This window comes from Archangium violaceum Cb vi76, assembly GCF_000733295.1.
Taxonomy (GTDB): domain Bacteria; phylum Myxococcota; class Myxococcia; order Myxococcales; family Myxococcaceae; genus Archangium; species Archangium violaceum.
The window spans coordinates 1-50,647 of the sequence record NZ_JPMI01000123.1; the positions used below are offsets into that span (position 1 = coordinate 1).

Annotated in this window: 45 protein-coding genes; 18 read left to right on the forward strand and 27 right to left on the reverse strand. The window is 69.9% G+C overall.

Annotated features, from left to right (window positions below; genetic code table 11):
* Both Q664_RS18315 and Q664_RS18320 read left to right on the forward strand, forming a co-directional pair.
* Nucleotides 1-2,168 (forward strand): TonB-dependent receptor (locus Q664_RS18315; RefSeq protein WP_235216757.1); only part of this gene is annotated, 2,168 nt, incomplete at its 5' end.
* Nucleotides 2,165-2,992 (forward strand): hypothetical protein, encoded by an 828-nt coding sequence (locus Q664_RS18320; RefSeq protein WP_043396896.1) that lies wholly within the window; start codon nucleotides 2,165-2,167, stop codon nucleotides 2,990-2,992. The genes Q664_RS18315 and Q664_RS18320, both read left to right, overlap by 4 nt.
* Before the next feature lie 3 nt (nucleotides 2,993-2,995).
* Here Q664_RS18320 and Q664_RS18325 read toward each other — a convergent pair whose 3' ends face one another.
* The 5 genes from Q664_RS18325 to Q664_RS18345 form a co-directional block, all read right to left on the reverse strand.
* The gene (locus Q664_RS18325; RefSeq protein ID WP_052518314.1) at nucleotides 2,996-4,234 is read right to left on the reverse strand and encodes an Ig-like domain-containing domain; all 1,239 of its coding nucleotides are present in this window, start codon (nucleotides 4,232-4,234) and stop codon (nucleotides 2,996-2,998) included.
* Between the two features lie 103 nt (nucleotides 4,235-4,337).
* On the reverse strand, nucleotides 4,338-5,072 hold the full coding sequence (locus tag Q664_RS18330; RefSeq protein ID WP_043396899.1) for a putative metal-binding motif-containing protein: 735 nt from the start codon (nucleotides 5,070-5,072) through the stop codon (nucleotides 4,338-4,340).
* Nucleotides 5,073-5,203: 131 nt separating this feature from the next.
* Nucleotides 5,204-5,872, reverse strand: a complete 669-nt coding sequence (locus Q664_RS18335) for a hypothetical protein (RefSeq protein ID WP_152622186.1) — start codon at nucleotides 5,870-5,872, stop codon at nucleotides 5,204-5,206.
* A gap of 65 nt (nucleotides 5,873-5,937) precedes the next feature.
* A complete protein-coding gene (locus Q664_RS18340) occupies nucleotides 5,938-6,522 on the reverse strand; it encodes a hypothetical protein (protein WP_043396903.1) in 585 nt (194 codons plus the stop codon).
* Between the two features lie 188 nt (nucleotides 6,523-6,710).
* On the reverse strand, nucleotides 6,711-7,838 hold the full coding sequence (locus Q664_RS18345) for an oxygenase MpaB family protein (protein WP_160174435.1): 1,128 nt from the start codon (nucleotides 7,836-7,838) through the stop codon (nucleotides 6,711-6,713).
* 158 nt (nucleotides 7,839-7,996) lie between these two features.
* On the opposite strand from Q664_RS18345, the gene Q664_RS18350 reads away from it, so the two are divergent.
* On the forward strand, nucleotides 7,997-9,181 hold the full coding sequence (locus Q664_RS18350; RefSeq protein WP_160174436.1) for an AI-2E family transporter: 1,185 nt from the start codon (nucleotides 7,997-7,999) through the stop codon (nucleotides 9,179-9,181).
* Between the two features lie 12 nt (nucleotides 9,182-9,193).
* Here the strand turns inward: Q664_RS18350 and Q664_RS18355 are convergent, their stop codons facing one another.
* The 3 genes from Q664_RS18355 to Q664_RS18365 form a co-directional block, all read right to left on the reverse strand.
* Nucleotides 9,194-10,000, reverse strand: a complete 807-nt coding sequence (locus tag Q664_RS18355; RefSeq protein ID WP_235216758.1) for an SDR family NAD(P)-dependent oxidoreductase — start codon at nucleotides 9,998-10,000, stop codon at nucleotides 9,194-9,196.
* Nucleotides 10,001-10,149: 149 nt separating this feature from the next.
* Nucleotides 10,150-11,226 carry an SGNH/GDSL hydrolase family protein gene (locus Q664_RS18360; RefSeq protein WP_043396909.1) on the reverse strand — a complete coding sequence of 359 codons (1,077 nt, stop codon included), beginning with the start codon at nucleotides 11,224-11,226 and terminating at the stop codon, nucleotides 10,150-10,152.
* Nucleotides 11,227-11,553: 327 nt separating this feature from the next.
* Nucleotides 11,554-11,979 (reverse strand): hypothetical protein, encoded by a 426-nt coding sequence (locus tag Q664_RS18365; RefSeq protein WP_043396912.1) that lies wholly within the window; start codon nucleotides 11,977-11,979, stop codon nucleotides 11,554-11,556.
* 171 nt (nucleotides 11,980-12,150) lie between these two features.
* Between Q664_RS18365 and Q664_RS18370 the strand changes: the two genes are divergently transcribed.
* Nucleotides 12,151-13,008, forward strand: a complete 858-nt coding sequence (locus Q664_RS18370; RefSeq protein ID WP_043396915.1) for an NAD-dependent protein deacetylase — start codon at nucleotides 12,151-12,153, stop codon at nucleotides 13,006-13,008.
* Between the two features lie 71 nt (nucleotides 13,009-13,079).
* Entirely contained in the window at nucleotides 13,080-13,550 is a 471-nt protein-coding gene (locus tag Q664_RS52290) for a GNAT family N-acetyltransferase (protein ID WP_052518316.1), read from the forward strand.
* Here Q664_RS52290 and Q664_RS18380 read toward each other — a convergent pair.
* The 8 genes from Q664_RS18380 to Q664_RS18415 form a co-directional block, all read right to left on the reverse strand.
* Nucleotides 13,540-14,367, reverse strand: coding sequence for a polysaccharide deacetylase family protein (locus Q664_RS18380; protein WP_043396918.1), 828 nt, complete (start codon nucleotides 14,365-14,367; stop codon nucleotides 13,540-13,542). The two genes, Q664_RS52290 and Q664_RS18380, sit on opposite strands and share 11 nt — an antisense overlap.
* Before the next feature lie 217 nt (nucleotides 14,368-14,584).
* Entirely contained in the window at nucleotides 14,585-15,784 is a 1,200-nt protein-coding gene (locus Q664_RS18385) for an FIST signal transduction protein (RefSeq protein ID WP_043396920.1), read from the reverse strand.
* Between the two features lie 2 nt (nucleotides 15,785-15,786).
* Nucleotides 15,787-16,005 (reverse strand): hypothetical protein, encoded by a 219-nt coding sequence (locus Q664_RS18390; RefSeq protein ID WP_043396923.1) that lies wholly within the window; start codon nucleotides 16,003-16,005, stop codon nucleotides 15,787-15,789.
* Nucleotides 16,006-16,020: 15 nt separating this feature from the next.
* The gene (locus Q664_RS18395; RefSeq protein WP_043396926.1) at nucleotides 16,021-17,187 is read right to left on the reverse strand and encodes an iron-containing alcohol dehydrogenase; all 1,167 of its coding nucleotides are present in this window, start codon (nucleotides 17,185-17,187) and stop codon (nucleotides 16,021-16,023) included.
* A gap of 1 nt (nucleotide 17,188) precedes the next feature.
* A complete protein-coding gene (locus Q664_RS18400; RefSeq protein ID WP_043396929.1) occupies nucleotides 17,189-17,506 on the reverse strand; it encodes an antibiotic biosynthesis monooxygenase in 318 nt (105 codons plus the stop codon).
* A 109-nt stretch (nucleotides 17,507-17,615) separates the two neighbouring features.
* On the reverse strand, nucleotides 17,616-18,290 hold the full coding sequence (locus tag Q664_RS18405) for a hypothetical protein (RefSeq protein WP_043396931.1): 675 nt from the start codon (nucleotides 18,288-18,290) through the stop codon (nucleotides 17,616-17,618).
* Between the two features lie 373 nt (nucleotides 18,291-18,663).
* Entirely contained in the window at nucleotides 18,664-20,973 is a 2,310-nt protein-coding gene (locus Q664_RS52295; RefSeq protein ID WP_052518317.1) for a DUF1592 domain-containing protein, read from the reverse strand.
* A 49-nt stretch (nucleotides 20,974-21,022) separates the two neighbouring features.
* Nucleotides 21,023-22,315 (reverse strand): DUF1552 domain-containing protein, encoded by a 1,293-nt coding sequence (locus Q664_RS18415; protein ID WP_043396934.1) that lies wholly within the window; start codon nucleotides 22,313-22,315, stop codon nucleotides 21,023-21,025.
* Nucleotides 22,316-22,906: 591 nt separating this feature from the next.
* Here Q664_RS18415 and Q664_RS18420 point away from each other — a divergent pair.
* Genes Q664_RS18420 through Q664_RS18450 form a run of 7 tightly spaced genes read left to right on the forward strand, consistent with a single transcriptional unit; the run spans nucleotide 22,907 to nucleotide 31,198 of the window.
* Complete coding sequence (locus tag Q664_RS18420) at nucleotides 22,907-23,383, forward strand: chemotaxis protein CheW (protein ID WP_043396937.1); 477 nt, start codon at nucleotides 22,907-22,909, stop codon at nucleotides 23,381-23,383.
* Nucleotides 23,380-24,804, forward strand: a complete 1,425-nt coding sequence (locus Q664_RS18425) for a CheR family methyltransferase (RefSeq protein WP_160174437.1) — start codon at nucleotides 23,380-23,382, stop codon at nucleotides 24,802-24,804. The genes Q664_RS18420 and Q664_RS18425 overlap by 4 nt, the downstream gene beginning before the upstream one ends.
* Nucleotides 24,801-25,340 carry a chemotaxis protein CheW gene (locus Q664_RS18430; protein ID WP_043396940.1) on the forward strand — a complete coding sequence of 180 codons (540 nt, stop codon included), beginning with the start codon at nucleotides 24,801-24,803 and terminating at the stop codon, nucleotides 25,338-25,340. The genes Q664_RS18425 and Q664_RS18430 overlap by 4 nt, the downstream gene beginning before the upstream one ends.
* The gene (locus Q664_RS18435; protein ID WP_235216759.1) at nucleotides 25,337-26,818 is read left to right on the forward strand and encodes a CHASE3 domain-containing protein; all 1,482 of its coding nucleotides are present in this window, start codon (nucleotides 25,337-25,339) and stop codon (nucleotides 26,816-26,818) included. Before Q664_RS18430 ends, Q664_RS18435 begins: the two co-directional genes overlap by 4 nt.
* A complete protein-coding gene (locus Q664_RS18440; protein WP_200883725.1) occupies nucleotides 26,815-28,941 on the forward strand; it encodes a hybrid sensor histidine kinase/response regulator in 2,127 nt (708 codons plus the stop codon). The genes Q664_RS18435 and Q664_RS18440 overlap by 4 nt, the downstream gene beginning before the upstream one ends.
* Nucleotides 28,938-29,999 carry a chemotaxis-specific protein-glutamate methyltransferase CheB gene (cheB, locus tag Q664_RS18445; RefSeq protein ID WP_043396954.1) on the forward strand — a complete coding sequence of 354 codons (1,062 nt, stop codon included), beginning with the start codon at nucleotides 28,938-28,940 and terminating at the stop codon, nucleotides 29,997-29,999. Before Q664_RS18440 ends, cheB begins: the two co-directional genes overlap by 4 nt.
* Complete coding sequence (locus Q664_RS18450) at nucleotides 29,996-31,198, forward strand: response regulator (protein ID WP_052518318.1); 1,203 nt, start codon at nucleotides 29,996-29,998, stop codon at nucleotides 31,196-31,198. The genes cheB and Q664_RS18450 overlap by 4 nt, the downstream gene beginning before the upstream one ends.
* A 9-nt stretch (nucleotides 31,199-31,207) precedes the next feature.
* On the opposite strand, the gene Q664_RS18455 is transcribed toward Q664_RS18450, so the two are convergent.
* Nucleotides 31,208-32,176, reverse strand: coding sequence for a hypothetical protein (locus tag Q664_RS18455; protein WP_043396956.1), 969 nt, complete (start codon nucleotides 32,174-32,176; stop codon nucleotides 31,208-31,210).
* Between the two features lie 14 nt (nucleotides 32,177-32,190).
* On the opposite strand from Q664_RS18455, the gene Q664_RS18460 reads away from it, so the two are divergent.
* On the forward strand, nucleotides 32,191-34,104 hold the full coding sequence (locus Q664_RS18460) for a hypothetical protein (RefSeq protein WP_043396959.1): 1,914 nt from the start codon (nucleotides 32,191-32,193) through the stop codon (nucleotides 34,102-34,104).
* Here Q664_RS18460 and Q664_RS18465 read toward each other — a convergent pair.
* The 5 genes from Q664_RS18465 to Q664_RS18485 form a co-directional block, all read right to left on the reverse strand.
* Nucleotides 34,085-34,519: a DUF2383 domain-containing protein gene (locus tag Q664_RS18465; RefSeq protein ID WP_043396963.1), complete on the reverse strand. Its 435-nt coding sequence runs from the start codon at nucleotides 34,517-34,519 to the stop codon at nucleotides 34,085-34,087. The two genes, Q664_RS18460 and Q664_RS18465, sit on opposite strands and share 20 nt — an antisense overlap.
* A gap of 203 nt (nucleotides 34,520-34,722) precedes the next feature.
* Complete coding sequence (locus Q664_RS18470) at nucleotides 34,723-35,889, reverse strand: SDR family oxidoreductase (RefSeq protein ID WP_043396965.1); 1,167 nt, start codon at nucleotides 35,887-35,889, stop codon at nucleotides 34,723-34,725.
* Nucleotides 35,890-35,982: 93 nt separating this feature from the next.
* Nucleotides 35,983-37,725, reverse strand: a complete 1,743-nt coding sequence (locus tag Q664_RS18475) for a membrane dipeptidase (RefSeq protein ID WP_043396968.1) — start codon at nucleotides 37,723-37,725, stop codon at nucleotides 35,983-35,985.
* A 15-nt stretch (nucleotides 37,726-37,740) separates the two neighbouring features.
* A complete protein-coding gene (locus Q664_RS18480; protein ID WP_043396970.1) occupies nucleotides 37,741-38,250 on the reverse strand; it encodes a DUF4442 domain-containing protein in 510 nt (169 codons plus the stop codon).
* A 58-nt stretch (nucleotides 38,251-38,308) separates the two neighbouring features.
* A complete protein-coding gene (locus Q664_RS18485) occupies nucleotides 38,309-39,103 on the reverse strand; it encodes an SDR family NAD(P)-dependent oxidoreductase (RefSeq protein ID WP_043396972.1) in 795 nt (264 codons plus the stop codon).
* Nucleotides 39,104-39,219: 116 nt separating this feature from the next.
* Between Q664_RS18485 and Q664_RS18490 the strand changes: the two genes are divergently transcribed.
* Complete coding sequence (locus Q664_RS18490; RefSeq protein WP_052518320.1) at nucleotides 39,220-40,053, forward strand: sterol desaturase family protein; 834 nt, start codon at nucleotides 39,220-39,222, stop codon at nucleotides 40,051-40,053.
* Between the two features lie 45 nt (nucleotides 40,054-40,098).
* Here the strand turns inward: Q664_RS18490 and Q664_RS60990 are convergent, their stop codons facing one another.
* Nucleotides 40,099-40,452 carry an amidohydrolase family protein gene (locus tag Q664_RS60990; protein WP_084610069.1) on the reverse strand — a complete coding sequence of 118 codons (354 nt, stop codon included), beginning with the start codon at nucleotides 40,450-40,452 and terminating at the stop codon, nucleotides 40,099-40,101.
* 319 nt (nucleotides 40,453-40,771) lie between these two features.
* On the reverse strand, nucleotides 40,772-41,563 hold the full coding sequence (locus tag Q664_RS18495) for a class I SAM-dependent methyltransferase (protein WP_043396975.1): 792 nt from the start codon (nucleotides 41,561-41,563) through the stop codon (nucleotides 40,772-40,774).
* A gap of 57 nt (nucleotides 41,564-41,620) precedes the next feature.
* Here Q664_RS18495 and Q664_RS59145 point away from each other — a divergent pair, with 57 nt between their 5' ends.
* Nucleotides 41,621-41,791, forward strand: coding sequence for a DUF6081 family protein (locus Q664_RS59145; RefSeq protein ID WP_160174438.1), 171 nt, complete (start codon nucleotides 41,621-41,623; stop codon nucleotides 41,789-41,791).
* Nucleotides 41,792-41,798: 7 nt separating this feature from the next.
* On the opposite strand, the gene Q664_RS18500 is transcribed toward Q664_RS59145, so the two are convergent.
* A complete protein-coding gene (locus Q664_RS18500; RefSeq protein WP_043396977.1) occupies nucleotides 41,799-42,449 on the reverse strand; it encodes an HAD family hydrolase in 651 nt (216 codons plus the stop codon).
* A 36-nt stretch (nucleotides 42,450-42,485) separates the two neighbouring features.
* Between Q664_RS18500 and Q664_RS18505 the strand changes: the two genes are divergently transcribed.
* The 3 genes from Q664_RS18505 (at nucleotide 42,486) to Q664_RS18515 (ending at nucleotide 46,253) form a co-directional block, all read left to right on the forward strand.
* Nucleotides 42,486-43,637 (forward strand): hypothetical protein, encoded by a 1,152-nt coding sequence (locus Q664_RS18505; protein WP_043396979.1) that lies wholly within the window; start codon nucleotides 42,486-42,488, stop codon nucleotides 43,635-43,637.
* A 147-nt stretch (nucleotides 43,638-43,784) separates the two neighbouring features.
* Nucleotides 43,785-45,713 carry a YgiQ family radical SAM protein gene (locus Q664_RS18510; RefSeq protein WP_043396982.1) on the forward strand — a complete coding sequence of 643 codons (1,929 nt, stop codon included), beginning with the start codon at nucleotides 43,785-43,787 and terminating at the stop codon, nucleotides 45,711-45,713.
* Between the two features lie 90 nt (nucleotides 45,714-45,803).
* Nucleotides 45,804-46,253: a hypothetical protein gene (locus tag Q664_RS18515; protein WP_043396985.1), complete on the forward strand. Its 450-nt coding sequence runs from the start codon at nucleotides 45,804-45,806 to the stop codon at nucleotides 46,251-46,253.
* Here the strand turns inward: Q664_RS18515 and Q664_RS18520 are convergent, their stop codons facing one another.
* Together Q664_RS18520 and Q664_RS18525 are read right to left on the reverse strand one after the other, a co-directional pair.
* Entirely contained in the window at nucleotides 46,254-47,108 is an 855-nt protein-coding gene (locus tag Q664_RS18520; RefSeq protein WP_052518321.1) for a CheR family methyltransferase, read from the reverse strand.
* A 37-nt stretch (nucleotides 47,109-47,145) separates the two neighbouring features.
* A partial coding sequence (locus Q664_RS18525) for a hybrid sensor histidine kinase/response regulator (RefSeq protein ID WP_043397019.1) occupies nucleotides 47,146-50,647 on the reverse strand: 3,502 nt, incomplete at its 5' end.

A 50,647-nucleotide genomic window follows, 5' to 3' on the forward strand; every position in this document is an offset into this window, starting at 1 on the left:
CGACGACGGGCACGACCCAGGGGGCGGATACCCTCACCCCGACCCTCTCCCGGGGGGAGAGGGAGGGGTCTTCCCCTTCGTTCGCGACGACCGTTCGCGGTCAGTCAGCGCCTCCTCCTCCCGCCGCCGTCGGGGATTTTCACATCCCCATCGGCCAACTCGCCGATGTGCCTCGCAACTCCGCTACGGACCTCATGCTGCTGGCTCCCGGCGTCATGCTCGCCAACCACGGCGGCGAGGGCCACGCCGAAACCATCTTCATCCGCGGCTTCGATGCCGGTGAGGGCAAGGACGTCGAGTTCCGCCTCAACGGTGTCCCCCTCAACGAGGTCTCCCACGCCCACGGCCATGGTTACGCCGACACCTACTTCATCATCCCCGAGCTCGTGGACTCGCTGCGCATCACCGAGGGCCCCTATGACCCCGCCCAGGGAGACTTCGGCGTGGCCGGCTCCGTGGAGTACCAGCTCGGCCTGAAGCGCCGCGGCCTCACCGCTTCCGCCAGCTACGGCAGCTTCGCCTCGCGCCGGCTGTCCCTGGTGTGGGGCCCTCCCGAGTCCAGTGAGGCCAACTTCGTGGGCGTGCTGCTGCGCCAGGGCCATGGTTTCGGCCCCAACCGCGCCTACGCCAACGCGGGTGCCATGGCCCAGGTGGAGTTCCGCGTCGGCGAGGACACCCGGCTGCGCCTCTTCGGCACCAGCTACGCGGCCCGCTTCTCCTCGGCGGGCGTCGTCCGCGAGACGGACGTGGTGGACGGACGCATGCCCTGTGCTCCCGGCGCGGACTCCCAGTTCTTCTGCTTCCATGATCCCAACCAGGGTGGGGCAGGGCAGCGCCACATCCTCTCCGCCGAGCTCCAGTCCCGGCTGCGCCGCGGCGGCCGCTTCGTCCAGCAAGGCTTCGTCGTGCTGCGGCAGATGCGCATCCGCGACAACTTCACCGGCTTCCTCAACGACGTGCCTCCCGTGGGCGAGCTCCCGCGCGGCGACAACACCGAGCAGTATTACCGCGGCACCACCGTGGGCCTGCGCGGGCGCTACTCGCCGGGCCTCACCTTCTTCGGCCAGCCGCAGCCCCTGGAGCTGGGCTACCTCGCGCGCTTCGATGACGTGCTCACCCGCGCCCGCCGCCTGCGCGACCACGGCGGCGCGCCCTACGCCACCCTCTTCGACAACCAGGTGCGCACCACCAACCTGGGCGCCTATGCCTCCCTGCGTCTGGCCCCGCTCTCCTGGCTCACCCTGCGCGGCGGCCTGCGCATGGACACCTTCCTCTTCGGCGTCGAGGACCAGAACCGCCCCGCCTCCGATCGCCAGGGCGAGCGCATCCCCGAGGAGTCCATCGAGGCCTATGGCTTCTTCGCCAGCCCCCGCATCACCGCCGAGGTGCGGCTGACGCCGCGGCTCACCTGGCTCACCAGCGCGGGCCTGGGCGCGCGTTCCAGTGACGCGGCCGCCCTGTCCGACGCGGAGCTCGCCCCCTACGCCCGCGTCACGGCGGCCGAGACGGGCCTGGGCTGGCGCCTCGCCGGGGACGGGCACGCGTATGACCTGGAGGTGCGCGGGGCCTTCTTCGCCACCCGCGTCTCCCAGGACCTCGTCTTCGACGAGACGACGGGCCGCAACCAGCCCGTGGGCCCCTCGCAGCGCCTGGGCGCCTTCGCCACCGCGCGCTTCACCCTGGAGCAGCGGGTGGACGTCCAGGCCAGCGCCGCCTGGGCCCATGCCACGCTCCCCCTGCCGGGTGCTCCGCAGTGGAAGCTGTGGGAGGGCACCGTCATGCCGTACATCCCCCACCTCCTCGGCCGGTTGGATGCCTCCGTGCGCGGAGAGCTCACCGTGTCCGGCCAGCCGGTGGGGTGGAACCTCGCCCTGGGGCACAGCGCCATCGGCCCCAAGCCCCTTCCGCTCGACCGCTACAGCGAGCCCATCTTCCTCTTCGACGCCGCGGCCCGCGCCCGGTGGAAGTGGATGGAGCTGGGCCTGTCCGTGGAGAACCTGCTCGACGCGCGCTGGCGCGAGGCCGAGCTCAACTACGTGTCCAACTTCCGCGGCCCGGACGCGCCCGCCTCGCTGCTGGCCACGCGCCACTTCGCCGCGGGCGCCCCCCGCACCTTCCGCGCCACCTTCACCCTCTACCTGGATCTCCAGGACGAGGAGCTCCCATGACGACGCCCTTCCGCACCACCCGCCGTGCCTTCACCACCCTGCTCGGCACCGCGCTGCTCGGCGGCGGCTCCGCCTGTGGGCTGTCCGGCACGGGGGGCCGCGCCATCGTCTTCCGCATGGGCCTGCGCACCGCCCTCGCCCCCGGCGAGACGTGGCCGGGCCACTTCACCACCGACACCGGCTGGCGCGTGGCCCTCACCTCCGCGCGCATGGTGCTCGGCCCCATCTACCTCTTCGAGAACGCCTCGCCCCTCCAACCGGGCTCCATGGGCCGGTGGTGGCGCCGCGTGAGCGATGTCCTCGTGCCCACCGCCCACGCGCATGACTCCTTCTTCGCCGGTGGCCGGGTGCTGGGCGAGTGGGACCGAGAGGTGGTGTATGACTTGCTGGCCGAGGGAGGCGGGACGCGGGTGCTCGGGCGCTCACCGGGTATCGCCGGCATGGCGCGCTCCTTCTCGCTGTTGCTCCAGCCTCCGTCCCGCGCGCTGGGCGCGGAGGCGGCGCCGCTCGAGGGCCGCTCGGTATTGATGGAGGGCACGGCCTCGCGAGACGGCCGCACCCTGGCCTTCCGCGTCGGCCTGGACTTCCCGCCGCCGGTGGAGCTGCAGCGCGTGGAGTTCGTCCCCATGGAGGTGGAGCTGGACGACGAGGGCCTCTTCATCGTGGAGCTCCAGCCCCACCGCTGGTTCGAGGGCACGCTCTTCGAGCGGTTGGCGGTCCCCCCGGGCGGCACGGCGGTGGCGGTGCCCCCGGAGAGCCAGGTTCACCGCGCGCTGCTCGTCAACGTGCGGCGGCACACCGCCTTCAGCGCCGCCTGGGAGTGAGCGCTACTTCGCGTACCGCTCGAGGATGAGCTCGAGCGTCGCGCTGGGGGTGGCGCCGAAGCGCAGGTAGTAGAACCGGTCTCCCCGCGTGGCGGTGAAGCGGGCCTGGTGGGTGATGCCAGGGCACACCGCGGCGGTGGGGCTCACCTCCACGGGCACCTCGGCCGCGTCCAGCTCGTCCCAGACGCTCACCGGGAGCTCCTGGTTCAGGTACAGCACGATGAGCTCATCCTGGTCCGGCTTGGAGACGAGCTCCGTGTGGCCCACGTGGGAGCCCGCGTCGGCCTCGGGGAGCGTCAACCGGTAGCGCGTGTGGCCCACGTCCGTCGACGGCGGGAAGCTGAACGGCGGCATGTTGGGCGCGGCCGTCAGGGACTCCGGGGTGCTCACGAGCGAGTGGGTGCAGGCGTGCTCGAGATCGCCGTTGCGCTTGCCCGTGGTGAAGTCCAGCTTGCCGTCACCCAGGAAGGTGCTGGCATCCAGCCGGTTGCCGGCGGCGGCGCTCCGCAGCGCGCTCAAGTCCAGTGCGTACGCGGACTCCTCCTCCATCGGCGGCCCTCCCTCCTCGGGCGCCGTGAGGGTGAGGGTGAGCGTGAGACCGTCGGGCGACCACTGGCCCGTGAGGGAGCGCGGCGGCGGCGTGGTGTCGGTGCGGTTCACCAGCGTCACCTGCGCGAAGGCCGGGTCCATGGCCTCGGTGAAGGTCACGGTGAGCACCTTGCGGAAGTACGCGCCCGGGCGGCTCGCTCCGGCGTCGTAGTACATCTCCACCGGGTAGACGTCCTGGGCGCCCTCGGCCACGCTGGCCGAGGTGACGGACGCGCGGGGGCGGTCCGAGCCGGTGCGGAAGTCCAGCGTGCCGTCGCCCAGCAGCACCGTGCCGTCCAGCGCGTTGCCGGCCACGTCCTGGAAGCCCTTCAGCTCCAGCGAGTGCGCATCGTCATGGCCGAGCCCGGTGACGGGTACCTTCAGCGTGTTGCCGCTCCACGCCGGGGCGCCGAGCTTCAGCCCGCTCGAGGGCACCAGCGTTCCCGTGTCTGGCCTCATCGGCTCGCTGAAGGTGAGGGACACCTCGGTGGTGGCACCGGGGAGCACGGCCTCCGCGTGCTCGGCGGGCGAGGTGGCCGTCACCGTGGGCGGCTGCGTGTCCGCTCCGGGGGCCGGGGGCGGAGGCGGGTTCTCGCAGGCCGTCAGGGCCAGGGCGCAGGCGGTGAGCAGGGCGGTGCCAGGGATGGGTCGCATCGTTCGGGGTTCCTCTCGCGGGGGTGGAAATGGCACCGGGGCGGCCTCGGAATGAGACCGCCCCGGTGGGGCGGGCATGGGCCCGCGTCGGTCAGCGGGGGGACTAGTTCGTCAGCGAGCCGTTGCAGTTCTCGTCCACGCTGTTGCCGGTGATCTCCGTGGCCGAGGGGTTGATGCTGGCGTTGGCGTCGTTGCAGTCGTAACGCTGGGTGATGTAGTCGGCGGGCGGCACGCACGCGGTGAGCACGGAGACGGAGCTGTTGCCCCAGGTGTCGTTGTCCGCGTCCTGGTAGTAGCGGACCCGGTAGTCCTCCACGCGCTCGGCCACCACGCCCACGAGGTTGCCCGAGGCCGTGCCCAGGTCCACCTGGTAGTCCGTGGTGGTGCTGGTCAGGTCATACACGGTCACCGTCACCAGCCCGCAGCCCGAGACGGAGATGCCGTGGGTGAGCGCCGGGCTCAGCGTGGTGGCGCCATCCTTCACGGTGAGGGTGTTGCCCTGCGTCCGGAAGAAGGCCCAGGAGCCCGCGGTGGCCGGGCGGAACTTCACCGTGCCCGTGGCTCCGGAGGGCAGCGTCACGTCGTACTGCTTGTGCGAGCTGTTGATGCTGGGGGTCGAGCCGGTGAGGCCGCTCGTCGCGGTCACCGACAGGTGATCCGCCGGGTTGTTCGAGTGCAGGCAGGAGTGCGAGCTGATGCTGGCGCCGAGCGCCGTGCAGCCGGCCTCCAGCGAGGCCTCCTGCTGCGAGGTGCCCTGCTCCTCCTCCAGCGCGGGGCCACAGGCGGCCAGCGACAGGCCCACGAGCGCACCGCAGACGTTCCGCATCGTCATCTTCATGGTGGATTCCTTTCGATGTGAACCGGGAGCGGCGCGGCGCCATGCGCCAGCACCACGTGCTCCTCGGCACCCGCACTGATGACGTAAACGCAACTTGGTTGCAACTGTTGCGGTGTGTTTTCGGTGTCTGGCTAGGGGAGGTGCTCGATGACGAGGCCCAGCTCGGGCAGGGGCGTGGGGCCGAACGTGACGGTGTACTGGACCTTGTCCGTCAGCTCGTAGCCCACCATGTGCACCAGGCCTCCCTGGCACACGCCGTCGCGCAGCGCCTCGGGGATGGGGGAGGTAGCGGCCACCTCGAGCACCGTGGTGCCCTCGCGGAAGGCCATGGGGACGCTCGCGTCGCTCAGGTAGGCGATGAAGTCTCCCGTGGCATAGGCCTTGAAGTTGAAGGTGCCAACGTACTGGCCGCCCTCCGGGCGCAGCTTCACCGTGTAGTACGTGTGGAAGGAGTCCACGCGGGGCTGCCGGTCCACGGCCGCCGTCACCGTGGCGAAGGGGCCGTTGGTGACGTGCCAGCACGCGTGCTCCCCGTTGTCGCCGAAGTCGAAGTCGTCCCTCGGCACGTAGTCGGGGTCTGGCACGCACGACAGGCCCTGCTCGGACGCCATGTGGCCCCGGTCGCAGTGGCACCAGTCACCCGTCGGCTCCCGGTGGATGTGGCCGTTGGGCGCGCACGGGTCCGTCTGCTCCTGGGGCTGCTCGTCGGGAGTCTTGGGCTCGGGCTCGGGGGGTTGGCCGCAGGCGGCGAACACCGCCGCACTGGCGGCCAGGGCGAGGAATCGGCGGAGAGAAGGCATGCCGATTCCTTGCCGTATCCTGATGGAAAATGCAACGGTGATACAGAAGCTATGAGCTGGCCGCGTTACTCCTCGTGGTGGTGGCCCGCCTCCTCGACGAGGAGGGTGAACTGGGAGTTCCGCGGGAAGATCGCCTTGAACTCCAGGCGGTACTCCACGTTGGCCTCGAGGTCCGCCACGATGGTGGTGCGCAGGCTGCCGCACGTCTCCTCGGGCACCTGGAGGCGGCACTCACGCGCCACCTCGGTGTTGCCGTTGAAGATGCGCAGGCCGCGATGACGCGACAGGAGGAAGGCGTACTCGCCGGACTCCTCCGGGATGAAGTTCACCGCGCCGCCGTAGCCGTAGCCGCTGGCCGGCAGGGTGATGTTGTAGGCGGTGTGGGGCGTGCTGACGTCCACGAAGGGGTAGGTGCCCAGCGCCGCGGCCGTCACCGCCTCGAAGGGACCGTACTCCGCGTGGTAGCACGCGTGCTCGGCCACCTCGAGCAGCTCCGTGGCCTCGGGCTCCCCGCAGGTCGAGAGCAGCGCATCCTGCCGCTCCTCCAGGGACTGGGGCTCCTGCTCCAGCTCCGCCTCGGTGCCACCGCAGCCGGTGAGCAGCAGCGCGACGCCGCAGGCCAGCAGGCTCTTCCTGATCAGGTTCTTCATGGTGTGACTCCTTGTGGGTAGGGGCCTCGAGGGATGGAGGCGGCACCGCCGCATCCGGGCTTTCCCATCAAGGCACGTCTAATCTGCCATCAGGAGGTAAAAGCAATCAAGTTGCATTTGTTTCCAGGACGCTTTTCTCCCGCCGGGCAACCCGGAGGCGGTGTGGCCCGTGGAGGAGGGAGAGGCGCCTAGCGGCCCTGCACGTTCCAGGACTCGCGCAGCTTGCTGGGGATGCGGAAGGGGGGCCGCCCGGCGCCGCGGTTCATCCACACCATTCCTTCCACCAGCTTGCGGCCGAACACCTCCGCGAGCCGCGCCACCACCCTGGAGTGGTCTCCCAGCTCGTCCGAGGCCCTGCCCAGCATGGCCAGCGGGCCGATCAGGTACCGGGTCCAGTCGGCGGGAGGGACCTTCAGCATGTCGGCGACCTCCTCGCCGAGGATGTGGCGGATGAGCGAGGCCGCCATTCCATCGAAGAGGTTGCCCGGCGTGACGTGCTCGGCCATCTGGATGAGCGCGCGCGTCATCTCCTGCCCCTCGGGGCTGGCGCGGAAGTGGCGCCGCTGGACGACCTCGGCGAGCGCCGCGCAGTCCTCGATGTCCTCCGGCAGCACGGCCGCCTCCAACCCCATCAGGTGCCCCACCACCTTCCAGCAGTGCAGGTAGGCGTTCTGCTCCTCCCTGGACAGCGTGCAGCCCAGCTTCTCGAGGCCCACGATGACGGCGTACGAGAAGTCGACCAGGGTTCCCGCCAGGTCCTCCTGGTTGATGGGGTAGCCCCACTCGGGGTTCCACTGCCCGCTCTCCAGGATGAGGTGGCGCACCGCCGCGTGCATCAGACGCACCTTCTGGGCGCTGCGGATGCCGCTGCCGCCCGGGGCCAGCCCGTCCGGCGCCAGCACGTCGATCAGCATCTGCGCCGTTTCCATGATGCGGCGGAAGGGGTCCGTGGCCAGCCGGGCGGTGAGGTGGATGACCTGGACGCCGTGGGCCGCCGCGTAGCTGGCCGGCAGGGCCCCACAGAAGAGGGAGACGACGGCCTGCGGCCCGTACCGGCCGAACAGCGCCTCGCCGTGGCGCACGGTGTCCGGGTCCGCCCAGGTGGGGAGTTGCTCCGTGCGCAGCAGGTACTCGCGCAACATCTCCGGGAGCTCGTCGGGGACGAGCTGATCGTTGCGGATGAGTTGCTGCAGCAGGGCGTTCGCGGTCTCCACCTGTCCCCGCTGGAACAGGGTCTTCACGGTCTCGTCGGCGAGCGGGTCCCCCCGCTGGCGGAAGCCGTCGAGGAAGTCATCGGTCCATCGATTGGCACGCATGGGCTGCCGCATTCTATCCGGCTGCTCTCGTTTGGCTCGAAATGCGCCGGGGAGCCGGGCGGACAGGCGGATGGTCTCCTCGACGGAGGGGGCGTTGCCGCTCCGGCCAGCGGAGCCCCAGCTTTCCTGGAGGCTTTGGCCTCCAGGGAGGGTTGAGCGTGGAAACAGAGAGGCCCATTCGTTCGCCACTCGAGCCCGTGAATGACCGGGAGCCGGTGGTGGTGCCTCGCTCCCAGGTGACGGTGAAGACGGTGCTCACCGTCTGCGCCACCGTGGTGGGGGTGTTGGCCGCCCTCTACCTGCTCGTCCACGGCATCATCACCCTCACCCTCAGTGTCACGGCCATCCTCCTGGCGGTGGCTTTCAACCATGGAGTGGAATGGCTGCAGCGGTGGGGCCTGAAGCGGCCCCTGGCCATCGCCACGGTGATACTGCTCGTCCTCGGGACGCTCGTGGGTGTGGGCTTCCTCATCATCCCCGCCACCGTGGCCCAGGTCCGCGAGTTGATCGAGCGTCTGCCGGAGCTCAACGAGCGCATGCACCAGACCTGGCTCTTCCAGTGGCTCGACGCGCGGCTGGGCCTGGAGCAACGGCTGGGGTCGCTCGGCGGGGACGGCTCCGGGCTCCTCCAGCGGACCGTGGAGCCGGCCCTGCGCGTGCTGCGAGGGCTGGTGGCGGGCGTGGGCGCCTTCGTCACCGTGCTCTTCCTCGTCGTCTTCATGCTCGTCCATGGCGGCCGGGTGGTGCGGGGCGTACTCGCCGAGTCCCTGCCGGCCCACCGCCAGCGCTACGAGCGGGTGTTGAACAAGGTGTACCAGGCCGTGGGGGGCTACCTGAGCGGGCTGGCCCTCATTGGCGTGGTGAACGCGGTCTGCGCCACCCTCTTCCTGGCCATCCTCGGCGTGCCCTTCTTCCTGCCGCTCGGAATCCTCTCCGGCCTGGGCAGCCTCATCCCCCTGCTGGGCGCCACCGCGGCCGGCTTGCTGCTCGCGGTGGTGGCGTACGCCTCGGGCGGGGTCTGGGACTTCCTGGCGGTGGGCATCTACGCCACCCTCTACCAGCAGTTCGAGAACCACGTGCTGGCGCCCGTCATCTACAAGCGCACCGTGGAGCTCAACCCGCTGGTGACGCTGCTCGGCATCATCCTCTTCGCCGAGCTGGCCGGGGTGCTCGGCACCTTCCTGGCGGTGCCCATCGTGGGCGCCTGTCAGATCGTCATCCGCGAGCTGCTCCTCCTGCGGCGCGAGCGCCTCGGACTGCCCTTGAAGGGAGACGTGGCGGAGCAACTCGAGAAGCGCGCTCCCCGGCGCCCGCCCTTCTGGCGCCGGCCCCGCCACGTGTGAGGCGGAGGCCGTTCAGCGCTCGGGCCGGTACATGGCGGCGGTGCGCTGGGCGAGGAAGCCGCGCGGGAGCAACCTCGCGGCGAATGTCAGCGTCTGGTTGAGCAGCCCGGGGACGTAGAGCTCCTTGCGGTGGATGAAGGCCCGCACCGCGTGCGCGGCGCAGTCCGTGGCGCTCATCATCCCCAGGTCGCCCGACTTGAAGCGGTTGGACAGCCCCGTCCTGTCGAGCATCTCCGTGGAGATGCCGCCCGGAGCGAAGACGGTGACGGACACGCCCTGGGGCCGCAGCTCCTGCGTCAGCGCCTGGCCATAGCTGGTGACGAAGGCCTTGGTGCCGCTGTAGGCCGCCTGGTACGGCACCGGGATGAAGCCCGCCACGCTGGAGACGAACATCAGCCCGCCCCGGGTCCCGCGCTCGACGAGGTGGCGCGCGAAGAGGGTGGAGAGACGCACCAGGCTGGTGACGTTGGTGTTCAGCATGGACTGGAACTCGTTCCACTCCAGCTTCAGCGCATCCCCCCAGTACGCCACGCCGGCGTTGAGGATGACGCCGTGGATGTCCCGCTCGCGCGTGGCCTCGGTGAAGACGCGCTCCACGTCCTCGGGCCGCGACAGGTCGGCCACGATGAAGGCGGCCTGCACGCCGTAGCGCGAGCGCAACTCCTCGCACAGCGCCTCCAGCCGCTCCCGCCGCCGCGCCACCACCAGCACGTGGCCACCCTGGTCCCTCGCGATGGAACGGGCCATCTCCTCTCCCAGTCCCGACGAGGCACCGGTGACGAGGGTCCAACGCGCCCGAAGCTCCAGCATCCGATTCATGCCGCGCACCCTAACCCGTCACCGCCGGGAGCGCATGGTCCACGAGCGGGGGCAGGGGAGGCGGGGCCTCGACCCGGCCCCCTCCCGGTGGGGAGAGGGCGGGGAGGCCAGGCGGGGTGGTGACTCCCCGCCCGGGGACTTCCTGGGGACTACGGCGTGGCCGGGTCCAGCAGGGACATGAGCCAGCCAGCGCGCTCGTGGCCCGACCTGTTCCACTGGGGGTTCTTGCCGCCCACCACCTGCGTGTCGGTGAACGTCGGGGCGCTCGAGGTCGAGCCCGTGCTCATCGTGCCGCCGTAGAAGGTCGGGTGCGTGTTGTCCGACTGGATGTAGTCGAAGCTGGTGCCCGAGCTCGCGAAGTGCGTGTTGGCGTCGCGCAGCGTGCCCACCAGCGTGCTGGTGATGCGGGCCACGTAGGCGGCCTCGGTCTCGCCGGAGACGTAGCGCAGGGCGTCGCTGTCGATCTTCCCGTCACCGTTGGTGTCGTAGTCCGCGCCCATGTACTCGGCGAACGCGTCCGCGCACTTGAAGCCGTACTTCTCCGCCAGGTTGCAGGTGCGCCAGTTGCTCTTGGCCAGGTAGGGCAGGAACTTGGCGCGCTTGTTGATCCTCGTCCCGGTGCTGGAGTCCGTGCAGCTGGTCTGCACGTTGTCCGCGTCGAAGCCGGGATAGTAGATGTTCATGACGATCTTGGCCTTGGCCGACGTCGCGTACTGGTTGATGGCCTGCATGGCCCTCTCCGTGTACGTGGTGCAGTTGGCCAGGGCGGTGTCCAGACCGGCGTAGCTGCAGGTGCCCGTCTGGTCCGTGAAGGCAGAGCGCGCCTGCAGGTAGTCGTTGCCGCACATCTCGAACATCACCACGCGGGTGTTGCTCGTCTGCATGTACGAGCGCTCGGAGACGATCTTGTTGTTGTAGATGTCGTCGGCCCGCGCGCCGGACTTGGTGCGGCGCACCACCTCGATGTTGGCGCCAAAGTCCTTGGCCAGGTACTCGCCCTCGACGGCGGGCGCCGCGCGCTTGGCCACGCTGAAGAGGCCACCGTTGTAGCCGGCGAAGATGGAGTCACCGTAGGCCACGACGCGGTACGTCGAGGCGGCGCCACGGTTGATGGTCCACGACGTGTTCTGGTTGATGGTGCTCGCGAGCGCGTCGCCGCCCAGCACCAGGCTGGCCGTGAGCGTCACGGCGAGGGACACACCCTGCCCGTTGAGACGAGAGAACATGATGACTCCTGGAATCGTGAATTGGGGGTGAAACAGGAGCACGGCTTATTCGCCGGCATCACCGATATAACAGAAAGTTTGGATGTTTCGAACAGCTTGAGACGAATTCGCCGCGGATCGCTGTTTGCCTGAGGCGTCAATCAATGACAGGCCGCGTCATCCTCTGCGTGACGCGCTGTGTTGCGGTGGGGCTGTCATCTACTCATCAGTCGCGGTGTCCCGGCGGCACGCTGGCGATTCCGTTCGCCATGACCGTCCTGGTGGAGCGGACGGTGGGCACCCTGCGCGAGCCACCGCCGCCCTCTTCACCCTGCCCGTCGCGAGTGCCTAGCGCACGAGACGCAGCGCGCGGTAGCCCGGGACTTCCGCGGCGCGCGCCCGGACCTCGAACCAGTTGTCGCGGTACGGGTGGCCGCCGCGCGCGAACTGCCAGAGCGAGGCGAGCCCGTAGAGGGGGAGGAACAGCGGGCCGAGCACGAGGGTCTGCATGACGTGCGCGCGCTCGTGGCGCACCAGGCGGATCTGCCGGGGGCCGTCCGCGCCGGAATAGGTGACCACGGCGCCAATGGTGAAGGCGGCGATGTGGAAGCGGCGCATGTACCAGTCGAGCGGTCCGCCCGGTTGGACGACGAAGTGGAGGATGCCCTCCTCGTCCACCGACTCGAGCCGGGTGAAGAGCATGGCGAGCATCAGGCCCAGTATCGTCACTGGGAGTGCCCAGACGTAACCGGCGAACCAGAGCACCTTCCTCATGGGCCTCATGATGCCAGCGGGCCGGGGGAAACATCCTGGCCACCGGAGGAGAGCTGGCGGCTTCCTGACAGCTGGCCCTGGAAGTGACTCGCGCCGGACGATGCCCGGACGCCTGCTCCCCCGGCGGGAGTCCGGCGAGCGCGCGGAGGGCACGTTATAGATTCACCCCGAATGACCGCCCCCCTGGAACAACCCTCTCCCTCCACCGGCGACATGGACGCCCTGGCCGCGTTGCTGCGGGGCCGCCGGCTCGTGGTGCTCACGGGGGCCGGGTGCAGCACCGAGTCGGGCATCCCGGACTACCGGGGGCCCGGCACGCGCGCCCGTGCCCGCAACCCCATCCAGCATCGCGAGTTCCTCACCAGACCCGAGGTGCGTACGCGTTACTGGGCCCGGAGCCTGCTCGGCTGGCCGCGCTTCTCGTCGGCCCGGCCCAACGCGGCGCACCAGGCGCTCGCCACCCTGGAGCGGGAGGGCCATGTGCTGGGCCTCATCACCCAGAACGTGGACCGGTTGCACCATGCCGCGGGCAGCCAACGGGTCATCGAGCTCCACGGGGCGCTTGCCCGGGTGCGGTGTCTGGACTGTGAGGCCATCGAGCCCCGGGTGGAGCTGCAGGAGCGCCTGCGGGCCCTCAACCCCGGTTTCGCGGAGCGGACCGCCGAGCTGCGGCCGGATGGGGACGCCGAGCTGCCCGTCGAAGCGGTGCGGGACTTCCAGGTGGCGGTCTGCATCCGCTGTGGCGGGACGCTGAAGCCGGACGTGGTCTTCTTCGGTGACAACGTTCCACCGCCCACGGTGGAGGCGGCGTTCTCGCTGCTCGAGGAGGGCGACGCGCTGCTGGTGGTGGGCTCCTCCCTGGCCATCTACTCGGGCTTCCGTTTCCTCCAGCGCGCCGCGGATCGCCACATGCCCATTGGCCTCGTCAACATCGGCGAGTGCCGTGGGGGAGAGTTGGTGGATGTGCGGGTGGAGGCCCGGGCGGGGGAGGTGCTCCCCCAGCTCGCGGCGGCGCTCGCCACCGGTTGAGCCCGAGTCCTGTTGTGTGACACGGCGCTCCGGTCCAATCTCCCGGGGCCCCCGCGACCCGAGAGGACCCGATGCCCGCAGTCATCCGCCCCGCGACTCCAGAGGACCTTCCGGCACTGGCCGCCGCGCTGGCACCGCTTCCCCTCTTCAAGGCCTATGGCCTGGAGGCCCCGGCCCTGGCGGCTCGCTTCAAGGGGGCGCTGGAGCGGGGCGAGGGCCTGCTCATGGCCACCGACGAGAGCGGCCCGGTGGGGGTCTGCTGGTTCCTCACCCGGGGCACCTTCGGAACGGGGGCCTACCTGCGGACGCTCGCCATCCGGGAGGATCGGCATGGCTCGGGCCTCGGTGCGCAACTGCTCGCCGCGTACGAGGCCGGGTGTGGAGAGCCGTCCGGGGGCTACTTCCTGCTCACCTCGGACTTCAACGAGGGCGCGCAGCGCTTCTACCAGCGGCACGGGTACCGTCAGGTGGGCCAGCTCCCGGGCTTCGCCGTCCCGGGTGTCACCGAGCTCGTCTTCTGGAAGCCGCGCGTCAGGGGATGACTTCCGCCACCGCGGGAAGCTCGGGCGCCTCCGAGGGCTGGCACGTGGGCCACGTGTGGTCCTCGAGCAGCGTGCCCACGGTGACGAGCTCGAAGCCGCGCTTGCGCAGCCCCTTGATGATGTCCGGCAGCGCCGCCGCGGTGGCGAAGCGCTTGTGGTTCATGTGCAGCACCACGATGCCGCCAGGGCTCGCCTTGCGCACCACCCAGTCCGTCAGCCGCTTCGCGGGAATGGTGGTGTCCGGGTCTCCCGAGGGCAAGTCGTAGTTGAGGGTGACGAGCGACGCCTGGGACGCGAGCCAGGCGACACGCCGGTCCACCTCGCCGAAGGGCGGGCGGAAGTACTTGGGGATGCGGCCCGTCAGGTCATAGACGACCCGCTGCGTGCGCTGCAGCTCCTCCAGCACCTTCTGGTCATCCTTCACCTGGGGCATGTGCGGATGGGAGAAGGTGTGGTTGCCGAACTCGAAGCCCGGGTACTGCGCGAGCTCCTCGATGCGCCCCGGGTTGGCCAGCGCCCACCCGCCGCCGATGAAGAGGGTGGCCGGCGTCCCCGTTTCCACCAGGGTGCGGATGACGCGCTCGTCGTACTCGTTGTGGCGCGTGGAGCAGGCGTCGAAGGTGAGCGCCACCCGCATCCGGTTGCGGCTCCCGTTCGTCACGATGGGCGCCGTCATGCAGGCGGTGGGCTCCGGTGGGGCGGGGGCCTTCTTCTCCTCGCGAGGCGCCTCGGGCTCCTCGGGGGGAGTCCAGAGACAGGCGCTCGTGGCGAGCGCCACCAGCGTCAGCAAGGAATGCACGGGAGACCAACGGGCCATGGTGCGACGCGCTCCTGTCATCCGCCCGCGGGCGGAGGGAACGGTGCAGGTATAGCGCGGATGGCTGCCGGCTTGTTGGGTGTGCAACGAGCAGTGCACCCCTGTGACGGGCCGTGTGGCACCCGTGGCGGAGGTTTACGGAGTCCTCGAATTCGGATGCCTCCAGCGGACCGCCGAGGGCCCTTGACGCGCGGGCCGGAGCACGCTCGACGGGGGCTCAGGGCCGCCCGTTGGCGAACAGCGTCAGGCTGAGCGACAGGTCCTGGTGCACGTTGCCCAGACCCGGGATGTAGCCCTGCTCGCCGAAGGTGCACAGGCCCAGCAGGGGGACTCCCGGCAGCAGCCGCGAGAATGTCCGCAGGCCCTCGTCCACGCGAGGCCCCAGTGCGCCCGCGCACCCGGCGCAGAAGATGAGCGCCGCGCCCTTCACGTCCCGCGTGGTCAGGTTGCCCTGTGCCAGCGCCAGGTCGATGAGGTGGGCCACCTCGTTCACCAGTCCCTCGGCGGTACCCGTCATCAGACACACCTCGTCCCGTGGCTCGATGCGGGCGAAGACGTCCACCGAGCCCCGGTCCGCGTGGACGTGGGCCGGGTGCACCGTCACGTAGTGGTCCCGTTGGCTCACCCCGCGGCGGACGGCGATGGGCCGCAGCGCCGTCTGGGCCAGGATGTTGCCGCCCGAGCGCACCTGGTCGTCGATGGCGCCTTCCATCCAGCGCCCCAGCACCTGGGCGGCGGGCTGGCCATCCAGCGTCAGCAGGGTGCGGCCCTCGGCCGCCGTGGCCCGGGCCATGGTCCCCGTGGGGGTATAGGGCGTGCACAGCGCCGTTCCCACCCGCACCTCGCCAAAGAGGCCCAGGAGCGACACGCCCGTGGGGACCGGGCCCTCGTGCGTGAAGACACTCCACTGTCCGGCGATGGCATGGTCCGCGGCGCTGCCTCCCTGACACGGCACGTCCGGGCACACGCTCGCGATGCCCTCCAGCATGCTCTCCTCCGCACCGGGGGAGGCGTTGAAGAGGATCATCCTCGGCATCCTGCCCCCCGCCTCGCGCACCAGCTCCCGCGCCGCGGCTTCTCCGGCGCGCCGTCCGTCCGCCTCGGTGGAGGCGGCCACGAAGGCCGTCCCCGGTGCGCCGCCCACCAGCATCACCGCCACCGCCCCGTGGCCCTCGTTGCGGACACCGGCCGCCGTGAGCACGCCCAACGACGTGGTCACCCCATGCAACGGGACTCCGGCCAGCGCCTCCCGGAAGGCGGTGTGGACGCGGGACGCCTCGTAGTCCACCGTCGCGGTGATGTAGGCCGCCTGGGCGGTGGCACCTCCGAGCTGGGCTCGCGCCTGCTCCACCGCGGCCTGGACGGCCTTCTCCACATCCACGGCGTCTCCGACTCCGACTCCGATCGAGACCGTCATCTTCATGCCTCCGAGAGGAGCTGCTGGAGCTCACTCAGCTCCTGGGCCGACAACAATTGGGGCAATGCCTGCTCCAGCCGCCGCAGGGCGTCTGGTGGGTCCGGATCATTCGGACCGATGCTGCGGACGTTTACTCCGCTCATCATGATGAGGCGCGCGACACCGAAGCCGAGCTTGCGCTTTTCAACGTAGGCGGTGATCCGGCTGATCCTGTTGGCCATGGGGTTCGCGGGCGCTCACCGGGAGCGGACGGCAATCTCCGTGAGCTCCTCGTCCGTGAGGGGCAGGGGGTTGGCCTTCATGCTACTGGCGGCCTTGGCCCGGGTGACGAGCCGTGGCACGTCGGCCTCCGTGAGGCCGTAACGTCCGAGTCCCGGCACGCCCAGGGCCTGGCACAGCTCCTTCACCCAGGAAATGCCCTCCTCGGCCCGGGCATCCGCGCGCCCGGTGAGGAGCCTGGCCACCTCCTGGAAGCGGGGGAGCGCCGGGTGCGACGGAGCACGGGCGCGCAGCGCGCGCAGGTTCACCTCCAGCGTGGCGGGGAGCAGCGCCGCGCACACCGCACCGTGTGGTGCCTCGAACATGCCTCCCACCGGGGCGGCGAAGCCATGCACCGCACCCAGGCCCGCGTTGGCCAGGCACAGGCCTCCGAAGAGGCTCGCGAGCGCCAGGTCCTCCCGCGCCGCCGCGTCGGGGCCCTCCAACACCGCGCGGCGCAGCGAGCGCGCCGAGCGGACCATCCCCTCGCGCGCCAGGGCATCGGTGAGCGGGTTGGCCCGGGCCGAGAGGAAGGGCTCGAGGAGCTGGGAGAGGGCGTCCAGGCCGCTGGAAGCGAGAACCGCGGGGGGCGCGCCCGTCAGCAACTCCGGGTCCACGAGGGCCAGCCGCGGCAGCATGAGCGGGCCGCGGAGACTCGCCTTCACCTGGGCGTCCTTCACGCCCAGCACCGCGTTGCGCGTCACCTCGGAGCCGGTGCCCGCGGTGGTGGGGATGGCCACCAGGGGAAGCGAGGGCCTCGTCAGCGCCTGTCCCCGGCCCACCACTTCCAGGTAGTCGAGCGGGTCTCCTCCGTTGGCGGCCAGCGCGGCGATGGCCTTGCCCGCGTCCAGGGCGCTGCCTCCGCCAAACGCCACCACCGCGTCGCACCGTGCGGCGAGCGCGGTGGCGGTTCCCTCGCGCACCCGTTCCACGGTGGGTTCGCCCTCCACCGTGAATGTTTCACTGGAGAGGCCGAGCCGGCCAAGCCCCTCGCGCAGCGGCCCGGCGCGCGAGGGGTCCCGGCCCGTGACGAGCAGCACCTTGTGCCCACCCAGGGCCTTCACCGCCTCGGGAAGCTCGGCCAGGCGGCCCGCTCCGAAGACGATGCGCGTGGCGGTGGCGAATTCGAAGCCCGTCATCGCCATGTCACCACCCCGCGTCCTCGGGGAAGCAGTTGACGTACTTCCGGGAGGTGCGCGGCTCGGCCATCATGGGCGCCACGGTGTCCCGCCACTTCAAGTAGTGGCCCGTCTCCTTGTGGGCGGCGGGTGCTTGGGGCGTCTCGTAGGCCTCGACGAGCACGAAGCGGGTCGGGTCCTCGGTGTCCTGGACGACATCGAAGCGGGCGATGCCGGGCTCCTTCACGCTCTCCCGCGCGTTGGCCAGGGTGGCCTCACGGAAGGCCTCGACCGCCTCGGGCTTGACGTGGACGTGCACATGGACGACCAGCAGGCTGTTGGGCATGGGCCCAGGATACCCGGGAGACTCCCTCGTGAGTGGGATTCCCCGGGCGAGGTGTCGAACCTTGGGCGTTCGATTCGCCCACCGTCGTACATGGGGCAGGCGGTGTCGCTCAGCCCACTGCGCGCACGGGCGGCATGAGGCCATCCATGAGCGCTTCCATGAGCCGCTCCATCTCCTCCAGCGGCACGCCCTGGATGGTGAGGAAGGTCTTGCCGCCCTTGATGTTCGTCTTGAACTGCACGCGGGCGCTCTGGGCGAAGTGCCGCGAGAGGCTCTCCCGCATGAACTCGACGCGGGCCGCGTCCGTGGCGGGCATGGTGGCCCGGGACGGCTGGCGCTTGCCCTTCACGGCCCGCTTCAGCTCTTCCATGGTGCACTCGGCGAAAGGCTTCCGCACCACGCGCCCGTCTTCCAGCGGGACGTCGATGGGCGTGGCCCCCGGGTCACCGCTCGTGGGCTGGATGTCGGCCGCCGACGCGTAGGTGCGCAGGGTGGTCAGGTTCATGACGCCGTACTTCTTGCACGCCTCCTCGGTGAACTCCCGCGCCACCGCGCCGTAACGGCTCAGCGTCGACTGCGAGAGCGCCTTGATGTGCTGGCTGAAGAACTGCTGGGCGCTCTCGTACTTGTTCTTCTCGGCCAGCTTGTTGTCCACGGTGTAGTTGTAGAGATGGCCGATGTTGTAGAGACCGGCGTTGCCCTGCTCCAGGTAGCCGAGGATGGAGTCCCGCACCTGCTCGAGCGTCAGCTCGGGCAGGGTGTTGCTTCCGTTCGTCTGTTTCATGACTGCTCCCCCCAATGTGGTGGAGCCGCGAGAGTGCGGCGCTGCGGTATCCAGCAACGCGCGGGCCAGGATTCAGACATGTGTATTCGCCCGTTTACGTGCCTGGTCGTCGTAAGGGAGTCCCGACACTCGGAGTTCACATCCGAGATGCGAGACACCTGCGGCTTTCTCCATCCGCTTGTCGCCGACGACAAGTGAAACGGGGAGGGAGCATTCCGCTTGTCGCCGACGACAAGTGAAATGGGCTGGGGTGGAACCAGCGTTGGTTTCGGCCGGGAACGATGGCGCGGCTCGGCATCCATGGGTTTCACCCGGGCCAGCATGAGGCTCGCGCCCCCCTATCGGCAGGAGGCGCGAGGTTCAAGCGCTGGCTCTACCGGGACGCACAATAGCCGAAGCTGGTGCTCTCCCCAGGGGCCAGCTCGTCGTTCCAGTACAGACCGCTGAAGGTGGTCTGGGAGCCCGAGTGGGTGAAGACGGAACTCCAGGCGTGGTTGAATCTGCCCTCGATGTCGATGGTCACTTGCCAGACGAGCGGGGCCGTCCCGGAGTTGGTCACCCTGACGTTGTGGCAGTAACCGCTCCCCCAGTCATCCTGGACGGACACGGAGATCTGGGCGTTGCCGGAAGTGGGAGGCAGGCCACCACCGCCACCGCCACCGCCACCATCCCCTCCGCCGCCCGGAGCCGGGTCGGACGGGCCCGTGGACTCGCCCACGCGCTGGGTGAAGCGCGGCAGCTGCGTCAGCGAGATGAGCAGCTCCGGGATGCTCAGCTGCTGCTTGCGGAAGCTCTCCGTGAGCTGGCCGGCGGCGCAGGAGTCGTTCTCCCCGGAGACGCCGTAGCCGAAGCGCAGCCACTGCATCGAGAAGCAGGAGTGCACGTCCGGGCTCTCCGCCAGCTTCTCCTGGAGCCCATCCACGCCGGTGAAGGTTCCGTTGGTGGCCGCCGAGGAGAGCACCTCACCGCTCGCATCCACCGGCTGTCCGTTCGGAAGCCGGGGCACGAAACGGCCGACGCTGTCGAACTGCTCGAAGCCGAAACCGATGGGGTCCATCAACTGGTGGCAGGACGAGCAGGCCGCGCTGGTGGAGTGTTCCTGGAAGCGCTGCCGGTTGGGCAGACCCTCGCTCACCGGAGACAGCTGGACGCTGAGACCCGGGGGCGGGGGCGGCAGTGGCTGGCACAGCAGGCGCTCACGGACGAGCTTGCCGCGGCGGATGGGCGAGGAGGTCTGCGGCGTGGCCTGGCTGGCCAGGATGCTGCCGTGGGTGAGGATGCCGCCGCGGCCCGAGCTCTTCAGCTCCCACATGCGCAGGCCGCTGGCGGGGGTGGACGAGGTGCTCACCGGGCCCGACGGCAGGCGGTAGAAGGAGGCGAGCGCGTCCGTGGCGAACGTGTAGTCGGAGGTGAAGAGCTCCGGGAGCCGGCCGCTGCTGTCGCGGACGACATAGTCGAACAGCTCCGTCGTCTCGGCCACCATGGCCGTGCGGATGGTCTGGCTGAAGTCCGCGAAGGTGGCGTCCTTCTGCGCCTGGTTGATGTGTCCCAGGTCCAGCCACTGGCTCACGAAGTGGTCGAGCATGGGCCGGCTCCGCGCAGACGCCAACATCCGGCGCGCCTCGGCGGGCAGCAGCTCCGGCTTGCCGCTCAGGGTGCCCGCCTTCGCCTTGGCGAAGAGCTCCTCGTCCGGCATGGAGCCCCAGAAGAGGTAGGACAGCTCCGAGGCCACCTCGTAGTCGCTCAACTGGTACCGCCCGTCACCGATGTGCTCTCCCAGCTCCGTGCGGTAGAGGAAGTTGGGGGACTGGAGCATGGCGGTGATGATGGCCTTGATGCCCTCGGTGTACCCGTTCGTCCCTTCCTCGGCCGCCACGGTCGTGTAGAGCGACTGGTAGCGGCTCTTCTCCGCGTCCGTCAGTGGGCGGCGGAAGGCCCGCAGGCCGAAGTCCTGGATGAACTGCTTCGCGCACTCCTCTCCCGGAGCGCACGAGACATGCCGGGACAGATTCGTCACCGCCTGCGTGGCGGCTTCCTCGGAGGCGGCGAGGAGCTTGTCCGTCAGCAGCTGGCCCACCGTGCGCTCGTCCGCGCTGTTGTCGAAGCCGTGCACCACCTCTTCCGCGGGCAGGGACTGGCCCCACTGCGAGTCGAGGTAGAGCAGATCGCGCAGCGTGTTGTCGTACTCGAAGCGGGTGAGCATGCGCAGCCGGCGTCTGGCGTTGGGGTCCGCCTTGCCCGGCTCACACGCCACCACCGCGGAGCCTTCGCAGGCCCCGGCAACGCCGTTGACGCGGTCCGCGAAGCGCTGGAGGTTGTCGTAGCGCGTGGTGTGCTGTTCCACGACGGTGCCGCCCCCGTGCCCGTTCGGGTGCAGGCCCGAGGGCTTGAGCAGGAGCAGGGGTTGGCCGTTGACCATCTCGCGCGCCATCCCGCGCATCGTCATGAAGTTGGCCTCCAGCGCCCCGGGCTCTCCAGGGGGCAGCAACACCATGCGTGTGTTCGCCGCCATCCCATTGGACTTGTGGCAGGCCACGCACTGCACGGACACCACCGGCTCCCACACGCGGGTGCGGAAGTACTCCAGGTCATCCGGGCAGCCGGAGTCGGTGGTGCAGGCGGAGAGAAGGGTCGCTGAGAAAAAGAGGGCGCCAAGGGCAGAAAGCTGCCGGGAGGGAAGCATGTGTGTGCCTCCTGATCGCGAGGGAACTGTCAGAGGGAAGGGGCGGCTGTCAGACGAGCCCGTCGAGCAGGCCGTTGGAGCGGTTGGAATCGCCGAAGGTGTCGAGCGGAGCGCCCATGGCGTGACAGATCGAGGTGAGCAGCTTCTGGTGCGGGACGCCGCTGTAACGCAGGTAGCGCCCGAAGCGGAAAGGAGTCTGCGCGCCCCCGGCGACGATGAAGGGCACCGAGCGGCAGTCGTGCATGCGGCTGTCGCCGAGCTCCTTGGCCCACACCACCAGGGTGGAGTCGAGCAGGGTGCCCTCGCCCTCCAGGTTCGGGCGGTCCTTGAGGGACTGCAGGAGGTAGGCGAACTGCTGGGCGAACCACCGCTCGCACTTGACGAGCTCCGCGAGCCCCGAGGTGTTGGAGTCGTCCTTGTGCGACAGCTCGTGGTGGGCCTCGCCGACTCCCAGCCAGGTGAACACCTGGGGCGCGACGGTGTGGGACATCTGGAGGGAGGCCACGCGCGTCATGCCGCAGGTGAGCGCGCTCACCAGCAGGTCCATCTGGGCCTTGCCCACGGCGGGGAAGTTGGCGTTGGCCTTGGCGTCCATGGAGATGGGCGCCGTGGCGGAGGGGCACCCGGGCAGGGCCACGGGCTCGGTCAGCCCCTTCTCCGTCTGGCGCAGCGCCTCCAGGTGCTGCTCCAGCTTGCGCTTCTCCTCCGCGCCCACCCGCTGCGACAGATCATTCAGCTCGCCGCGCACCAGGTCCAGCATGCTCTTGCGGCGCCGCAGTTGCTTGTCGGCGGTGCCCGTGTCACCTCCGAGCGCGCCGAAGAGGCGCTGGAAGGCGCTGCGCGGGTTGTCCTCGGGGGAGACGAAGACGCCGGGGGCCGAGTAGGACATGCGCGTGGAGCGCGACGCGCCCCACAGGCTCGTCTGCACCCCGAACTCCAGGGAGCGGAAGCGCGAGCCCTCGCCCATCTTGCTGGCCACGTACTGGTCGACGGACATGCCCCCGGAGGCACTCTGCGCCGTGCCTCCTCCGGTGAGCATGTTGGCCATGCCCGCGTCGTGGTTGTCCACGTCCACGAAGTTGAGGCCCTCGCACACCAGCAGGTTGGCGAGGTGCTCGTTGAGCGGCTCCAGCATGCTGCCGGCGGGGAACGTGAAGGACGTCTCCGTTCCGCTCGGCCGCCAGTAGCGGTGCACCGTGCCATTGGGGGTGAAGAAGACGATGAGCCGTTTGGCCGTGAGCGTCGCCGCGTGGGCCTCACCGCCGAGGAACCGCAGCAGGGGGGACGCCAGCAGCGAGGCACCCAACCCGGCTGTGAACTGCCTTCGCCCGATCCGAATCATGCTCGTCTACTCCGTTCCCGTGGTCCGGCTCGGTGGTCCGCGCCGTGCTGACCGGCGGCAATGACTGACTGTGACTTGGGGGGGAGACTCTGCGTGTTGTGGCTTCCCGCCGCAATGACAAATCGACCCGCGCCCCTCGGCTTCGGTCACTATCTGAATCCTGTCTGGGTAGAGGAGGGTGGAGGTAAACCCTTATGCGCCCACGCCTACGCGGTAATCCACAATTATCTGGAGGAAGAAGGAAAAGTCGAGGCTTTGTGAGAGGAGGCCGCGTACTTTCATGGAAAGGCTTGCAAGTTTTCATTGAGCGGCGAAATGCGTTTCGCGTGGACGCCAAATTCCTGTCTGGATTCAATGTGTGGCCCTCCGTGGAGCACACTGTGGGTGGCCGAGCGTGTGTAAGGCTTTGGCTCTCCACCCCCGCGGGTGTGCCGGGGGGTGTGCCCGGGTGCGGTGTCCGTCGCCGGCCCGCTCCCCTCCTTGCCCGGGGGGCCAGCGCCGTCCGGGTGGCCGCGGGACGCGCTTGGCCCTCGCCTTGACATACGCTGAAGGTGCATGATTTGCGTGGAGTTCGAACCCGAAGGGGGAGTCATGCCCAGGCAGGGGTCTCGCTGCTTCCTCGTCGTGAGGGCGCAGGAGTGGATGTGCGCGCTGCCGCTCGAGGACGTGGAGGAGACGATGAGGCCGCTGCCGGTAGCCCCGGTGTCCGCGGCCCCGGTCTTCGTGCGGGGTGTGTCCCTGGTGCGCGGCGCGCCGGCTCCCGTGGTGAGCCTGGCGATGCTGCTGGGCGGGGCCCTGGCCGAGGACGGCGAGGGCCGCCGGTTCGTCTCGCTGCGGGTGCCCGAGGGGCGCATGGCGCTCGAGGTGGATGAGGTCCGCGGCCTGCGGTGGATGGAGGAGGAGGGCCTGGACTCGGTGCCGCCCCTGCTGCGCGCCACCGCCAGCGGCCACCTTCAACACCTGGGCTCGTTCGACGGGCGCCTGCTGGCGCTGCTGGGGACGTCCCGCCTGCTGCCCGAGGAGTTCTGGCGCCGCCTGGAGAATCCCTCCGGCCAGGGGGGCGCGTGATCGCCACGCCCTCCCGCCCGCCGCTCGTCCGCTTCGTCGCGCTCGTGGAGCAGCGCCTGGGCCTCCACTATGAGGAGGGCCAGTGGGGCGAGCTGGTGACGCTGCTCGCCGAGCGCTCGGCCTCGTGTGGTGTGGATCGTTACCTGGAGCAGCTGGCCTCCCAGTCCTCGCAGGCGGAGTGGAAGGCGCTGGCCGAGCGGCTCACCGTGGGGGAGACGTACTTCCTGCGCCATCCCACCCAGCTGGAGACGCTGGTGGACCAGGTGCTGCCCACCTTCCTGCGCCAGACGTCCACCGTCCGTGTCCTGTGCGCTGGCTGTTCCACGGGGGAGGAGCCCTACTCCGTGGCCCTGCTCGCCCGCGAGCGCGGCCGCGTGGACTCCTCCCGGCTGCGGATTCTCGGCATCGACGTCAACCCTCGCTCCATCGCCCACGCCCGCCGCGCCTGTTATTCCCCCTGGTCGCTGCGCGCCGTGCCGAGCGCCATGCGCCAGCAGTGGTTCCAGCGCACCCCCGAGGGGTTCGCCCTCCAGCCCCAGGTGCGGGACCAGGTCATCTTCGAGGAGCGCAACCTCCTGGAGGAGGCCTCCGCCTTCTGGGCCCCGGGCTCCTTCCACGCCATCCTCTGCCGCAACGTCGTCCTCTACTTCCCCCAGGACGTCATCCGTAAAATCGTCGCCCGCATGGCCCAGGCCCTGGTTCCCGGTGGCTACCTCTTCATGGGGCCCAGCGAGACGCTGCGTGGCATCTCCGAGGACTTCGAGCTGCTGCGCGGCGGTGACGCCTTCTATTACCGCTTGAAGCCTCCCGCGCCGCCCACCGTCTCCGTCCCCCAGGCCGCGCCCGTGGCCACCGCCACGCCCACGGCCACGGTGGCCCAGCGGGTGGCCACGCCGGCACCCATGCCGCCGCCGCCGCCAGCGCCGGACGGACTGGAGGGCGTGCTGCAGCTGCTCGAGGCGGAGCGCTACACCGAGGCCTGGGCGCTGCTGGAGTCGGTGCCCGGGAACTCGAGCCCCAAGGCGCAGCTGCTGCGCGCGGTGCTGCACCTGCACGCGGGACGCCTGTCCCAGGCCGAGCAGCTGGGCCGGCAGCTCGTCACGGCGAGCGCCACCGAGGCCCCGGCGTACTACCTGTTGGGGCTGTGCCTGGAGCAGAGCGGGGACGAGGCCGGTGCCCGCGGCCGGTACGCCGCGTCCGTGCGCGCGGAGCCCACCTTCGCGCTGGCCCACCTGCGCGCGGGCTCGCTGGCGCGCCGGGCCGGTGACATGGTGGAGGCCCGCGTGGCCCTGCGCATGGCCGTGTCGTTGCTGCCGCAGGAGAAGCCCCTGCACCTGTCGCTCTTCGGCGGAGGCTTTGGCCGCCATGGATTGATGCAAGTGGGCCTGCAGGAGCTGCAGGCCTGTACGGAGGTCCCATGAGTCTGCCTCGCTCCCGGACGGCACTGCGGTTGGACGAGCTGCGTGAGGGCTTCGATGCCTCCTTCTCCCGTCCTCCTCCTCCCCGGCAGGAGCCCGGCGAGGCGCTGCTGCGGCTGCGCGTGGGAGGTGCCCCCCTGGCCGTGAAGCTGGGCCACCTCTCCGGCCTCCACCTCATGCCCCGGCTGGTACGTCTGCCGGGTGCTCCGGCCTCCCTGTTGGGGGTGGCGGGGCTCCGGGGGCAGCTCATCGCCGTGCATGACCTGACGGCGCTGTTGGGCCTGCAGTCCGGGGAGCCACCCCGCTGGTTGTTGCTGGCCGGTGGGAGCCGGCGCGTGGGGCTGGCCGCGGCCGGCTTCGAGGGGCAGATGCGTGCCACCCCGGAGCAGCTGCGCTCGGGTGGTGGCGCCTCCGCCGCCCATCCCCTGCTCAACAGCAACGTCCTCCTGCCGGACGCCCCGCCGCTGCCCGTGCTCGACGTGGACTCGCTCGTGAGAAAGTTGCTGGAGGACGCCTCCGGTCCTCAGCAGGGACGATGATGAAGATGGTCTCCAATTTGACGTTGCGCCTGCAGTTCACCGCCGCCGTCGTCATGGTGTCGGTGCTCATCTGCCTCTTCGTCGTCCAGGCCATCCGGAGCACCCGGCAGTTCACGGGAACCGCCGTCGCCGTGGAGCACTCCCACGAGGTCATCAATGGACTGGAGCGCGTCCTCTCCAGCGCCAGGGCCGCGGAGACGGGGCAGCGCGGCTACGTGCTCACCGGTGACGAGTCCTACCTGGAGCCCTACCGCGAGGCGCAGGACAGCATCGACGCGGAGCTCGCGCGCGTGCGTGGCCTGCTCGCCGACAACCCCGTGCAGCTCCGGCAGCTGGATGCCGTGAAGTTCCTCCTCACGCAGAAGCTGGCCAGCATGCGCAACAGCGTCGAGCTGCGCCGCGCCCGGGGCTTCGAGGCCGCCCTGGCCGTCATCACCACCGGGGAGGGCAAGGCGCTGATGGACGACCTCCGCCGCGTGGTGGCGGAGATGCGCGAGCACGAGCTGCGGCTGCTCCAGCAGCGGGATGAGCTGCTGAAGCGGGACTCGGCGTCGTTCGAGAAGCTGTTCATGTGGGGCGGCGGCGTCGCCATCCTCCTGGTGATGGTGGCGGCCACCGTGGTGGGCCTCAGCCTGCAGAAGAAGATCGGCTCGGCCATCGAGCTGGTGCAGGGCTCCTCGGCCGAGCTCCAGTCGGCGGCCTCGCAGCAGGCCACGGGGGCTCGGGAGCAGGCCTCATCCACCACGGAAATTTCCACCACCGTCAAGGAGCTGCTGGCCACCTCGCGGCAGATCGCCAGCAGCGCCCAGCAGGTGGCCCGCGTGGCGGACGAGACGGCCGGTGCCGCGCGCAACGGAAACGACACGGTGTTGCATGCCCAGGAGGCCATCGACACGGTGCGCCGCCAGGTGGACGCCATCGTCAATCACATGCTGGAGCTGGGCAAGCGCTCGCAGGAGATTGGCGGTATCGTGGACATCATCAACGACCTGGCCGAGCAGACGAACATCCTCGCCATCAACGCCACCATCGAGAGCGCCGGGGCGGGCGAGCACGGCAAGCGGTTCGCCGTGGTGGCCGATGAAATCCGCAAGCTGGCGGACCGGGTGGGGGGCGCCACCAAGGACATCCGCGTGCTCATCGATGAAATCCGCGCCGCCTCCAACACCACCATCATGGCCACCGAGGACGGCTCCAAGGCGGTGCAGAGCAGCACGAAGCAGTTCACCGACGTGGCTGGCAGCTTCCGGCGCATCACCGAGCTGGTGCGCGCCAACCTGGACGTGGCGCGGGAAATCGAGCTGAGCACCCAGCAGCAGACGACGGCGGTGGAGCAGGTGAACACCGCCATCCTCGAGGTGGCGCAGACGGCGCGTCAGGCCGAGTCCAGCTCCGCGCAGACGCTTCAGACGGCCACCCGGCTCATCCAGCTTTCCAAGCAGCTCCATGCCATCATCGACGCGCGCGCCTCCGCATGAGCCTGGACAACGACCCCTACCGCTATTTCCGTATCGAGGCCCGGGAGCTCATCGAGCAGCTCACGCAGGGCCTGTTCACCCTGGCCGACGGTGAGGGCGGTGCCCAGATCCTGCCGGAGCTCTTCCGCTATGCGCACACCCTGAAGGGGGCGGCGCGGGTGGTGGGGCAGGTGCCGCTGGCGGAGATGGCGCACGCGGTGGAGGACGCGCTGTCGCCCTACCGCAACAGCGGCCAGGCCCTGCCCGTGGACAGCGTGCACGAGTTCCTGCGCCTGGTGGGGCAGATGGCCGAGGCCCTGGACGCGCTCGATGCGCCGCCGCCGGCGCCCGCCGCCGAGACGGTTTCGTCCGAGGCGGCGGTGGCGGCCGTGGCCGCGGCGGTGGCGGCTCCCGAGGCCCCCACGTCCGAGGTGGTGCGTGTGGAGCTGGCGCGGCTGGACACGCTGCTGGAGGGCTTGTCCGAGGCCGTGGTGCAGCTGGGCGGCCTGCGAGGGGTGGTGGAGGCGCTGGGGCAGGCGCAGCACGGTGCGGACACGCTCCTCGAGCAGCTCACCGCGCCGGTGGCCTCCAATGGCTCACCCGCGGAGCGCGCCCGGTGGATGTCGCGCGTGCTGGCCGTGACGGAAGGCCTGCGCGCCTCGCTGGTGAAGGCGGGACGGCAGCTGGGCGGTGGACTGGGGCAGGTGGAGTCGGAGCTGGGCCGGCTGCGGGACGGGGCCAACACCCTGCGGCTCGTTCCGACACAGACGCTCTTTGGCCCCCTGGAGCTGGCCGCCCGCGACGCGGCCGCCTCGCTGGGCCGCCAGGTGGAGTTTCGCGCCGAGGGCGGGGACATCCAGATTGACGGGCACGTGCTGGCGGCGGTGCGCCAGTCACTGGTGCACGTGGTGCGCAACGCGGTGGACCACGGGCTGGAGACGCCCGACGAGCGGCGGGCGGTGGGCAAGTCCCCCACGGGCCTCTTCTCGCTGAAGGTGCAGCGGCGCGGTGGGCGCGTCTTCTTCGTGTGCGAGGACGACGGGCGTGGCGTGGACCTGGGGCGGGTGCGCCAGGTGGCGCTGGAGCGGGGCGTGGTCACCCCCGCCGAGGTGGATGCCCTGGACGAGCAGGGGCTGCTGGAGTTGCTCTTCCAGTCCGGTTTCAGCACGGCGCGCACGGTCACCGAGGTGTCCGGCCGCGGCGTGGGGTTGGACGTGGTGCGCGAGATGGTGCGCCGCTTCAAGGGCGATGTGCACATCACCTCCCGGCCGGGGCTGGGCACCTCCATCACGCTCGAGGTGCCCCTCACGCTGGCCTCGCTGGAGGTGCTGGGGGTGGAGGCGGGTGGACAGCGCATGCTCGTCCCCCTGGAGTCGCTCAGCGGCGCCCTCCACCTGCCCGCCGAGGCCGTCACCTGGACGGGGTCGCGTGCCTCCATCTCCTTCGGGGGAGAGGTGCTGCCCTTCCTTCCGCTGCTGGATGCGATGGGGAACACGGGCGCTCAGCGGCCCCGCGCCTGGTCCGTGCTGGTGCTCAACGCGGGCTCCGCCGGCCGGGCCGCGGTGGGCGTGGAGCGGCTGCTGGGCATCTCCCGCCGGGTGAGCCGTCCGCTGCCCTCCAGCGTGCCCCCCCTGCCGCTGGTGGCCGGGGCGAGCTTCGACGAGCAGGGGGTGCCCCTGCTGCTGCTGGACGCGGCGGGCCTGGTACGCCTGGTGCACTCGGGCTCCTCGGGTGGCGTCCCCAAGGCTCGCATCACGCAGAAGCACCTCATCCTCGTGGTGGACGACTCCGTCACCACCCGCATGCTGGAGAAGAGCATCCTCGAGGCCGCCGGCTACCAGGTGGAGCTGGCCGCCTCCGGTGAGGAGGGCCTGGAGAAGATTCAGCGCGGCGGCCATGCCCTGCTCATCGTCGACGTGGAGATGCCGGGCATGACGGGGTTGGATGTCACCCGGCGCATCCGCTCCATTCCCTCCCTGCAGGGGCTGCCCATCCTCATGGTGTCCTCGCTGGCCACGGACGAGGACAAGCGGCGCGGCCGTGACGCGGGGGTGTCCGCCTACATCGTCAAGGGCGAGTTCCAGCAGCACAGCTACCTGGACACGGTGGCCCGGTTGATTGCCTCCGGACGGAGGCCCGCATGAGCCGCCTGCGGGTGCTCGTCGTGGACGACTCGCTCACGGTGCGCCGCCGGCTGGCGGATGGCTTCGCGCTCGACACCTCGTGCGAGGTGGTGGGCGAGGCGGCCGACGGCCAGCAGGCCTTCGAGCAGTGCCAGCGCCTGCGCCCGGACGTGGTGACGATGGACCTGGTGATGCCCAGGGTGGACGGGCTGCGGGCCACCGAGCTCATCATGGCCCATTGTCCCACCCCCATCGTCGTGCTCTCGGCGGCCGAGAATCGCACCGAGGGCCTGCGCACCATGGATGCGCTGGCGGCGGGGGCGGTGGACGCGGTGGACAAACCCTCGGGCCTGCTGGACTCCAAGTGGATGCAGATGCTGTTGTCGCGGGTGCGGGTGGCCTCGCGCGTGCGCGTCATCACCCATGTGCGGGCCCGGTTGCGCCAGGAGACGCCTCATGCGCCGCCCCGGGTGTTGGCGCCCGCCGTGCCGCCGCGCCTGCTGGTGATGGGCGCCTCGACGGGAGGACCGGCGGCCGTGCGCCACATCCTCCGCTCGCTGCCAGCGGGTTTCCCCCTGCCGGTGCTGCTGGTGCTGCATATTACAGAACACTTCGATACCGCCATGGCCGAGTGGTTGGAGGCGCAGAGCGGGCTGGTGGTGCGCAATGCGGTGGATGGGGAGGCGCTGCCGATGCCGGGACGGGTGACTGTGCGGATGGCGCCGGGCAACCGGCACCTGGTGGTGCGCGGCGGCCGGCTGCGGCTGGTGGACGGGCCGGAGCGGCACTCGTGCCGGCCGTCGGTGGACGAGCTTTTCGAGTCCGTGGCCCGGGAGGTGGGGGCGGCCGCCATCGGCTGCCTGCTGACGGGCATGGGACGGGACGGGGCGGAGGGGTTGGCGGCGCTCAGACGCGCGGGGGCCGCCACGGTGGTGGAGGATGAATCCTCCTGCGTGGTATTCGGGATGCCGCGCGAGGCCATTCGGCTGGGGGCCGCTCAGCATGTGACGGAGCTGACGGAGATTCCCCCCCTGCTGACGGCACTCGCCCGAGCAGGAGCCAGGGAAGGAACGGCATGAAGGCACGTGTGCTCATCGTGGATGACAGCGCGACGGTCCGAGCGGACATGCGCGGAGTGTTGAGCGCCGCTGGCTTTGGCACCACGTTGTGCGAGAGCCTCGGAGCCGCCCGCAAGGCGCTGAGCGAGGGTGAATTCGATCTGCTCATCCTGGACATGGTGCTGCCGGATGGCGAGGGCGTGGAGCTGCTGGAGGAGCTGCGCCGCGTGCCCCGGACGTCGCACCTGCCCGTGTTGATGCTGTCCACCGAGGCCGCGGTGGTGCAGCGGCTCAAGGGCCTGTCTCACGGCGCCAATGACTACGTGGGCAAGCCGTATGATCCGGCGTACGTGGTGCGCCGGGCCCATGAGCTGACGCAGGTGCCCGAGCAGGATGGCACGCCCCGGCTGGTGTCGGCGGGCAGGCGCCGGCGGGTGATGGTGGTGGATGGCCGCATCGACTTCCGCCACCGCGCCTCGGACGCGCTGCGCAAGGACGGCCATGACGTCATCATCGCCGAGTCCGGTGAGGACGCCATGCGGCTGCTGGAGGCCCAGCCGGTGGACTGCATCCTGCTGGATTTGGAGATGCCGGGGCTGGATGGGCCGGAGTGGGTGCGCGCCGTGAGGACCCTGCCGGCAACGGCCCAGGTGGCCGTGGTGGGACTGACGGCCGGCTTCGACGCGAAGCTCATCTCCGAGGCGCTGGCGGTGAAGGTGGATGCCTTCTGCTCCAAGACGGAAGACATCGAGGTGCTGCGCGCGCAGGTGCGGACCGAGCTGCGGCGCCGGGCGGAGTCCGAGCAGCATGCTCCGCCTCCCATGCCGCGGACCCCGTCCGGCTCGTTCCCCGCCCTGCCGCGGACTCCGTCTGGCGCGAATCATCCCGCGATTCCAGCTCCGGCGTCGCACGCGGCTCCGGCGCCGACCGTCGCTCCCGCGCCGCCCTCCGGGGCGATGCCGGGTGCCCTCTTCGAGGCACTGGTGGCGCGCTGTGGCCTGTCTCCCGTCATCGCCGCCTCCACCATGACGCGCGCGTGCCGCAAGGCCGGGGTGGATCCGCAGCTGCTCACCGTCGCGTCGCTGACGCGGGCGTTGCCGACCATCCGGGACATGCTGCACATCTTCCTGGATGCCCAGGAGGCGGAGCGGCGCATCCAGTCCATCCAGGCGCTGACCCGGTCGGACGCGGGCGCCCATGCCCGCTCCCGCGGCTCCTGAGGTCCGAAGTCACTGCCCGTCCGCGCGCAGCCGGGCGCGGGCGCGGCTCACTCCCACCACGTAGAGCACGGCGAGCGCCGCCAGGCAGGCCAGTCCCAGCCAGGTGTAGCGCCGGACGAGCTCGGACTCGCTCCAGCCGTGGACGTCCACCAGCTTGGAGGGATCGCTCAGCCCCACGCCTTCGATGTGGCCGAAGGGAATCCGGTCGAAGTCGCTCCGGGCGGCCCACCATTGTGAGAAGGCATCCATGAAGGCCGCCGCGCCGATGGTCAGGTAGCCCCAGTGCAGCCAGCCCTGGCGGAGCTTGGAGTGCCTGGGCGCGTAGACGGTCGTCATGAGGAGGCTGCCGAGCACGAGGCATCCGGCATCGCCTCCAAACGTGACGAGCATCAGGCCCTTGCCAGGCGGCAGCACCACGGTGCCCAGGAACTGGAGGACGAGGCACGTGGTGCCCGCGATCACCAGGAGCCGGCTGCGCGTGAGGTACCCGCGGAGGCTCATCGCCGCGAACAGGGTGGCCAGCAGCAGGAAGAGGACAGTGGAGCGCTCGTCATCCGTGCGGGTGACCCAGGGGCCGGGGAAGGAGGGGAAGCCGCAGAACCAGGCGGTGACGGCGTGGCCCAGCTCGTGGATCCACATGGAGAGGAAGATGCGCATCAGGAAGCCCCACAGGGGGGACTTCACGAGCAACCACGCCATGAGCAGGCCAACGGGGAGGGCGAACAGGCGCACCCGCAGCTCGCTCCGTGCTTCCTCCTCCTCGCCATGCCAGAGGAGGCCCGTGGGGGTGAGCGGCACCTGGGGCTCGGCCGGAGCTGGAGCCGCGGCGGGCTCGGGCTCGGGTGGGGCGGGCCGCGAGGCGAGTTGCGCGGCACGGGCTTCCGCCCTGGCATAGAGGACGCCGCACCTCGGGCACTCCGGCGCGAGGATGCGAGGCTCACCACAGCGGGGGCAGACCCTGGGCAGCGGGTTCTCCATCGGGTGTAGTGTACATGGCCCATGGGATGGACATGGGTGTGAAGGACCTGGGACGGTGGGCGCCACTCCTGGCCGTGCTGCTCGGGACGCTGGCGTGGCCCTCGGTGTGGTGGGGGAGTCCGCCGCACTCGGCCGACCACAATGTGCACCTGGCCAACGCGGTGGAGGCCGAGCTCCTGCTGCGCTCCGGGCGGCTGGTGGGCTGGAGTGATTTCCAGTTCGCGGGGCACCCGGTCCACGCCTTCTATCCGCCGCTCGCCAACCTCTGCGTTGCTTCCGTCCACCTGCTCACCGGGGGCCTCCTGGGGTGGGATGGGAGCTATGGCGTCGTCCTGGGGGTGTTCCTCGGGGGATTCGCCCTGGCGCTCTTCGTGCTCCTGCGTCCGGTGCTCGGCCCCTTCTGGGCGCTGGTGGCCCTGGGCCTCTGCCTCTTCGTGGACCGGGGCGGGACGTACGCGGGGGGCCGGCACTGGTATCTCGACATGGGCGTGTGGCCCTTCGGGGCGTCCGTGGCCCTGGTGCTGGCGGCGCTCGCGCGGTTGCCGGACTCCCTGGTGCGAGGCGGACGCGGAGCGGCCCTCGTCCCCGGGGTGTTGCTGGGCCTGGCGCTGCTGGCCCATCCCTTCGCGCTCGTCCTCTTCTTCCCGATGGCCGCGCTGCAGGTGGCCGTCTTCTGGAGGGAGGCGGGTGGGGGACTCCACGCGCCGCGGCGGTGGTTGGCCGTGTCCGCCCTGGGACTGGGGCTGGCGGCGTGGTGGCTTCTTCCCTTCCTCCTCCGGGGCTCGCAGGCCGAGCACGTGGGCGCGATGCCTCAGTCCCTGGGCAGGCTGTGGAGTGGAGTGTGGGGCGGCGAGCTCGTGCCGGGGCTGCCGGGCTGGGTGGGGCCGCTGGCCGTGGTGGGCTCGGGAGTGGCGTGGTGGAAGGGCGGCTCGCGCGGGCGCTGGCTGGTGCTCGCCACCTGGGGCGCGCTGCTGCTGACGACGGAGGCGCCGTACTGGCTCCTGGGCCTGGAGAAGCACCGGGCCATCGAGGGCGTGCAGGTGGTGCGCTTCCGGGCGGTGGGGCGCCTGTTCCTGGTGGGGCTCGCGGTCCTGTCCGTGAGGGAGCTGGCCCACGCGCTGCGTGCACGCCGCGGGTGGGAGGCGGGGGTGCTGGGGCTGTTGCTGTGCGCGGGCCTTGGGGTGTGGCGTCTCCGGGGGGGAGATCCTCCGGGAGGCACGTCCGAGCCGCCGAAGCGCTTCCAGTGCTACACGGCCGAGGAGGAGGCCGGGCTGGCGCGGCTGCTGCGGGAGAGCGGCCCGCGGATGGCGCAAGGGCGCGTGGCGCTCTACAACCCCTCCGCGCACCACCACTGTCTGCTGCTCGCGGTGCCGTGGTTGGAGCGCCCCTTCTTCAAGGTGGGCTACACGCCGGCCACCGTCTTTGGCGGCAAGTTCAGCACCCTGGAGCCACGCATGCTGGGCCACCTGGGCGTGACGGCGGTGCTGATGGATGCGCCAGCGGAGGGGCCCCTGGCCGGGTTGCCGGTGCTCGCGCGGTGGGGCCGATTCGAGGTGCGCGAGGTGCGGCAGCTGCCCCGGGTGAATGCCTCGACGCCTGACGCGGCCGCGGAGGTGTTGTCCTGGGAAGACGAGGCGGTGCGCCTGCGCCTGTCCGGGCCCGGCTCCACCGGGGTGTTGCTGTGGATGGGTTGGGCCCCCGAATGGGAGGCCACGCATGAGGGCCAGGCGGTGCCGCTCGAGCCGGCGCTCGTCGAGGGCGCGCGGCTGATGACGTTGCACGCGGACCCGGGCGAGGTGGTGCTGCGCTTCGGGGCCTCGAGAGGGGCGCGTCCAGCGGCGCTCCTCTCGGTGCTCACCGTGCTGGTGGTGGCGTGGGCGGCGCTGTCCCGTCCACGCCGTCCCTCCGTCAGTGCAGGGTCTTCTTGAGGCGGCTCATCCGCTCGTGGGTGCGCTTCTGCGAGGGCAGCAGCTCCATCCGGACGAAGCGGCGCGCCTCGCCGTGCGTCTTGTCCATGTCGCGCTGGTAGTCCGCGAGGCCGTGGTCCTCACCTTCCTCGAGCGCCTGGATGGCCGTCTTGTCGCCGAGGAGATCCGCGCCTCCCTGCACCAGCTTCGCGAAGGCTCCCCAGACGCCGGAGCCCTCCACCGGCTTGCCTCCGAGCTTCTCGACGCGCTCGCGGATGGCCGCCACGCGGTGCTCGTGGTCCTGCATGCAGTCCTCGAGCTGGCTGCGGAGCCGCTCATCCGACACCCGGCCGATGGCCTGGCGGTAGGTCTCCACCGCCGAGATTTCACCGCGAAGGAATGAGTTGAGCGTCTCGACATCGGTGGTGTTCGCCATGCGCTTGCCTCCTGCTGGAGATGACTCGCGCAAAGGTGATTGCTCCCTCGCGGAGCGGCAACGAGCGCTCCCTGGCCTTGCCCCGCTCCAGGAGGACGGCGCGGGGGTTGCCTGCCCGCCAGGGAGTGACGAGGGGATGACACCGCCGTGTGCTGGTGCACGGTACGGGGAGGGAAATGCCCCTCCCCGTGGGCTTGGCGTCCTCAGCCGCCCTGGGCGGACGGGGCCACCGGGGTGCCCTGCTGGGCCTTGGCCCAGAGCGAGAGCAGCTCCGCCTCGCGCTCCGGGGGCAACCCGCCGCGCAGCTTGCTGCGGCGCTCCTCGGGCTGGCTGTTGAACCACTCGAGGGTGTCCCGGGTGGTGACGACCGGCGAGCGGAACTTCAGCCCGGCCTGCACCGCCCGCGCGTTGCTGCGCCGGTGCATGCCGGCGTAGGACCCGAAGGCCGGCGCCCAGATGGGGAGCGCGCCCTCGCCGTCCTCGCCGTTCTTCTGGAGGAACTCGCCGGACACCCAGGTGAGCTTCGTGTCCTTGCCGGTGATCTCCTTACAGGCCGTGAACAGCTCCCCCATGCTCCAGGGCTTCTCCGGCCCCACGGCGTTGAAGACGCCCGTGGTGTTGCGCTCCACCAGCAGCACGAGCCACTCGGCCAGGTCGCGCACGTCGATGATCTGCAGCGGATCCGACGGGCTGCCCGGCGCGAGCATCTCTCCGCCCTGCGCGTAGCGCCAGGGGAAGTACGTGAAGCGGTCCGTGCGATCCTCCGGGCCCACGATGTAGCCGGGGCGGACGATGGTGGTGCGGCCCGGCAGGGCCTTCTCCACGGCCACCTCGCACGCGCGCTTCAGCCCACCGTAGTTCTCGAAGTTCTTGCCCATCGACTCGACGGTCGGATCCGCGAGCGTGGCGGTCGCGGCGGTCTCGTCCGCTCCGGGCGTGTCGTTCTTCGCGTAGGCCGAGCCGCTGGAGATGAAGATGTACTGTCCGACGTTGGGCGCCAGCAGCGACGCCGAGGCTCCGACCATGCGCGGGTAGTAGCCCGAGTTGTCGATGACGGCGTCGAACGAGCGGCCCTCGAGCGCCTTGAGGCCCTCGCCCTTGTTCGGGTCTCTATCGCCCTGCAGCTTCTCCACGTCCGGGAAGAGCTCCGGCCGGGTCTTGCCGCGGTTGAAGAGGGTCAGGGTGTGTCCGCGCGCCTGGGCCGCGGCGACAACGGCCGGGCCGAGGAAGCCCGTGCCACCGAGGATGAGGATCTTCTTCTTGGAGGCGGCGCGGCCATCTCCGGACGTGGAGCGCGTGCCCGTGGCGCAGGCCGTCATCGCGGCGGCGGCCAGGGTGTACTGGAGGAACTGCCTTCGGGAAGTGGTCATGGTTGGGTATCGGGGAAGCTGGCCCAGGGAGAGCGGCCGGGCACATGATGGCCCGTTTCCCTGGCTGCTGCCCACGACACCCGGCGGTTTTTTCTATTCCCCTCCACCGGCGGGAGGGGTGAGCCTGGGAATCGCCGCGTCCACCAGCTCGCCCGCGACGAGCTCCGCGCCCCGGTTCTCGCAGGACTCCCACATGCGCAGGAAGGCCTCGGCCGAGGAGAAGAGTGGATCCATCTGCGCGTCCGTCAGGCCCACGTGGACGAGGTCCCGGATGAAGTCCGGCAGCAGGCCGACATGGGCCAGTCCGTCGGTGTTGAAGTCGAACTCGCGCGAGCCGGCGCGTGCCTTCTCGAAGGGCACATGCGTGCGGTACAGGGTGCCCGAGTAGGGCAGGGGCGGCTTGTTGCGCTGGAGCATCTGCTGCACGGGCCGCCGCTTCTCGCGCAGCGTGTCGTCCTTCAGCCCGGCGGCGGCGTTGGGCCCGTAGCGGGGCCCCGGTTGTTGGTTGAGGCCGTTGAAGTCGGTGCCCATCGCCACGCCGCCGGAGCCCACCTCGCTCAGCAGGGAGAGGGCGTACTGATATGACTGGGCCCACGTCTTGGACGAGCGCGCGCAGTCGTTGTCCACAGTGCCACCGGGAAAGTCCTTCAGCTCGTGCTGGTTGGTGATGGGGCCGAGCAGTCCGCCCAGCTCGAGGATGCGCCGCGCCTGGCCGCGCGTCTTCATGTACTCGCTGGCACGCTTGGCCTTGCGGCTCGTCTCGTGGTGCTCGAGGCCCTGCTCGCGGAAGGCGCAGTGCGAGGCGACGACGGGGTAGCGGGACTGCTCGGCCAGGGAGAGCACGTCGTTGGTGCAGCGCTCGGACATGTGCTCCACGTCGAGGATGAAGCCCTGGCGCATGGCCTCGCGCAGGAAGGTGTGGCCCGTGGACGTGAGCCCGAGCTGGTTGACGTGGCCCTGGCCGGGGGCGTTGAGGGCGTACCCCTTCGGGTAGTGCGCCCGGCGCGTCAGCTCGTAGAGCATGACGGCGGCCTTCGTCTGCGTCTCCATGTCCTGGCCGAGCCGGAAGCCCACGTCGGGGGCGCCCCGCACGTCGAAGAAGTGCCCGCGCAGGAAGTGGTTGAGCAGGTTGAACTTGTCGTCGTAGACGGCCGCACCGCCGAAGCTGTTGTTGGCGAGGTGCAGCGGCGTCATCATCCGGAAGCCGAGCTCCTTCAGCCAGCGCAGGATGCGGGGGAGCTGCTCCAGCGACAGGGGCTGCTCTTTGAGGGCCTCGCGGTCGCCCAGGAGGCTGTCGAGCGAGTCCACCTCCACGCCGGCCACCACGGCGAGCTTTCCGGAGGTGATGAGCTGGCGGGCCTGCGAGGCGCTCAGGGCCAGCCCCATCCAGTCCGCGTGGCGCTCGGTGAAGCGGCGCAGCTCGCGCATCTGCTTCTCGATGGAGGACTCGTCCTTGTCGGGGTGGTGGCATTGCTCGGCCAGCAGCTCGTTGTTGACGGCCACGCTGCACAGCAGCCGCAGCCCTCCGGCATGGGCCCGCCGTAGCCACTCCACGAACATCTGCTGGTGGATGAGCGTGTTGAAGGTGGGCCAGTCGGCATAGGTGCCATGGCCACAGGGTCCGTGGCCCAGGCCGCCCTCGATGAAGGCCTGCACCAGGGGCCAGTCCTTGCCGAAGTTGCCGATGCCCCACTTGCCGTGGAGGTGGATGTCACAGCGGGCGAGCGCCTGCTCGATGTCACCATCCGGGCGCCCGGCGAGCAGGTGCCCGCCAAAGCCCAGGTGCGCCATCAGGTGGCAGTGCAGATCGGCGAATCCGAACACGGGGGACGCCATGAGAATCTCCGGAAGTCAGTGCGTGGCGGGGCCGATCAACCAGCGCGCTCGAGCCCGGGCCACCACCTCGCCGGACTCGTCGGTGAGGTCGGCCTGGACGTCGTACTCGTGCCGCTCGCCCGCGGCGGCGACGGGGGCCCGGCACTCGGCGGTGATGGAGCCCCGGGCCTTGCGCAGGTAGTCCATCTCCAGGTGGGTGATGATGCCGCGCATGCCCTCGGGCAGGGCGGACATCATCGCCACCCCGGTGGCCACCTCGCCCAGGTTCATCAGCGCGATGGCATGCACCGAGCGCAGGTGGTTGCGCACGGCGCGCCGGTCCCGCATCCGCACCCGGGCATAGCCCTCCTCCAGGGTGAGCACCTCCGGGCGGATGGTGCCGGTATAGGGCGCGAGGTTTCCGAGGAGCTGCCCCATGAGGAGCCCCCCACCGGGGGCATGGCGCAGCAGGCTCCATGCGCGGCGCAGGGTCTCGGCCGAGGCGAGGCTGTTGAGGGACCGGGTCAGGCTGGAGAGAGGGGACATGGGCCGAGGACATAGCATCCCCATGCCCCTCGGGAAGGCGCTTCGGTGGCCATCCGTCCTAGACGATGTAATTGGCGGTACCGCCGTCCACGCGCAGCGCGGAGCCGGTGGTGGCCGAGGCGCGCGGGCTGCAGAGGTAGACGGCCAGGTGGGCCACCTCCTCGGGCGTGGCGAAGCGGCGCAGCAGCGAGGTGGGGCGCTCGTTCTTGAAGAAGTCGGCCTCCGTCTGCTGGAGCGTCCTGCCGCTGCCGGTGGCGAGGTTCTGCACGAAGTCCTGCACGCCCTCGGTCTTCGTGGGGCCGGGCAGCAGGGCGTTCACCGTCACCCCGGTTCCCGCCAGCTCGATGGCCAGTCCGCGCGACACGCTGAGCTGGGCCGTCTTCGTCATCCCGTAGTGGATCATCTCCTTGGGGATGTTGAGGGCGGACTCGCTGGAGACGAAGAGGATGCGGCCCCAGAGGCGCTCGCGCATGCCGGGTGCGTAGTGGCGCGAGAAGCGCACCCCGCTGAGCACGTTGACTTCGAAGAAGCGCATCCAGTCGGAATCCGGAATCTCGAAGAAGGGCTTGGGCTCGAAGATGCCCAGGTTGTTCACCAGGATGTCCACGCTGGGGACGCGGGAGAACACCGCCTGGGCCCCCTCGGCGGTGCCGGAATCGGCGACCACGCCTTCCACCTGGGCGCCGGGAACCTCCTTGCGGATGCGGGCGACGGCGTTGTCGACCGACTCGGCCTTCCGGCCGTTGACCACCACGCTGGCGCCCTCGGCGGCCAGGCCCCGCGCGATGGCGAAGCCGATGCCGAAGGTGGAGCCGGTGACGAGGGCCCGGCGGTTGCGAAGCTCGAAGTCCATGAGGGGTGACTCCTCGGAGGGTAGGGAAGCGCGCAGATTAGGAGGGCAGGGGGGCCTGCCCAAGCGCCTTGTTCGAATGGAAAGCAGGTAGGCTGCCGGAACGTCTGGAGGCACTCATGCCTGTCCTGCTCACGCGTTCGCCAGTCGAGGTCGCGCTTTTCGTCTTCGGCATCAACCTGCTGCGCTACGTGCTCTTCTCCGTCCCGGCGTTCCTCGTCTTCCACCGGTGGACGCCGAAGCGCGCGCTGTCACGGCGGCTCGGTCCGGGGCCCGTCGGCACGGCGCAGGTGCGCAGGGAGGTGTTCTACTCGGTGGTGAGCCTGGGCATCTTCGGGCTCACGGGCGTGCTGATGTACGTGCTCGCCCGGTCCGGACTGTCCCGCATCTACAACGACGACCGGTATGGGACCGTGTGGTTCATCGTGTCCATCCCGGTGATGCTCATCCTCCACGACACGTACTTCTACTGGACGCACCGCTTCATGCACTGGAAGCGCATCTTCAAGTACGTCCACCGGGTGCACCACCTGTCGAACAATCCCTCGCCGCTCGCCGCCTACGCCTTCCACCCGCTGGAGGCCGTCATCGAGACGGGCATCGCTCCGCTCATCGCGCTCACGCTGCCGGTGCACCGGGACGCGTTCGTCATCTTCCTCACCATCCAGTTGCTCATCAACGTCACGGGACACCTCGGCTTCGAGGTGTACCCGCGCGGCTTCCTGCGCTCGCCGCTGGGGTGGATCTTCAACACGACGACCCACCACCATCAGCACCACCAGAAGACGAACTGGAACTTCGGCCTCTACTTCAACGTGTGGGACCGGCTCATGGGCACCAACCACCCCGGCTATGTCGCGGCCTACGAGGCGGCCACCGAGGGGACGGGCTCCCGGGAGGACGCACGGAGCGGGCAGACGCCGGACGCGCTCAGTCCCTCCTCACCGCGCTGAGGCGCTCGCGGCGGCCCGGGTGCTTGCTCGCCGGACGGCCGTGGCTCAGGGCGTGGCGGAGCGCCGCGTCTTCACCCGCTCACGGCTCAGCAGCCGGGTCATGTTGCCGCCGTAGATGTCCCGCCGCTCGGCCTCGGTGAGCTTCAGCGCCGCGACCGTTCGATCCGTCTCCGGGGTGAAGAGCTCCCCGGAGCGCGAGTCCATGGGCGAGTCGCTGCCGAACAGGACGCGCTCCACGCCAAAGAAGTCACAGGCGAGCTGGATGGTCGAGGGCTCGAAGCCGAGCGAGGCCGTGTCGCGGTAGAACTTCTTGAAGTGCTCGATGTGCGTCTGCTGCTCGGCCCTCTGGTAGAGCGGCGCGTAGTCGGGATGATCCGGAGGCTTGACCGTGGGGCCGATGGCAGCAGCGCCACCCCATGCAAACGCCCGGGATGGGCCCGGGCCACGGTGTGCAGTCCGTCATTGCACAGCCGGGCGGCCTTCACCGAAAGCGAGGGCTCATCCTGCACACCCCGGAGCCCCTCGAGCCAGGGCAGCGGCACCACCACGTTCGACTCGATGCCGTACGTGTCCATCTGCCGCAGGCGCCGGTCCGTGTCCACCCGTGTGGGCGTGTTGGAGAAGAGCTTGCGGAAGACGTGCGGTCCGTCGCTCACACCCTCCAGGAAGTCCAGGAAGCCCGGGGGGCTCAGGTGGGTATAGGCGTCGATCTTCCGGCTCATCGCGAGGTGCTCCCCTGGTGGCTGGTGGGGCGGTGTCTGGCGATGAGCCGCGCCGCCGCGCCGCCGCTGTAGCGCTCGCTGTGGACCAGCTCCGCGCCACAGCGGGACATCAGCTCCGAGAACTCGGGGATGCTCAGCTGGTTGATGATGCTCTCGGCCAGGTAGCGGTAGGGGGCGGTGTCCTCGACGAAGGGGCTGACGACGTGGGGCATCACCCGCCGCATCCACGTCGTGTACAGGGCTCGCCACACCTCTGAGTCGCGAGGGTAGAAGTGATCCAGGATGATCAATCGTCCGCCCGGAGCCAGCACCCGCAGCATCTCGCGCATGGCGAGCTCGGGATCCGGGAAGTTGCGGTACGTGAACGCCGTGAGCACCACGTCATACGCGGCGTCGGGCCGGTCGATGGCGCACACGTCGCCCTCGAAGTACGTGCCCTGGGCATCATGCTTCCGGGCGACGCTCAGCATGCCGGGAGACAGATCCATGCCCTCGATGCGAACGCCCGGGTATTGGCGGCGCAGGAAGCGGGTCGACTCGCCGGTACCACAGCCCACGTCCAGCACGCGATCTCCCGCGCGCAGGCCCAGGGTTCGGAGTGCCCGCCGGTACCACAGGCTGGTATGGCCAGCGAACACCAGCAGCCGCAGGAAGTCGTAGCGGGGAGAGATGGTGTCGAAGAGCGCGCGGACGTACTCCCGCCGCGGCTCTCCCTGGAGCCGTGCGGCCTGGGCGGGTGTTGCACCCCCCTGCTCTCGAGCCTCCGACGCCCTGGTCTGTCCTCTCATCGAATGACTCCTCACCTCGAATGTCGTCCCCGACATGTGTCCCATGTCGACGCACGAATGCAACAGGGTCTCACCGAGGGCACGGCCATCCCAGAGCGCGTCCAGCTGGGCTTTGGTCTGTTCACGCTCCACCCCATCCACGAGGGGCGCAGCCGCTCCCTCAAGGGACAGGGCTTGAAGGCCTCGTGGGGTCGCTTCGAGATTTCCGCGTCCCCCGCGCCCCGGTAGGCACCGCTCAGGCCGGGGGAAGGGGAGGCAGGTGCGCCAGCAGGCGCCCGAGGTCCGGCTGGAGCTCGTCCGGGGCCGCGGTGGCGAGCGTCCCGGCGTCGTGGTTGCCCCAGGTGACGGCGTAGGTGCGCAGTCCCGCCGCCTTGCCGGCATGGATGTCGTGGGTGGTATCGCCCACCATCCACAGGCCCTCGGCGGTGCCCAGCGCGGCCAGGGCCCGGTGGATGACGTCCGGGGCGGGCTTGTGGGGGAAGCCATCGGTTCCCTGCACGTAGTCCAGGGCGGGCGTCAGCCCGAGCGCCTCGACGAAGCGCCGGGCCATGTCCGTGCGCTTGGTGGTGGCGATGGCCAGCCGGTAGCCCCGCTGCCGGAGCGTCCGCAGCAGCTCGACGACGCCGGGGTAGGGGCGCGAGCGGTTGACGAAGTTGCGGGCGTAGTGCTCGCGGTAGACGGTGCACAGCGAGACCGCGTGCGCGGGCGCGAAGTGCGCGTACATGGCCTCCAGCGGATGGCCGATGAGCGGGCGCACCTCCGCGTCGGTGGGCGCTGGCAGCCCCAGGCTCGCGAAGCCGTACTGGAAGCTGGAGATGATGTCCGGCAGCGAGTCCACCAGCGTGCCGTCGAGGTCGAAGACGATCGTCTTGTGCGGGTGCGTCATGGGGGCCGGTGCCATTCTGTGCTATTCGCGGCGGCGATGGCGCGCAAACGCATCCTGGCCCTCGTCACCCTGCTCCTCGCCCTGCTGGCGGCCACCTGGCAGCGCGCCCGGGCCATCGAGAAGCTGCCCCCGGACTTCGACGAGGGCATCTACCTCCCCCTGGCGTACCGCTACGCGGAGATGGTGGAGGGAGGCCGCTGGGGCGAGCTCATGGCGTACCAGGAGAACTTCGAGCACCCACCGCTGGTGAAGCTCCTGTATGCCTCGGAGTTGTGGGTGTCCGGGACGCCCGAGCCGGAGTGGAAGACGGTGCGCGTGGGCCGCCCCATCCCGGAGCCCGCCGTGCCCGTCTTCCGGCGGACGCGCTGGCTGTCCGGGGTCATGGGCATCCTCCAGGTGGGCCTCATCGGCCTGGTCCACCCGGCGGCCGCGCTCCTGCTCGCGTTCGACTCGTACCACGTGAAGTACACCTCGCAGGCCTACCTGGAGGCCGTCCCCGGCCTCTTCGCCATCCTCGCCGTGCTCGCCTTCGAGCGGGCCCGCCGGGGTGCCCGTGAGGCGGGGCGGGGAGCGCCCTTCCAGCTCGCACCGCTCGCGCTCTCCGGGGCCCTGTTGGGCTTCACGGCCGCGGGCAAGTACCCGTACGCGATGGTGGTCGGGCTGGCCTTCCTGCCGTTCCTGGTGGGGTACGGCCGGGCCCGGTGGCGCGTGTGGGCCGCCTTCGTCCTCCCGGCGATGGCCGTGTTCGTGCTCGCGGATCCAGCCCTCTGGCCGGATCCCCTGGGGCGCCTGTGGGCGTCCGTCACGTTCCACTGGAACTATTCGCACAGCGAGCACGTGGTGCGCTCGGCGCTACCCTGGTACCAGCCGCTCTACCACCTGACGCACGCGACCCCCACCTGGTGGCACAAGGGTGTTTTCGCCACGGGCGCCACGGTCTGGGTGTTGCTGCCCCTGGCCGCCATCGGGTTGCCAGCCACGTGGCGCCAGCGCCCCGTGTGGGCCGCCTGGGCCCTGGTGGGTCTGGTGTTCCTGGTGCTCTGGTCCACCAAGTGGGCCCAGTACCTGCTGCTCGTCCTGCCTCCGCTCTGTGTCTGCGCTGGCATGGGGGTGAGCACGCTGTACGGGCTCGCGGCCTCCGTGCTGCGGCGGCGCGCGGCGGGCGGCGAGCAGCCGAGCCAGGGCTGAAGGCCGCTCGAACCACCGGGACCTGGCCCCGTGGGCGCTTGGAGATGACGCTGGCCGGGCAACCGGGCGGGGGCCCTCCGTCCTCCCCGGAGAGCATTCGTTTGCATCCAGGCGTTCTCAGGGGTTAGGGGAGGGATGGGTACCCCCATGGCCACACAGACTCGCTACGCGCATCCCTTCCTCCCCGTCACCCGTGCCGACATGCAGGCCCGGGGCTGGGAGCAGCTCGACATCATCATCGTTTCCGGCGATGCGTACGTGGACCATCCCGCTTTCGGCCCCGTCCTCATCGCCCGTTTCCTCGAGGGCCGTGGCTTCAAGGTGGGCATCATCTCCCAGCCGGACTGGCACTCCGCCGAGCCCTTCAAGGCGCTGGGCAAGCCCCGGCTCTTCTTCGGGGTGGCCGCCGGCAACCTCGACTCGATGCTCAACCGGCTCACCGCGCAGAAGAAGAACCGCTCCGAGGATCAGTACAGCCCGGGCGGGCGCACCAACTGCCGGCCGGACCGGGCCACCATCGTCTACGCCCAGCGTTGCCGCGAGGCCTACCCGGAGGTGCCCATCGTCCTCGGTGGCATCGAGGCCTCGCTGCGCCGCATCGCCCACTACGACTACTGGAGCGACAAGGTGCGCCGCTCCATCCTCATGGACGCCAAGGCGGACCTGCTCGTCTTCGGCATGGGCGAGCGCCCCGTCTGGGAGGTGGCCGACCGCATGCGCCGGGGCGAGCGCATCGAAGACCTCCGCGACGTGCGCGGCACCGCGTACATCATCAACGACGCGGAGATGAAGGCCCACGAGGCGGACCCGGCGAAGCGCGCCGTGGACCAGAAGGTGGTGGTGTTGCCCTCCTACGAGGAGGTGGTGGCGGACAAGCTGGCGTTCGCCCGCATGTCGCGCGACTTCCAGATGGAGACCAACCCCGGCAACGGGCGGCCCCTGGCGCAGCGGCATGGCAACCGCGCCGTCTACTTCAACCCGCCAGCGCGGCCCCTGGAGGACGGGGAAGGCAAGGGGGACAACGCGTCGGTGGCCATGGACGAGCTGTACGACCTCCACTTCAACCGCGTCCCACACCCCATGTACAAGGAGCGCATCCCCGCCTACGAGACGGTGAAGCACTCCATCGTGCTGATGCGTGGCTGTTTCGGCGGGTGCACCTTCTGCTCCATCACCGAGCACGAGGGCCGTGTCATCCAGAGCCGCAGCGCGGAGAGCGTGCTGCGCGAGGTGCGGGCCCTGCGGCGCATGGGGGACTTCCGCGGCACCATCACGGACCTGGGTGGCCCCACGGCCAACATGTACAAGCTCAAGTGCAAGAGCGAGGACATCGAACGGCGCTGCCGCAAGCTGTCCTGTGTGCACCCCGGCGTCTGCGAGAACCTGCAAACGGACCACGGGCCCCTCATCGACGTGATGAAGCAGGTGCGAGCGGAGGAGGGCGTCAAACACGTCTTCATCGCCAGCGGCGTGCGCTACGACCTGGCCGAGCGCTCCCCCGAGTACGTGAAGGAGCTCGCCGCGCACCACGTGGGGGGCCAGCTGTCGGTGGCGCCCGAGCACGTGTCGCCCCGCGTGCTGGAGAAGATGAAGAAGCCCGGCATCGAGAGCTTCGAGCGCTTCCAGCACATGTTCGCCTGTGCCAGCGAGGAGGCCGGCAAGGAGCAGTACGACATCCCCTACTTCATCAGCGGCCACCCGGGCTCGGCGCTGGATGACATGGTGGAGCTGGCGCTGTGGCTGAAGCAGAACGGCAAGCGGCCGCGCCAGGTGCAGGACTTCATCCCCACGCCCATGTCCGTGGCCACGGCCATGTACTACACGGGAATGGATCCCCTGAAGATGGAGCCCGTCTACACGGCGAAGGGGCTGCGGGAGAAGCGGCTGCAGAAGGCGCTGCTGCTCTTCTGGAACCCCGAGCACTGGCCCCTGGCCCGCGAGGCGTTGCAGCAGGCCGGCCGCGAGGATCTCATCGGCCGCGGGCCGCACGCGCTGGTGCCTCCGGAGACCGCCGCCGAGGCCTCGCGCCGCAAGCAGGCCGAGGCCCGCGAGCGTCAGGAGCGGCGGGCTCGCTGAGCAGCGCCTGTCCGCTCGCCTCCCTGGACTTCGGTCGGGGGCTCGATGGACCTACGGCGTCTGCCCGGGTCCGTTGCCACCTTTGGCCATATGACGGACCTGTTCCAGCTCTTCGCCGTATCCGCGGTGGTGATGGGGCTCTCCCAGACCCTCACCCGGGAGCGTCTCTTCGCGCCCCTGCGCGAGTGGCTCGGAGGCAAGGAGACCTGGTGCGGTTACCTGGCGTCCTGTCCCTATTGCACCTCGCACTACGTGGCCTTCGTGCTGGTGCCGCTCACGGGCACCTATCCCATCACGGTGGTGGTGGGCGGCTGGCCAGGCACGGTGCTGAGCTGGTTCCTCTCCTCCATCCTCGTCACCGTCATCGCCGCCTTCTTCCGGGTGCTCTTCTGGTTCGTGGACGAGGCGCAGGGCCTGGTGCGCCGGCGCCAGCGCAGCGAGGAGGAGGAGATCGCCACCAGGCAGGTGGTGCGCAAGAAGGTGGAGCAGGAACTCTCCCCCGAGGCGCCGGACGAGCCGCGTCCCCCCGTCCCCCACTGATCAAGCGCGGCGGCGGTAGAGGCGCTCCTGCGCATCCACCTCGTCGTACTCGGTCTCGATGACGGTGTGGCGCAGCGTCTCGCCGCGTCCGAGCGCGAGCACGCCGAAGCGCCGCAGCGACTGGTTCAGCAGCCGGTACACGCGCGTCTGCAGGTCCGCGCCGAAGTAGATGAGCACGTTGCGGCAGAGGATGACGTTGAACTCGTTGAAGGTGCCGTCGCTCACCAGGTTGTGCTGGGCGAAGACGATGTTCTTGCGCAGCGGCGCCTTGAAGATGGCGTGGTCGTAGTTGGCCGTGTAGTAGTCGCTGAAGGCGGCGGTGCCCCCGGCGCGCAGGTAGTTGGCCGTGTACTCCCGCATGTGCTCCATGGGGAAGATGCCGGACTTGGCCCGCTCCACCACGGCCGCGTTCATGTCCGTGGCGTAGATGCGGCTGCGCTCGTACAGGCCCGCCTCCATGAGGAGGATGGCCAGCGAGTACACCTCCTCACCCGTGGAGCACCCGGCGTGCCAGATGCGCACGAAGGGGGCGGAGAAGAGGTGGGGGACCACCTTCTCCCGGAATGTCGCGAAGAAGCTCGGGTCCCGGAACATGGTGGTGGTGTTGACGGACAGGTGCTGCAGCAGCTCCTCCATGGCGGAGGAGTCGTGCAGCACCCTGGCCTGGAGCGCGGAGAGCGTCCCCAGCTTCTGGGCGTGGACCATGTTCCACACCCGCCGCCGCAGGGACGTGCGGGCATAGCCCCGGAAGTCGAGGCCGTAGCGCCGCATGATGCCCTCGAGGAGCAGGTCCAGCTCGATGTCCTCGAGGGCGTCATCACCCTCGACCGCTTCACGCACCAGCGCTTCCTTCATCACCCGTCACCCGCTGCCCGCTCACTCGAGACGGGGATTACCCGTTGTTGTTGCCGCCAGAGTGTGCACGCTCCGCGTTCTTGAACAGCCAGACGCGCAGCAAGCTGAGCAACTGGTCCGTCTCCACCGGCTTGGTGATGTAGTCGCTGGCGCCCGCGTCGATGCACTTCTCGCGGTCTCCCTTCATGGCCTTGGCGGTGAGCGCGATGATGGGCAGGCTCTTCAGCTCGTTGACCTGGCGGATGGCGCGCATGGTCTCGTAGCCGTCCATCTCCGGCATCATCACGTCCATGAGGACGACGTTGAGGTCCGGCGTGGCGCGGATGATGTCGATGCCCTTGCGGCCGTTCTCCGCGTAGAGCACCTGCATCTTGTGCTTCTCCAGCACGCTGGTGAGGGCGAAGATGTTGCGCACGTCGTCGTCCACGACGAGCACCTTCTTGCCGGCCAGCACCGGATCGCTCTGGTGCACCTGCTTGATCATCGCCCGCTTGTTCTCGGGCAGATTGGCCTCCACGCGGTGCAGGAAGAGCGCCGTCTCGTCCAGGAGCTGCTCGGGTGACTTGACGCTCTTGATGATGATGGCGTCGGTGACCCGCTTGAGGACCGTCTCCTCCTCCTCGGACAGCTCCTTGCCCGTGTAGACGATGATGGGCGGGGTGTGGCCCTTGAGCTTCATCGCCTCGATGAGCTGCAGGCCCGTCATGTCCGGCAGGCCCAGGTCCAGCACCACGCAGTCGAAGTAGCGCTCCTGCATGGCGTTGAGGGCATCCTGGCCGCTGCCCACCGCGGTCGTCTTCACGTCGCCGTTGCCAATGAGGGTGACGATGCTGTCGCGCTGGCGCTGATCGTCCTCCACCACCAGCAGGTTCTTCACCGGCCGCTCGATGAAGCCCTTCACCCGGGCCAGGGCATCGCCCAGGGCCTCGCGGTTGGCCGGCTTCTGGAGCACCGCCAGCGCGCCCAGCCTGAGGCCGCGGCTGCGCTGCTCCTCGCTCGCGGAGATGATGTGCACCGGGATGTGGCGGGTGCGGCTGTCGTGCTTGAGGCGATCCAACAGGTTCCACCCGTCGATGACGGGCAGGCCGATGTCCAGGGTGATGGCATCCGGCCGGTACTGGCGCGCCATGGCCAGGCCCGTGTCTCCGCGCAGCGCCACCAGGCCCTTGAAGCCCTTCTCGCGGGCCAGGGTCAGCACGATGCGGGCGAAGACGATGTCATCCTCGATGATGAGCAGCGTCCGGTCTCCCGGCTGGATGTTGCGCCGGTCGTCCTCGACCTCCTCCTCGCGCGCCAGCTCCGCGTCCTGCACCGCGGTCTCCACCTCCGCGCGCAGCGCGTTGAGCCGCGCCTCGGCCGTGACCCGCTCGGAGGAGACGCCGCCGCCGTTGCCACCGTTGCCAACGGCGCCGCCGTTGCCGAGCTGCTGCGGACGGAGCGAGCTGGTGACGGGCACGTACGTCTGCGGCACGTAGAGGGTGAAGGTGCTGCCCTTGCCCGGGGCGCTGGTCACCTTGATTTCGCCACCCAGCAGCTTGGCGATCTCACGGCTGATGGACAGACCCAGGCCGGTGCCCCCGTACTTGCGGCTGGTGGTGCCGTCCGCCTGCTGGAAGGCCTCGAAGATGATGCGCTGCTTGTTCTCCGGGATGCCGATGCCCGTGTCGATGACGGAGAAGGCGAGCACCGCGCCGCCCTGGTTGAGCACGGGGTGATCGATGCTCCAGCCGCTGCGGGCCGGACGCACGTCCAGGGTGACGTGGCCTTCCTCGGTGAACTTGAAGGCGTTGGCCAGCAGGTTCTTGAGCACCTGCTGCAGCCGGCGTCCGTCGGTGAGGATGTGCGAGGGCAGGGCCTGGGTGAACTCCAGCTTGAAGCCCAGCTTCCGATCCACGGCCACCTGGCGGAAGGTGCGCTCCACGAAGTCCTTCAGGCTGCTGAGCGACACCTCGTCCACGTCCACGCTCATCGTTCCGGACTCGATCTTCGACAGGTCCAGGATGTCGTTGATGAGGCTGAGCAGGTCGCTTCCGGCGCCGTGAATCGTCTGGGCGAACTCCACCTGACGGCCGCTGAGGTTGCCCTCGGAGTTCTCCGCCAGCAGCTTGGAGAGGATGAGGAGGCTGTTGAGCGGGGTGCGCAGCTCGTGGCTCATGTTGGCCAGGAACTCGCTCTTGTACTTCGAGGAGAGGGCGAGCTGCTGGGCGCGCTCCTCGAGGGCCACCTTGGCCTGCTCGATTTCGCGGTTCTTGCGCTCGACCTCCATGTTCTGCACCTGCAGGAGGCGGCTGCGCTCCTCGAGCTCCTCGTTGGTCTGCTGCAGCTCCTCCTGCTGCTGCTTGAGGCGCTCCTCGGAGGCCTGGAGGCTCTTGGCCTGCTGCTCCAGGCGGCGGTTGGTCTCGGTGAGCTCCTGCTGCTGGCTGCGCAGCTCGTCGGCGAGGCTCTGGGACTGCTTGAGCAGCTCCTCCGTCCGCATGCCGGCGGCGATCGTGTTGAGCACGATGCCGATGGACTCGGTGAGCTGATCCAGGAAGGACAGGTGCGTCTCGCTGAACCGGTAGAAGCTGGCCAGCTCGATGACGGCCTTGACCTGGCCCTCGAAGATGACGGGGAGGACGACGATGTTGAGGGGCTTGGCCTCACCCAGTCCGCTGTTGATGCGGATGTAGTCGTCCGGCACGTCGGTGAGGAGGATGCGGTCCTTCTCCAGGGCGCACTGGCCCACCAGGCCCTCGCCCAGCTTGAAGGAGTTGGCGAGGCTCTTGCGCTCCTTGTAGGCGTAGGCGGACAGCAGACGCAGTGCCTGCATCTTGTCGCCGCCGTCCATGATGTAGAACACGCCGTGCTGCGCCTGCACCAGCGGCGCCAGCTCCTTGAGGATGAGCTTGGAGACCGTCTCCAGCTCGCGCTGGCCCTGCAGCAGGCGGGTGAAGCGCGCGAGGTTGGTCTTCAGCCAGTCCTGCTCGGTGTTCTTCTGCGTGGTGTCACGCAGGTTGGAGATCATCTGGTTGATGTTGTCCTTCAGGGCGGCCATCTCGCCCTGGGCCTCCACCGAGATGCTCCGGGTCAGGTCGCCCTTGGCCACGGCGGTGGCGACCTCGGCGAGCGAGCGCACCTGGGTGGTGAGCGAGCCGGCCATCGAGTTCACGTTGTCCGTGAGGTCCTTCCACGTACCGGCGGCGCCGGGCACCTTGGCCTGGCCACCCAGCTTTCCTTCGATACCCACCTCGCGGGCCACCGTGGTCACCTGGTCGGCGAACGTGGCCAGCGTGTCGATCATCCCGTTGATGGTGTCGGCCAGGGCGGCGATCTCGCCCTTGGCGACGAGGGCCAGCTTGCGCTTCAGGTCACCGGCGGCCACCGCGGTCACCACCGTGGCGATGCCGCGCACCTGGGCGGTGAGGTTGCTGGCCATGCTGTTCACGTTGTCCGTGAGGTCCTTCCAGATGCCGGCGACGCCCTGCACCTGCGCCTGGCCGCCCAGCTTTCCTTCCGTGCCCACCTCGCGGGCCACGCGGGTCACTTCGGAAGCGAAGGAC

Coding starts and splice junctions, on each gene's coding strand:
- Q664_RS18520 (WP_052518321.1), bottom strand. CDS start 47,108: ATGAAGGAAGCGCTGGTGCGTGAAGCGGTCGAGGGTGATGACGCCCTC.
- Q664_RS18370 (WP_043396915.1), top strand. CDS start 12,151: ATGACCGCCCCCCTGGAACAACCCTCTCCCTCCACCGGCGACATGGAC.
- Q664_RS18495 (WP_043396975.1), bottom strand. CDS start 41,563: ATGAGAGGACAGACCAGGGCGTCGGAGGCTCGAGAGCAGGGGGGTGCA.
- Q664_RS18515 (WP_043396985.1), top strand. CDS start 45,804: ATGACGGACCTGTTCCAGCTCTTCGCCGTATCCGCGGTGGTGATGGGG.
- Q664_RS18490 (WP_052518320.1), top strand. CDS start 39,220: ATGCCTGTCCTGCTCACGCGTTCGCCAGTCGAGGTCGCGCTTTTCGTC.
- Q664_RS18470 (WP_043396965.1), bottom strand. CDS start 35,889: ATGACCACTTCCCGAAGGCAGTTCCTCCAGTACACCCTGGCCGCCGCC.
- Q664_RS18485 (WP_043396972.1), bottom strand. CDS start 39,103: ATGGACTTCGAGCTTCGCAACCGCCGGGCCCTCGTCACCGGCTCCACC.
- Q664_RS18505 (WP_043396979.1), top strand. CDS start 42,486: ATGGCGCGCAAACGCATCCTGGCCCTCGTCACCCTGCTCCTCGCCCTG.
- Q664_RS18335 (WP_152622186.1), bottom strand. CDS start 5,872: ATGCCTTCTCTCCGCCGATTCCTCGCCCTGGCCGCCAGTGCGGCGGTG.
- Q664_RS18355 (WP_235216758.1), bottom strand. CDS start 10,000: ATGAATCGGATGCTGGAGCTTCGGGCGCGTTGGACCCTCGTCACCGGT.
- Q664_RS18455 (WP_043396956.1), bottom strand. CDS start 32,176: ATGGAGAACCCGCTGCCCAGGGTCTGCCCCCGCTGTGGTGAGCCTCGC.
- Q664_RS18440 (WP_200883725.1), top strand. CDS start 26,815: ATGAGCCTGGACAACGACCCCTACCGCTATTTCCGTATCGAGGCCCGG.
- Q664_RS18465 (WP_043396963.1), bottom strand. CDS start 34,519: ATGGCGAACACCACCGATGTCGAGACGCTCAACTCATTCCTTCGCGGT.
- cheB (WP_043396954.1), top strand. CDS start 28,938: ATGAGCCGCCTGCGGGTGCTCGTCGTGGACGACTCGCTCACGGTGCGC.
- Q664_RS18400 (WP_043396929.1), bottom strand. CDS start 17,506: ATGCCCAACAGCCTGCTGGTCGTCCATGTGCACGTCCACGTCAAGCCC.
- Q664_RS18325 (WP_052518314.1), bottom strand. CDS start 4,234: ATGCGACCCATCCCTGGCACCGCCCTGCTCACCGCCTGCGCCCTGGCC.
- Q664_RS18320 (WP_043396896.1), top strand. CDS start 2,165: ATGACGACGCCCTTCCGCACCACCCGCCGTGCCTTCACCACCCTGCTC.
- Q664_RS18460 (WP_043396959.1), top strand. CDS start 32,191: ATGGCCCATGGGATGGACATGGGTGTGAAGGACCTGGGACGGTGGGCG.
- Q664_RS18385 (WP_043396920.1), bottom strand. CDS start 15,784: ATGACGGTCTCGATCGGAGTCGGAGTCGGAGACGCCGTGGATGTGGAG.
- Q664_RS18390 (WP_043396923.1), bottom strand. CDS start 16,005: ATGGCCAACAGGATCAGCCGGATCACCGCCTACGTTGAAAAGCGCAAG.
- Q664_RS18380 (WP_043396918.1), bottom strand. CDS start 14,367: ATGGCCCGTTGGTCTCCCGTGCATTCCTTGCTGACGCTGGTGGCGCTC.
- Q664_RS18430 (WP_043396940.1), top strand. CDS start 24,801: ATGAGTCTGCCTCGCTCCCGGACGGCACTGCGGTTGGACGAGCTGCGT.
- Q664_RS52295 (WP_052518317.1), bottom strand. CDS start 20,973: ATGCTTCCCTCCCGGCAGCTTTCTGCCCTTGGCGCCCTCTTTTTCTCA.
- Q664_RS18480 (WP_043396970.1), bottom strand. CDS start 38,250: ATGTCCCCTCTCTCCAGCCTGACCCGGTCCCTCAACAGCCTCGCCTCG.
- Q664_RS18365 (WP_043396912.1), bottom strand. CDS start 11,979: ATGAGGAAGGTGCTCTGGTTCGCCGGTTACGTCTGGGCACTCCCAGTG.
- Q664_RS18415 (WP_043396934.1), bottom strand. CDS start 22,315: ATGATTCGGATCGGGCGAAGGCAGTTCACAGCCGGGTTGGGTGCCTCG.
- Q664_RS18340 (WP_043396903.1), bottom strand. CDS start 6,522: ATGAAGAACCTGATCAGGAAGAGCCTGCTGGCCTGCGGCGTCGCGCTG.
- Q664_RS18450 (WP_052518318.1), top strand. CDS start 29,996: ATGAAGGCACGTGTGCTCATCGTGGATGACAGCGCGACGGTCCGAGCG.
- Q664_RS59145 (WP_160174438.1), top strand. CDS start 41,621: ATGCAACAGGGTCTCACCGAGGGCACGGCCATCCCAGAGCGCGTCCAG.
- Q664_RS18360 (WP_043396909.1), bottom strand. CDS start 11,226: ATGTTCTCTCGTCTCAACGGGCAGGGTGTGTCCCTCGCCGTGACGCTC.
- Q664_RS18475 (WP_043396968.1), bottom strand. CDS start 37,725: ATGGCGTCCCCCGTGTTCGGATTCGCCGATCTGCACTGCCACCTGATG.
- Q664_RS18435 (WP_235216759.1), top strand. CDS start 25,337: ATGATGAAGATGGTCTCCAATTTGACGTTGCGCCTGCAGTTCACCGCC.
- Q664_RS18405 (WP_043396931.1), bottom strand. CDS start 18,290: ATGAAACAGACGAACGGAAGCAACACCCTGCCCGAGCTGACGCTCGAG.
- Q664_RS52290 (WP_052518316.1), top strand. CDS start 13,080: ATGCCCGCAGTCATCCGCCCCGCGACTCCAGAGGACCTTCCGGCACTG.
- Q664_RS18420 (WP_043396937.1), top strand. CDS start 22,907: ATGCCCAGGCAGGGGTCTCGCTGCTTCCTCGTCGTGAGGGCGCAGGAG.
- Q664_RS18395 (WP_043396926.1), bottom strand. CDS start 17,187: ATGGCGATGACGGGCTTCGAATTCGCCACCGCCACGCGCATCGTCTTC.
- Q664_RS18500 (WP_043396977.1), bottom strand. CDS start 42,449: ATGACGCACCCGCACAAGACGATCGTCTTCGACCTCGACGGCACGCTG.
- Q664_RS18510 (WP_043396982.1), top strand. CDS start 43,785: ATGGCCACACAGACTCGCTACGCGCATCCCTTCCTCCCCGTCACCCGT.
- Q664_RS18330 (WP_043396899.1), bottom strand. CDS start 5,072: ATGAAGATGACGATGCGGAACGTCTGCGGTGCGCTCGTGGGCCTGTCG.
- Q664_RS18345 (WP_160174435.1), bottom strand. CDS start 7,838: ATGCGTGCCAATCGATGGACCGATGACTTCCTCGACGGCTTCCGCCAG.